42 protein-coding genes and 3 pseudogenes (1 of these 45 running past the window's edge) are annotated in these 57671 nt (G+C 73.8%); 21 read left to right on the top strand and 24 right to left on the bottom strand.

The annotated features are described in order from the left end of the window. Positions 1 to 10: 10 nt before the first annotated feature. On the top strand, positions 11 to 559 hold the full coding sequence (locus JXZ78_RS02610; protein ID WP_208870112.1) for a hypothetical protein: 549 nt from the start codon (positions 11 to 13) through the stop codon (positions 557 to 559). A 7-nt stretch (positions 560 to 566) separates the two neighbouring features. Here JXZ78_RS02610 and JXZ78_RS02605 read toward each other — a convergent pair whose 3' ends face one another. Next, positions 567 to 1544 carry a hypothetical protein gene (locus JXZ78_RS02605; protein WP_030018634.1) on the bottom strand — a complete coding sequence of 326 codons (978 nt, stop codon included), beginning with the start codon at positions 1542 to 1544 and terminating at the stop codon, positions 567 to 569. 272 nt (positions 1545 to 1816) lie between these two features. On the opposite strand from JXZ78_RS02605, the gene JXZ78_RS02600 reads away from it, so the two are divergent. Both JXZ78_RS02600 and JXZ78_RS02595 read left to right on the top strand, forming a co-directional pair. Further along, a complete protein-coding gene (locus JXZ78_RS02600; protein ID WP_030018633.1) occupies positions 1817 to 2773 on the top strand; it encodes a threonine/serine dehydratase in 957 nt (318 codons plus the stop codon). Between the two features lie 327 nt (positions 2774 to 3100). Next, on the top strand, positions 3101 to 7303 hold the full coding sequence (locus tag JXZ78_RS02595; RefSeq protein ID WP_030018632.1) for a non-ribosomal peptide synthetase: 4203 nt from the start codon (positions 3101 to 3103) through the stop codon (positions 7301 to 7303). A gap of 86 nt (positions 7304 to 7389) precedes the next feature. Here the strand turns inward: JXZ78_RS02595 and JXZ78_RS02590 are convergent, their stop codons facing one another. After that, a complete protein-coding gene (locus tag JXZ78_RS02590) occupies positions 7390 to 8457 on the bottom strand; it encodes a helix-turn-helix transcriptional regulator (protein WP_030018631.1) in 1068 nt (355 codons plus the stop codon). A 103-nt stretch (positions 8458 to 8560) separates the two neighbouring features. On the opposite strand from JXZ78_RS02590, the gene JXZ78_RS02585 reads away from it, so the two are divergent. The 10 genes from JXZ78_RS02585 (at position 8561) to JXZ78_RS02540 (ending at position 25342) form a co-directional block, all read left to right on the top strand. Beyond that, positions 8561 to 8989: a DUF3224 domain-containing protein gene (locus JXZ78_RS02585; RefSeq protein ID WP_030018630.1), complete on the top strand. Its 429-nt coding sequence runs from the start codon at positions 8561 to 8563 to the stop codon at positions 8987 to 8989. Positions 8990 to 9150: 161 nt separating this feature from the next. Further along, positions 9151 to 9768 (top strand): hypothetical protein, encoded by a 618-nt coding sequence (locus JXZ78_RS02580; RefSeq protein ID WP_030018629.1) that lies wholly within the window; start codon positions 9151 to 9153, stop codon positions 9766 to 9768. A 277-nt stretch (positions 9769 to 10045) separates the two neighbouring features. Further along, a complete protein-coding gene (locus tag JXZ78_RS02575; protein WP_030018628.1) occupies positions 10046 to 13846 on the top strand; it encodes a WD40 repeat domain-containing protein in 3801 nt (1266 codons plus the stop codon). A gap of 137 nt (positions 13847 to 13983) precedes the next feature. Beyond that, a complete protein-coding gene (locus JXZ78_RS02570) occupies positions 13984 to 17703 on the top strand; it encodes a hypothetical protein (RefSeq protein ID WP_030018627.1) in 3720 nt (1239 codons plus the stop codon). 3 nt (positions 17704 to 17706) lie between these two features. Next, positions 17707 to 21933 carry a hypothetical protein gene (locus JXZ78_RS02565; RefSeq protein WP_030018626.1) on the top strand — a complete coding sequence of 1409 codons (4227 nt, stop codon included), beginning with the start codon at positions 17707 to 17709 and terminating at the stop codon, positions 21931 to 21933. Between the two features lie 265 nt (positions 21934 to 22198). Continuing rightward, a complete protein-coding gene (locus JXZ78_RS02560) occupies positions 22199 to 23026 on the top strand; it encodes a SigB/SigF/SigG family RNA polymerase sigma factor (protein ID WP_030018625.1) in 828 nt (275 codons plus the stop codon). Positions 23027 to 23115: 89 nt separating this feature from the next. Then, on the top strand, positions 23116 to 23313 hold the full coding sequence (locus tag JXZ78_RS02555; RefSeq protein ID WP_030018624.1) for an acyltransferase domain-containing protein: 198 nt from the start codon (positions 23116 to 23118) through the stop codon (positions 23311 to 23313). A gap of 30 nt (positions 23314 to 23343) precedes the next feature. Next, positions 23344 to 23739: an acyl carrier protein gene (locus JXZ78_RS02550; RefSeq protein WP_078624032.1), complete on the top strand. Its 396-nt coding sequence runs from the start codon at positions 23344 to 23346 to the stop codon at positions 23737 to 23739. Next, positions 23736 to 24149, top strand: a complete 414-nt coding sequence (locus tag JXZ78_RS02545; RefSeq protein ID WP_050502175.1) for a thioesterase II family protein — start codon at positions 23736 to 23738, stop codon at positions 24147 to 24149. Before JXZ78_RS02550 ends, JXZ78_RS02545 begins: the two co-directional genes overlap by 4 nt. Before the next feature lie 692 nt (positions 24150 to 24841). Further along, positions 24842 to 25342, top strand: a complete 501-nt coding sequence (locus tag JXZ78_RS02540; protein ID WP_050502174.1) for a cytochrome P450 — start codon at positions 24842 to 24844, stop codon at positions 25340 to 25342. A 106-nt stretch (positions 25343 to 25448) separates the two neighbouring features. Here the strand turns inward: JXZ78_RS02540 and JXZ78_RS02535 are convergent, their stop codons facing one another. After that, entirely contained in the window at positions 25449 to 25709 is a 261-nt protein-coding gene (locus JXZ78_RS02535; protein WP_030018621.1) for a hypothetical protein, read from the bottom strand. 220 nt (positions 25710 to 25929) lie between these two features. Continuing rightward, complete coding sequence (locus JXZ78_RS02530) at positions 25930 to 26274, bottom strand: trypco2 family protein (protein WP_030018620.1); 345 nt, start codon at positions 26272 to 26274, stop codon at positions 25930 to 25932. Between the two features lie 62 nt (positions 26275 to 26336). Between JXZ78_RS02530 and JXZ78_RS40105 the strand changes: the two genes are divergently transcribed. The 4 genes from JXZ78_RS40105 to JXZ78_RS02505 all read left to right on the top strand — a co-directional run bounded on the left by JXZ78_RS40105 (position 26337) and on the right by JXZ78_RS02505 (position 33763). Further along, positions 26337 to 30461 (top strand): tetratricopeptide repeat protein, encoded by a 4125-nt coding sequence (locus tag JXZ78_RS40105; protein WP_078624031.1) that lies wholly within the window; start codon positions 26337 to 26339, stop codon positions 30459 to 30461. Further along, positions 30458 to 31684 (top strand): GlnX family signal transduction membrane protein, encoded by a 1227-nt coding sequence (locus JXZ78_RS02515; protein ID WP_030018619.1) that lies wholly within the window; start codon positions 30458 to 30460, stop codon positions 31682 to 31684. The genes JXZ78_RS40105 and JXZ78_RS02515 overlap by 4 nt, the downstream gene beginning before the upstream one ends. Next, a complete protein-coding gene (locus JXZ78_RS02510; RefSeq protein WP_030018618.1) occupies positions 31681 to 32961 on the top strand; it encodes a type 2 periplasmic-binding domain-containing protein in 1281 nt (426 codons plus the stop codon). The genes JXZ78_RS02515 and JXZ78_RS02510 overlap by 4 nt, the downstream gene beginning before the upstream one ends. 172 nt (positions 32962 to 33133) lie before the next feature. Further along, complete coding sequence (locus JXZ78_RS02505) at positions 33134 to 33763, top strand: ScbR family autoregulator-binding transcription factor (protein WP_030018617.1); 630 nt, start codon at positions 33134 to 33136, stop codon at positions 33761 to 33763. Between the two features lie 48 nt (positions 33764 to 33811). On the opposite strand, the gene JXZ78_RS02500 is transcribed toward JXZ78_RS02505, so the two are convergent. From JXZ78_RS02500 to JXZ78_RS02445, 12 genes are all read right to left on the bottom strand, one after another. Continuing rightward, the gene (locus JXZ78_RS02500; protein WP_030018616.1) at positions 33812 to 34684 is read right to left on the bottom strand and encodes a carbohydrate ABC transporter permease; all 873 of its coding nucleotides are present in this window, start codon (positions 34682 to 34684) and stop codon (positions 33812 to 33814) included. Further along, complete coding sequence (locus JXZ78_RS02495) at positions 34681 to 35700, bottom strand: carbohydrate ABC transporter permease (protein ID WP_030018615.1); 1020 nt, start codon at positions 35698 to 35700, stop codon at positions 34681 to 34683. The genes JXZ78_RS02500 and JXZ78_RS02495 overlap by 4 nt, the downstream gene beginning before the upstream one ends. Before the next feature lie 63 nt (positions 35701 to 35763). Next, the gene (locus JXZ78_RS02490; protein ID WP_030018614.1) at positions 35764 to 37083 is read right to left on the bottom strand and encodes an extracellular solute-binding protein; all 1320 of its coding nucleotides are present in this window, start codon (positions 37081 to 37083) and stop codon (positions 35764 to 35766) included. After that, entirely contained in the window at positions 37080 to 38063 is a 984-nt protein-coding gene (locus JXZ78_RS02485; RefSeq protein WP_050502172.1) for a GNAT family N-acetyltransferase, read from the bottom strand. The genes JXZ78_RS02490 and JXZ78_RS02485 overlap by 4 nt, the downstream gene beginning before the upstream one ends. A gap of 246 nt (positions 38064 to 38309) precedes the next feature. After that, complete coding sequence (locus tag JXZ78_RS02480; RefSeq protein WP_030018612.1) at positions 38310 to 39302, bottom strand: zinc-dependent alcohol dehydrogenase family protein; 993 nt, start codon at positions 39300 to 39302, stop codon at positions 38310 to 38312. Beyond that, on the bottom strand, positions 39299 to 40165 hold the full coding sequence (locus JXZ78_RS02475; protein WP_030018611.1) for a carbohydrate ABC transporter permease: 867 nt from the start codon (positions 40163 to 40165) through the stop codon (positions 39299 to 39301). Before JXZ78_RS02475 ends, JXZ78_RS02480 begins: the two co-directional genes overlap by 4 nt. Further along, positions 40162 to 41022, bottom strand: a complete 861-nt coding sequence (locus JXZ78_RS02470) for a carbohydrate ABC transporter permease (protein WP_106968708.1) — start codon at positions 41020 to 41022, stop codon at positions 40162 to 40164. The genes JXZ78_RS02475 and JXZ78_RS02470 overlap by 4 nt, the downstream gene beginning before the upstream one ends. 115 nt (positions 41023 to 41137) lie before the next feature. Then, positions 41138 to 42547, bottom strand: a complete 1410-nt coding sequence (locus tag JXZ78_RS02465) for an ABC transporter substrate-binding protein (protein ID WP_372498385.1) — start codon at positions 42545 to 42547, stop codon at positions 41138 to 41140. A gap of 202 nt (positions 42548 to 42749) precedes the next feature. Beyond that, a complete protein-coding gene (locus JXZ78_RS02460; protein WP_030018608.1) occupies positions 42750 to 43511 on the bottom strand; it encodes a DeoR/GlpR family DNA-binding transcription regulator in 762 nt (253 codons plus the stop codon). A gap of 312 nt (positions 43512 to 43823) precedes the next feature. Beyond that, positions 43824 to 45098: a helix-turn-helix domain-containing protein gene (locus JXZ78_RS02455; RefSeq protein ID WP_238782624.1), complete on the bottom strand. Its 1275-nt coding sequence runs from the start codon at positions 45096 to 45098 to the stop codon at positions 43824 to 43826. Between the two features lie 115 nt (positions 45099 to 45213). Further along, positions 45214 to 46530, bottom strand: coding sequence for an erythromycin esterase family protein (locus JXZ78_RS02450; protein ID WP_050502171.1), 1317 nt, complete (start codon positions 46528 to 46530; stop codon positions 45214 to 45216). A 32-nt stretch (positions 46531 to 46562) separates the two neighbouring features. Further along, positions 46563 to 47357, bottom strand: coding sequence for an SDR family NAD(P)-dependent oxidoreductase (locus JXZ78_RS02445; RefSeq protein WP_030018606.1), 795 nt, complete (start codon positions 47355 to 47357; stop codon positions 46563 to 46565). Positions 47358 to 47564: 207 nt separating this feature from the next. Here JXZ78_RS02445 and JXZ78_RS02440 point away from each other — a divergent pair. Together JXZ78_RS02440 and JXZ78_RS02435 are read left to right on the top strand one after the other, a co-directional pair. Continuing rightward, a pseudogene (locus tag JXZ78_RS02440) lies at positions 47565 to 47790 on the top strand (DUF5133 domain-containing protein). A 103-nt stretch (positions 47791 to 47893) separates the two neighbouring features. Further along, positions 47894 to 48052 carry a hypothetical protein gene (locus JXZ78_RS02435; protein WP_167745392.1) on the top strand — a complete coding sequence of 53 codons (159 nt, stop codon included), beginning with the start codon at positions 47894 to 47896 and terminating at the stop codon, positions 48050 to 48052. 70 nt (positions 48053 to 48122) lie between these two features. On the opposite strand, the gene JXZ78_RS02430 is transcribed toward JXZ78_RS02435, so the two are convergent. Next, positions 48123 to 48554 (bottom strand): hypothetical protein, encoded by a 432-nt coding sequence (locus JXZ78_RS02430; protein ID WP_030018605.1) that lies wholly within the window; start codon positions 48552 to 48554, stop codon positions 48123 to 48125. A gap of 312 nt (positions 48555 to 48866) precedes the next feature. Here JXZ78_RS02430 and JXZ78_RS40100 point away from each other — a divergent pair, with 312 nt between their 5' ends. Next, positions 48867 to 50843, top strand: a complete 1977-nt coding sequence (locus tag JXZ78_RS40100) for a sigma-54-dependent Fis family transcriptional regulator (protein ID WP_050502170.1) — start codon at positions 48867 to 48869, stop codon at positions 50841 to 50843. Positions 50844 to 50875: 32 nt separating this feature from the next. Here the strand turns inward: JXZ78_RS40100 and JXZ78_RS02415 are convergent, their stop codons facing one another. Next, positions 50876 to 51733, bottom strand: coding sequence for an EamA family transporter (locus tag JXZ78_RS02415; RefSeq protein WP_238782623.1), 858 nt, complete (start codon positions 51731 to 51733; stop codon positions 50876 to 50878). A gap of 115 nt (positions 51734 to 51848) precedes the next feature. On the opposite strand from JXZ78_RS02415, the gene JXZ78_RS02410 reads away from it, so the two are divergent. After that, positions 51849 to 52757 carry a LysR family transcriptional regulator gene (locus JXZ78_RS02410; protein ID WP_030018602.1) on the top strand — a complete coding sequence of 303 codons (909 nt, stop codon included), beginning with the start codon at positions 51849 to 51851 and terminating at the stop codon, positions 52755 to 52757. A 64-nt stretch (positions 52758 to 52821) separates the two neighbouring features. Here JXZ78_RS02410 and JXZ78_RS02405 read toward each other — a convergent pair whose 3' ends face one another. The 6 genes and pseudogenes from JXZ78_RS02405 to JXZ78_RS02385 form a co-directional block, all read right to left on the bottom strand. Next, entirely contained in the window at positions 52822 to 54384 is a 1563-nt protein-coding gene (locus JXZ78_RS02405; protein ID WP_238782622.1) for a peptide ligase PGM1-related protein, read from the bottom strand. Positions 54385 to 54520: 136 nt separating this feature from the next. Then, positions 54521 to 55153 carry a GMC oxidoreductase gene (locus JXZ78_RS02400; RefSeq protein ID WP_341865867.1) on the bottom strand — a complete coding sequence of 211 codons (633 nt, stop codon included), beginning with the start codon at positions 55151 to 55153 and terminating at the stop codon, positions 54521 to 54523. A 24-nt stretch (positions 55154 to 55177) separates the two neighbouring features. Next, positions 55178 to 55441, bottom strand: a pseudogene (locus JXZ78_RS40095) (GMC family oxidoreductase N-terminal domain-containing protein); the annotation flags it as partial. A gap of 67 nt (positions 55442 to 55508) precedes the next feature. Next, positions 55509 to 56084: pseudogene (locus tag JXZ78_RS40985) on the bottom strand (GMC family oxidoreductase N-terminal domain-containing protein); the annotation flags it as partial. Positions 56085 to 56219: 135 nt separating this feature from the next. After that, complete coding sequence (locus JXZ78_RS02390; protein WP_078624029.1) at positions 56220 to 57131, bottom strand: ANTAR domain-containing protein; 912 nt, start codon at positions 57129 to 57131, stop codon at positions 56220 to 56222. A 171-nt stretch (positions 57132 to 57302) separates the two neighbouring features. Beyond that, positions 57303 to 57671: the end of a helix-turn-helix transcriptional regulator gene (locus JXZ78_RS02385; protein WP_030018599.1), read on the bottom strand. 2427 nt of this gene lie beyond the right edge of the window; 369 of the gene's 2796 nt are visible here — the last part of the coding sequence; its start codon lies off the right edge, out of view; its stop codon occupies positions 57303 to 57305.

Genomic DNA, 57671 nt, shown 5'->3' with positions numbered 1-57671 from the left:
TACTGCCCGGGTGAGCAACGAGTCATCGGACGAGGTGCCGGACACTGCCGCACAACAGTCCACCGAACGGGAACGGCGGCTCGAAGAGCGCGAGAAGGAGACGGACCGCCGCGAACTCCACGCCGACCAGCGGGAAGAGCTGGCAGACCGGCGTGACGAGGCCGCCGACCGGCGGGAACGCCTCGCCGACGTCCGGGAGGGCGAGGCCGACCTGCGGGAACGCCGTGCGGACGACCGGGAGAGAGCCGCCGACCGGCGCGAGGTCGCGCTCGACGCGCAGGAGGAGCAGGCGGACCACCGGTCCCGCGTGGCCGGGGAGCGCACCGTCGGCCACCGGCAGCGCTCCTCCGAGGCCATCGACCGGGCCCAGGGCCTGATCGAGGCCAGCCAGGACCAGCTCCTGCGTGCCGACGCGGCCCTGCGCCGCGCGGAAGAGCGCGACGAGTTCGAGCAGCGGGCCGTCGACCAGGAAGTGGCGGTGTCGGAACGGCAGAAGCGGCGCGACGGGCAGGAGTCATCGGACGCCGGCCCGTCGGAGCCACGGCGAAAGGAAAGCTGACGGGAGCCTAGCGCGCGTCAACCGGCGCCAGCGCGTCGTCGGCGAAGCGCGGTACCTCCGGGTTCTCGTCGTGGCCGCCGTTCTTCTCGCGGATCCACTTGCCGGCCAGGGCGGGGATCCAGGCCGAGTACTCACTCCGCGTCAGGTCGCCGGGGACCTTGCCGCCCAGCTTGTCGATGTCCGCCGCGGGGTAGCCGCCGGGCGCGTCGATGCGTTCGGCCGGGGTGTCCTTCATCGTCGCGTCCCAGACCTGGAGGGCGAACGTGGTGCAGTTCCTGGCGGAGGTTCCCGCCCAGCCGCCGGTCAGGAGGAAGTCCCAGCTGGGCAGGAGCGTGTACTTCTCGTCGAGTCCGGCGCGCCGCTGGATCTCCTGCTTGAAGGCGTTCTGCTGGGCGCCGGTCAGTGCCGTGCAGCGCGCGGCACGCGGGGAGTGCGCCTGGCCCTGGTCCTGCTTGCGGCTCGGCCGGTCCCACTCGACCAAGGGCTTGCCGGGGACGTTGATGTCGTAGCCGGTGTAGTTGACGGACATGCCGTCGACCGGGGAACCGTCGCCGTTGATGCCGTCCGGGTCGTTCGGCTGGAAGGAATACGTGTCGTACCGGGCCTCTGCGCCGTTGTCCAGCTTCCGGTGCAGCTTGCCGCCGGTGGTGAAGTGCACGAGCCAGCTGTGGCCGAACACGTGCTGGCTCACGTTCAGTTCGTAGAGCAGCTTGTTCGTCTGCTCGGCGTAGGACAGCTCGCCGTACTTCTTCGCGAAGTCGTCGCTCTTCCACAGCGCGTGGGCGCGCTTGCCGATGTCCCAGACGTAACCGCCGGTGGTGCGGTCGGTGATCTCGGTGCTGTAGATGCAGAGCACGTTGTCCAGCGACCCGGCACCGGACGGCCGGGGCCGGTCGGCGGCCTGGGCGGCGGGTGCCGGGAGCAGGCCCAGGAGGAGGGCGGCCGCGGCGCTGGAAGTGATCACGACGGGTGTACGTAAGGTCATCAGGTGCGGGTGCTTTCCTTCGGTCGGCCGGCGGCTCGGACGCGTCACCGGCTCGGCGTACCAAGATCATTTCGGTCGCCGGTCCCGTGCGCCAAGGGCGGAAAGTCCTGGCCGGGCGGGACTTTCGCCCTTACGGGGCGGGGGCGGCCGGGCGCCCCGGACACGGCCCGTGATCAACTGGCCCGGTCCGGCCGGAAGGGCGGCTCCGCCCGCCGCGCCGGACGGCACTGAGACACGACCTCCGACGTTCCGACCCGGGAGAGTGGACCGCGATGAGCAGCATCAGCTACGAGGACGTACAGGCGGCGGCCGGCCGGATCGCCGGAGACGTGCGCCCGGTCACCGTCGCACCGGTCGACCCGGGCGGGTTCGGGCCCGGCGAGGGCTGGCTCGCCTACGAGTTCACCCAGCACACCGGGTCCTTCAAGGCCCGCGGCGCGGCCAACTTCGTCGCCGCGCACCGGGAGGCCGGCACCCTGCCCGAGGCCGGGGTGGTCATCGCCTCCGGGGGCAACGCCGGGCTGGCCTGCGCCTGGGCGGCGGGCCGCCACGGCGTCCGGGCGACGGTGTTCCTGCCGCAGACCGCGCCGCCGGTCAAGGTCGCCCGGCTGCGCGGGCTCGGCGCCGACGTGCGCCAGGTGGGCACCGAGTACGCCGCCGCGCTGGAGGCGTCCGAAGAACACGTCGCGCGCACCGGGGCATTGGCGGCGCACGCGTACGACCACCCGCTGATCGCGGCCGGGGCCGGCACCCTGCTGGAGGAGATCCGGGCCGCGCTGCCCGGCCTGGACACGGTCGTGGTCGCGGTCGGCGGCGGTGGCCTGTTCAGCGGGGTCGCCGCGGCCGCGCATCACCACGGCGTACGGGTCGTGGCCGTCGAGCCGGAGAACTGCCGCGCGCTGAACGCGGCGATCGAGGCGGGCCGGGTCGTCGACGTCCCGGTCGGCTCCGTCGCCGCGGACTCGCTGGGCGCCCGCCGCGCCAGCCGGATGGCGCTGGACTGGGCGCGGCGGACGGAGGCGGTCTCGCTGCTGGTCCCGGACGAGGAGATCGTGGCCGCGCGCCGGGGCCTGTGGGACGACCGCAGACTGGCGGTCGAGCACGGCACGGCGGCCGCCCTCGCCGCCCTCCGGTCCGGTGCGTACCGGCCCGCGCCGGGAGAGCGGGTGTGTGTCGTGGTGTGCGGCGCGAACACCGACCCGTCGGACCTCGTACGTCCCGGTGAGTGACCCGGGCGGCCCGTTCTGGCGCACGTATTCGACGTACGCGTGACTGCCGGGCCGTTCGCCGGAAAGCCGTCCGGGCCCCGGAACCGCCCGGCCCCGCCCTCGTTGTTCCGCCGGTGAGCTGCGCGTCAGCGGTTCCCCGGGCGGCCCGCGGCGCGCGCGCCGCCCCCGTCTCCGTACACCTGTCCAAAGAGATTTGCCGACGAACCGATACACCCGTCGTGTGGTGCTCGTTGGCCCTTTACGGCGCGTGAGTCGCGACCGGTCGCACGGCCCCGCCACGGCCCGGTCGCCGCCGTACACCAGCACCTTCGTCAGGAGACGGCAAGCATGAACAGGAAGCCAGGCCACCGCGGTCGCCGATTGCCGCTGACCGTCGCGCAGACGGGGATGTGGTTCTCCCAGCAGCTGGACGCGGAGAACCCGATCTACCGTGCCGCGGAGTACGTGGACATCCACGGCCCGGTCGACCTGGCCGTGCTGGACGCCGCGGTGCGCCGCGCCGTGGCCGGCATCGACGCCGTACGGGTCCGGTTCGAGACCGACGAGGACGGCGGCGTCTGGCAGATCCCCGACCTCGCGGACGACTGGCCGCTGCCCGTCGTCGACCTGCGGGAGGCGGCGGGCCGCCCCGCGGGCCCGCCGCCCGGCCCGGCCCGGGTGGTCGCGCCGGCCGACCCGTGGACCCGCGCGAAGGAATGGATGTGGGCCGACCTGCGCAAGCCCGCCGACCTGCGCCGCGCCCCGCTGTTCAGCTTCGCCGCGCTGCTGCTGTCCGACGACCACTGCGTGCTGTACATGGCACTGCACCACATCGTCCTGGACGGCTACGGCTTCTCGCTCCTGATCCGGCGGGTCGCCGAGATCTACAGTGCCCTGGAGGCGGGCGAGGACTGCCCGCCCAGCAGCCTGGGCACCCTGGAGGAACTGCTGGCCGACGAGGCCGAGTACCACGCCTCCGAACGGTTCGCCAGGGACCGCGCGTTCTGGGCCGAGCGCTTCGCCGGCCGGACCGCCGGGACCGGTCTCGCCAGCCGGCTGGCCGCCGTCCCGCACCGCTTCGTGCGCGAGACCGGCCACCTCCCCGCGCCCGCCGCCGACGGACTGCGCTCGCTGGCCCGGCAGGCCCGGTCGGGGCTGCCCGTGGTGGCGATGGCCGCGCTCGCGCTGTACGTGCACCGCATGAGCGGGTCCACCGAGGTGACGCTGGACCTGACCGTGACCGGCCGCGTCGGCGCCGTACCGCGCAGCACGCCGTGCATGGTGGCCAACGTGCTGCCGCTCCAGGTCGGACTGGAGCCGTACACGACCGTGCGCGAGCTGCTGCGGCGCACCTCCGAGCAGGCCCGCGGCCTGCTGCGCCACCAGCGCTACCCGTCGCCGTACCTCGTCCAGGAGATGGGCGCCGCGCACACCGGCGGCCCGCTCGGCGACTGGGGCATCAACATCATGGGCTACGACCCGGAGCTGGCCTTCGGACGGCACCCGGCCACCCTGCACAACCTCTCCAACGGCCCGGTCACCGGCCTCGGCGTCAACGTCTACGAGCGGACCGACGACGGCTCCCTGCGCATCGACTTCCAGGCCGACCCGGACCTGTACGACGCCGAGGCCACCGCCGCCCACCAGCGCCGCTTCCTGGCCCTGCTGGACACCCTGGCCGGCATCGACCCCGAACAGCCCGTCGGCGGCATCGACCTGCTGCCCGCCGCCGAGCGCCGCCGGGTGACCACCGGGTGGAACGACACCGCCCGTACGGTGCCGGCCACCACGCTGCCCGCGCTCTTCGAGGAGCAGGCCCGCCGTACGCCCGACGCCACCGCCCTGGTGTGCGGCGCCACCACCCTCTCGTACGCCGCGCTGAACTCCCGGGCCAACCGGTTGGCGCACGCGCTGATCGGACGCGGCGCCGGGCCCGAGACGTTCGTGGCGCTGGCCCTGCCGCGCACCGCCGACCACCTCGCCGGCCTGCTGGCCGTCCTCAAGACGGGCGCCGCGTACGTACCGGTCGACCCGGAGCTGCCCGCCGAGCGGATCCGCTTCCTGCTCGCCGACACCCGCCCGGTCTGCGTCCTCACCACGGCAGCGGCCGCCGGGCACCTGCCCGGCACCGCCGCCACCTTGTGCCTCGACACCCCGGCCGCCGCACGGGAACTGGACCTCCGTCCGGACGCCGACCCCACCGACGCCGACCGGGTGACCCCGCTGGCACCGGGCCACCCGGCGTACGTCAGCTACACCTCCGGCTCCACCGGGCAGCCCAAGGGCGTCGTCGTGGAACACCGCCAGCTGACGAACCTGTTCTTCGACCACCGGGCCGAGCTGATCGACCCGGAGACGGCCGCCGCCCGGCGCCGCCTGCGGACCGCGCTGACCGCCGCGTTCTCCTTCGACACCGCCTGGGAGGGCCCGCTGTTCCTGGCCGCCGGCCATGAACTCCACCTGGTCGAGGACGCCGTACGGCTCGACCCGCCCGCCCTCGTCGACTACATCGCCGACCGGCGCATCGACTTCCTCGACCTCACCCCCACCTACCTGCACCAGCTGATCGCCGCCGGACTGTTCACCGGCGAACGGCACCGGCCCCGGATCCTCATGGTGGGCGGCGAGGCCGTCGACGCCGCCCTCTGGGAGACGCTGCGCACCCTGTCCGGCACCACCGCGTACAACTACTACGGGCCGACCGAGTGCACCGTCGACGCCGTGTACTGCCGGATCGCCGGCCAGGGGGAGCAGCCCGTCATCGGACGGCCGGGACGCAACGTGCAGGCGTACGTGCTCGACGCCGCGCTCAACCCCGTGCCGGCCGGGGTGCCGGGGGAGCTGTACCTGGCCGGTGACCAGATCGCCCGCGGCTACCTCCACCGGCCCGCGCTGACCGCGGAGCGGTTCGTCGCCAACCCGTTCGCCCACGCGGGCAGCGGGTCGGCCGCCGGCACCTGCGGCGACCCCGGGGTGCCCTGCACCTGCGGCGCGCCGGGTTCGCGCATGTACCGGACCGGCGACCGGGCGCGCTGGACGCCCGACGGCGTCCTCGAATACCTCGGCCGCGCCGACGGGCAGGTCAAGGTACGCGGCTTCCGCATCGAGCCCGGCGAGGTCGAGACGGCGCTGGCCCGCCACCCGGGCGTCGCCCACGCGGTGGTCACCGTACGGGAGGACACCCCCGGCGACCGGCGTCTGGCCGCGTACGTCGTGCCCGTCGCTCCCCGGCGCCCGGCCGCCCGCACCGCGCCCGGCCGTGTCCCCGCCTCACGCCGCTCCGGTTCCGGTAGCGCCGCGCCCGCACCGGTCGACGCGGACATCCTGCGTGCCTGGGCGACCGCGCGCCTGCCCGAGTACATGGTCCCCGGCGCCTTCGTCCTCCTGGACCACCTGCCGCTGACCGCCAACGGCAAGCTGGACCGCGCCGCCCTGCCCGCGCCGGAGGCCCCCGCCGCCTGCAACGGACGGCAGCCGCGCAGCCCGCAGGAGAAGGTGCTGTGCACGCTGTTCGCCGAGGTCCTCGGAGTGCGGCAGGTCGACGTGGACGACGACTTCTTCGCCCTCGGCGGGCACTCCCTGCTGGCGGCCAAGCTCATCAGCCGTATCCGTTCCGCCCTGGGCACCGAACTGTCCATCCGCGCGCTGTTCGAAGCACCCACCGTCGCCGAACTCGTCAAGGTGCTGCGTACCGGCGGCGGTTCGGACGGGTTCGAGGCCCTGCTGCCGTTGCGTACCCGGGGGAGCCGCCCCCCGCTCTTCTGCGTCCACCCCTCCGGCGGCCTGAGCTGGTGCTACGCCGGGCTGCTGCGCCACCTGGGACCGGACGTCCCGGTGTACGGACTCCAGGCCGGCGGGCTGGAGCAGCGCGCGGCCCTGCCCGCCACCTTCGGGGAGATGGTCGCCGACTACGTCGGGCAGCTCCGCGCCGTACAGCCCACCGGGCCGTACCACCTGCTGGGCTGGTCGCTCGGCGGCGCGCTCGCGCACGCCATCGCGGTCCGGCTCCAGGCCAGGGGCGAGCGGGTGGCGCTGCTGGCCATGCTCGACTCGTGCCCCATCGACCCGCACGGCACGACGGATTCCGCCGTGACGGAGCACGACATCCTCGCCCTGCTCCTGGAGGCGGCCGGGCACGACCCGGACCGGTTCGCACGGCCGCTGACCGTGCCGGGCGTGGCGGCGGTGCTGCGCGGCCAGGGCGGCGGCGACGAACTCCTGGACTCGCTCAAGCAGCACCCGGCGCTCGGCGAGGACCGGCTCACCGCCGTCACCGAGGTGTTCACCAACTCGGTGAAGTTGCTGCCGACCTTCTCCGAGGGCATCTTCGACGGCGACCTGCTGTACTTCCACGCCACCGAGGGCAAGCCCGCCCACGCGCCGACCGCCGAGGCCTGGCGTCACCTGGTCACCGGCCACATCGAGAACCACGACGTCCCCTGCACCCACCACGCCATGACCCAGGCGGAACCGCTGGGCCGGATCGGGCGGGAGGTGGCGGCGCATCTGGAAGCGACGGTGGCGGTGCCCGGTCCGGGGGCGCGGGGGTGAGGCGGGGCGGCCACGGCCGCCTCGTGCGACTGCCGGGCCGAGGTGCCGCGCCGGTGGGGGCTCATGGTGCCGCGCCGGTGGGTGGCTCATGGCGCCGCGTACCGCTCCGCCAGTTCGGACGCCGTGCGGGCGACGGCGGCACGGAGGCCGGGCGGGCCCAGTACCTCGGCCTCCATGCCCAGTCTGAGGAGGTCGCCGACCGCGACGGCCGGGGTTTCGACCGGGAGGTCGACCAGCACCCAGCCTTCGCGGTCCGCCGGCCCGGCGGCTTCCAGGGCCCGGCTGCCGGCCGCGCCGAACTGCATGGGCAGCAGCCGTTGGGCGCGCGGGGAGATCCGTAGCCGTGCCGTCGCATGGTGCAACCTGGCCTCCAAGCGCTGGGAGGACGCCTCCCAGCAGGCGGCCAGGTCGAAGCCGGCCGGCCGCTCGAAGGGCGTGTCCGTCGTCTCGGCGCTCATGAGGCGGGAGATGCGGTAGGTCCTGGTCCGTACGGTGGTGCCGTCTGCCCCCGGGGCAATGCCGTCCGGTGGGGCGGTGTACCCCGGTGGCGGGCCGTCCGGTGGGGCGGTGTCGCCCGGTGGCGGGCCGTCCGCCCAGGCCACCGCGTACCAGATGCCGCTCTTCAGGACGAGGCCGAGCGGGCGCAGCTCCCGGTGTGCCTCCCGGCCGTCCCACGCCCGGTAGCGGACGTGCAGCGTCCGCTGTTCCCAGACGGCGCGGGCCACGGACGCCAGGTGGGGTACGGGGTCCGAGTGCCGGAACCAGGCGGCGGCGTCCAGGTGGAAGCAGTCCTGGAGGCGGCGAGCCCGCTCCGCCAGGCCGGGCGGCAGCGCGGCCTGGAGCTTCAGCTGGGCCGTCGCCAGGCCCGCGCCCAGGCCCAGTTCCCGCGCGGCTCCCGGCACACCGGCCAGGAACAGGGACTCCGCCTCGGCGTCGTTCAGCCCGGTCAGCCGGGTGCGGTAGCCGTTCATGAGCGAGTAGCCGCCGTCCGGGCCGCGTTCGGAGCGGACCGGGACGCCCGCGGCGCCCAGCGCCTCGACATCCCGGTAGACCGTCCGCAGGGACACCTCCAGTTCGGTGGCCAGCTCGGCCGCGGTCATCCGGCCGCGGTTCTGGAGCAGCAGGAGGAGGGAGAGCAGACGGTCGGCGCGCATGGGGTCATTGTCGCGCCGTACCTGACAGAAGGTGTCAGGTACGGCAATCAGACTTCGGGCACGCCGCGCGGACCGCACCGCGCGGCCGGACGAGAGGACCACCATGACCGCCCAGACCAGCGCCGCACGCACCCGCACCACCGGGCACTTCACCTACACCGACTGGCAGGAGCGCGCCCTCGGCGAGGAGGACACCTTTCCGCGCCTGGCCCACGCCACCGTCGTCAACACCTTCGCCGGGGGCATCGAGGCGGCCCGGACGACCTGCGAGTACACCATCGTCTACAGCACCGAGAAGACCGGCACGTTCACTGGGATGGAACTGCTGACGGGCACCGTCGACGGGCGGCAGGGTGCCTTCGCCATGGAGGAGCGCGGCTCGTTCGACGACAGGGGGAGCGTGCACTGCACGTTCGAGGTCGTGCCGGGCTCGGCCACCGGGGAGCTGGCCGGACTGCGCGGCACGGGGGAGTTCACGGCCGAGCACGGCAGCCCGTCCGTTCCGTACACCTTCGACTACGACTTCGGCTGAGGTGCGACTTCGGCTGAGGAAGACCGGGCGCGGCTCGCGCTCCCCTGCGGACCCGCTCCCTCCGCTGCGCCGCGCGCGTCCTAAGATCGGTCGGTCCAGGAACAAGGTGCGCAGGCCGCGTCCAGCGGCCCGCGCGCAACGGGGAAGACGGGGAAGCAGCAGTGCAGCGCAACAAGTGGATACGTACGGCGGCGACGGTGGCTCTGGTGGTCTCGGCGGCCAGCGCTTGCGGATCGTCCGGAGAGCCGGCGTCCGCCAAGGGCACGCCGGTGCCGAGCCCGACGGCCGCGCCGCCCGAGCAGGCCGCTCCGCAGCACCCGGCGCCCGGCAAGAAGGCGCCGGTGCTGGAGCAGATCAAGTACGACCTGGAGAGCCGGGTGCTCTCCATGGGCGGCGCGGTGTCCAAGCCGACCAGCAGTACCTGCGACACCAAGGAGGTCGGCGGCGAGAAGCCGCAGACCTTCACCTGCACCGTGAAGTACATGGGAGTCGACGTGCCCTTCCGCGTCGAGACCAAGGGCGGCTTCATCCTGATGCAGTACACGGCCACGCCCACCAAGGGCGGCGTGCTGACCGCCGAAGGGATGCGGGCCCGGGCGTGGAAGCAGTACGGGATGTACGGGGGCAAGGCGGCCAGGTCGCTGCGCTGCGACAAGGCTCCCGAGGTGCAGCTGGTGCCGCTCGACAAGCCCAGCGGGTACCGCTGCTACGTGGGTGAGGGCGGCCTCAAGGGCGACTACGACGCGATCGTCACCGCCCACGGTATGCGGCTGACGTGATCCGGGTGACGGGCATCCCACCCCCGTGAGGATGCCCGTCCACTCACCGGCCGCACCGCGGTGCGGTGCTGCGCCGGCCCGGCCCCGTCGACGCCGGAGGGGGCGGACGCGGGCACCGTGGACCGGCGCAGGTACGGCCCACTTCACCGCACCGGCCATTGATTGGCAGCCCCTTTCCGTGCGCCCAATCAATGCCCCGCACGGCCGGAAGGGGCCTTGTGGCGCCCCGCCCGGCTCCGTACCGTGGCGTTCCCGGTCAGCTCGGCGCGGAGGCCGCATGGGGCGTCGCGAAAAGCCCGTGGACCCCGGGGCGGGTCCGGTACAGCGGTTCGCGTACGAACTGCGCAAGCTGCGCCTGGAGGCGGGCAGTCCGACCTACCGGGCCATGGCGGAGCGGGCGGCCTACTCGGCCGCCGTACTCTCCCAGGCGGCGGCGGGGGAGAAGCTGCCGTCCCTCCCGGTCGCGCTGGCCTATGTGACGGCGTGCGGCGGGGACACCGGGCACTGGCAGCGGCGCTGGCACGAAGCCGTACGGGAGGACGCGGCCCGCGTCCTCGAAGCGGAGGAGGACGGCGCCGTCGCGCCCTACCGCGGCCTGGCCCGTTTCGAACCGGACGACCACGCGCGCTACTTCGGCCGCCGCCGGCTCACGGAGGAACTTCTCCGGCGGGTGCGCGAGCGCCGGGTCGTCGCCGTGTTCGGCCCGTCCGGCAGCGGAAAGTCCTCCCTGCTGCGCGCCGGGCTCATCGCCCGCCTGCGGCAGCCCGCCGCCGGCCCGCCGCTCGGCTTTCCCCCGCCCGCCGCGATCCGCGTCCTCACCCCCGGCGCCCACCCCGAGCGCGACGCCGGACGGCTGTTCGCCCCGGCCGGGACGCCGGGGGACACCTGGCTCGTGGTGGACCAGTTCGAGGAGGTCTTCACCCTCTGCGCGGACCCCGACGAACGGAACGCGTTCATCCGCCGCGTGCTGACGGCCCACGACCCCGCGAGCCGCCTGCGGGTGGTGCTGGGCGTACGGGCGGACTTCTACGGCAGGTGCCTGGCGCACCGGGAACTGGCCGGTGTGATCCACGAGGCGAGCCTGCCCATCGGCCCGATGTCACCGCAGGAACTGCGGGAGGCGATCGTCAAGCCCGCGGCCGCCGAGGGCCTGATCGTGGAGCGGTCGCTGACCGCCCGCCTCGTCGAGGAGATGGCCGAGGAGCCCGGCAGCCTGCCCCTGCTCTCGCACGTCCTGCTGGAGACCTGGCGGCGGCGCCGCGGCCGTACCCTGACGCTCCAGGCGTACGAGGCGGCGGGCGGCGTCCACGGCGCGGTCGCCCAGACCGCCGAACAGCTCTACGGCCGGCTCTCGCCGCGGCAGGCCGGGACGGCCCGCCGGATGCTGCTGCGCCTGATCACCCCGGGCGAAGGATCGGCCGACACCCGCCGGCCCGCGGCCAGGGGAGAGCTGGACGCCGGTGACCCGGACGCCGCCCAGGTCGTCGAACAGCTGGCCAGGGCCCGTCTGATCACGGTGGACCAGGACACCGTGGACCTGGCCCACGAAGCGCTGATCACGTCCTGGCCGCGGCTGCGCGGCTGGATCGAGGAGGACCGCGGGCGCCTGATCGTGCACCGGCGGCTGACGGAGGCGGCCGGGCTGTGGGACGAACTCGACCACGATCCGGGGGCGTTGTACCGCGGCACCCGTCTGGACGCCGCGGAGGAGGCGTTCGCCGCGGAGGAGGCGCGCGGCCCGGCGGAGGCGTTCGCTCCGCAGAAGGCGCCCGGCCCGCAGGAGGAGATCGGTCCCGCGTCGTCCTCTGCCGGCACTCCTGACGAACTCACCCCCCTGGAGCGCGCTTTCCTCACCGCCAGCCTCGCGGCGCGCGACCGCGAACGCCGTGCCGCAGCCCGGACCACCCGCCGGCTGCGCCAGTCCGCCGCCACCCTGTCCGTCCTCCTCGCCCTCGCCCTCGCCGCCGGACTGGTCGCCTGGGACCAGTTCCGTACCAGTGAACGGCAGCGCGACGCGGCGGTGGCCGCCCAGCGGATCTCCCTGTCGCGGCAGCTCGCCGCCCAGTCCTCCGCCCTCATGGGGGACTGGCCGGACCTGTCCTCCCTCCTGGCGGTCCACGCCTACCGGACCGCTCCCACCAAGGAAGCCGTCGCGGGGCTGTTCAGCGCGGTGGACGTGCCGCTGCGGCGCCGGCTCGACGCGCACTCCGGCGGGGTGCGGGCGGTTGCGTTCAGCCCCGACGGGCGCACCCTCGCCACCGGTGGCGGGCGCGATGCCACCGTACGGCTGTGGAACGTGCCCGCCGGAACGGCCCGCGCCACCCTCCCCGCGCCCGCGCGGACCCTCGCCGCCCTGTCCTTCAGCGCCGACGGGCGCACGCTGGCGGGCAGCACCAGTGGCGGAGTCTGGCGGCTGTGGGACGTGGCCACCGGCCGTATCCGCGCGACGTTCGGCGGGCACGGCGGCCCGGTGGCGACCACGGCCTTCAGCCGGGACGGCCGCACCCTGGCCGCCGGCGGCACCGACGGCACCGTGCGCCTGTGGAACGCGGCCACCGGCGCGCTCATCGCGACGCTGCGCGGTCACACCGGGAAGGTCGTCTCGGTGGCCTTCGCGCCCGACGGACGCTCGGTGGCCACCGGCAGCCTGGACGGGACCGTACGCCTGTGGGACGCGGCCACCGGCGCCGCCCGCGCCCGGCTCGAATCGCCCGCGGGCAGCAACAGGGCGGTGGCGTTCGGCCCGGACGGGCGCACGCTGGCCATCTACGGCAGCAACGAGGCCGCCATCAAGCTGTGGGACGTGGCCGCCGGCAAGGTCCGCACCACCCTCGCCGGACCCGCCGGATACGTGCTCGCCATGGTCTTCGGCCCGTCCGGCCGCATCCTGGGCGGCGGCAGCGACGACGGCACCGTACGGCTGTGGGACGTGGCCACCGGCGCGAACCTCGGCACCCTCCCCGGCCACGCGCGCCGCGTCAGCTCGGTGGCGTTCAGCCCGGACGGGCACACGATGGCCAGCGGCAGCGACGACGGCACGGTCCGGCTGTGGAACACCGCCCTCGGCGATACCCTCACCACCCTGACCGGACACTCCGGGCCGGTGGGCGCCGTGGCGTACGGCCGGGGCGGCCGTACCCTGGCCAGCGGCAGTGACGACGGCACCGTACGGGTCTGGGACCTGGGCACGCGCGGGAGCCGGACGCTCGGCCGCCGGTCCGGCAGCGGCGGTAGCGACCGCGTCCGCGCGGTGGCGTTCAGCCCCGACGGCCGCACCCTCGCCACCACCGGCAGACGCACCGGCCTGCGCGTCTGGGACGTGGCCACCGGCAGACTCCGCGCCACTCTGGCGCGGTTCAAGGGGGATGCGGTGGCCTTCGGTCCGGACGGCCGGACCTTGGCCGGTACCGACGGGTCCGGTGCGGTGTTGCTGTGGGACACCCGCAGCCACCGGACCCGGACCCTGTCCGCCTCCCGTACCGATCCGGCCACTTCGGTCGCCTTCAGCCGGAACGGCCGGACCCTGGCGAGCGGCAGCCGGGACGGCCCCGTACGGCTGTGGAATGTGGCCACCGGCCGGGCCCGGAACGTCCTGACCGGCCCTCGGGGCAACGCCGGAGTGGTCGCGTTCAGTCCGGACGGCCGTACCCTGGCCGGCGGCGGCGCGGACGGGTCGGTACGGCTGTGGGACGTGGTCACCGGCAAGGCCCGCACCACCATCACCGGGCACACCATCGGCGCGCTGGGCGCGGTGGCGTTCACCCCCGACGGCCTGACCCTGGCCGCCAGCGGGCGGGACACCGGCAGCGTACGGCTGTGGGACGTGGCCACCGGCCAGGCCCGCGCCACCTACGCGGGCCAGACCGGCCTCGTACGGTCGGTGGCGTTCAGCCCCGACGGCCGTTCGCTGGCCACCGGCAGCAGCGACGGAGTGGTACGCCTGCGGGAGGTGTCCCTGCCCGGCCCTGCCGAGTCCGTCAAGAGAATCTGCCGCGCCGTCAACCGCGAGCTGACGCGTGCGGAACACGCCGCGTACCTGCCGGACGAGGCGCCCCGCAAGGTGTGCGGGACGCCCTGAGGAAACCCCGAACACATTTGCCCCTGTTGGAGCGCTGCGTACCGTCTGGTGCGGGCGCGCCGTTGGAGATAGGAGGTAGGCGGGGCTGCGCGCGAGGGACGGGAGGGCCCGCCCGGCGCGCAGAGCTAGGGGGCGTCATGAGCACTCCGGCAGCGCTGCGTCTGCTGCGCGGCACCGACCTGCTGGACCTGTCGTTCGGCTTCGCCGGGCTGACGGTGGAAGGGACCGGCGGGGACCGGCGGCTGGTCCGCGCGAACGCGCAGGCGGACGGCTGGATCGCGGTCACCTTCGGACCGCAGCACACGGTGGAACAGGCCTTCAGCGACGAAGTGCCGGGGGAGTCCCGCGACCTGCCCGTGGGCTCCCTGATCAGCGGCCGGAGCGTCCTCGTCTTCGAGGTGGGCCCGCGGGACGCGGTGCCGTTCACCGAGGACGGACTGCTCGACGCCATGCGCAGGCTCCCGCTGCGCGTCGTGGACGCGGCACGGGAACCGGACACGCCGGCTCCCGTGGCACCGGCGTTCCGGCCGCCGCCCGTCACACCGGACGGGCAGGACGCCGCGGCCCGCGCCATGGCACTCGTGCGGCTTCTGCGGACGACGACCGAACTCACCGCCCGCTTCGGCCCCGAGACCTCGCGTGCCCTCGCGGAAGCGGCGGGCGCGGTGACGGGGGGCGAGGTGGCGGGGGGCGAGGCGGCGGCGGAAACGGAAGCCGGAGTACCGGCCGTACCGGAGGGAACGGAAGCCGGAGCACCGGCCGCGGCGGCCGGGCCGCAGGACCCGCTCGCCGACCCGGCCCGCCCCCGTACCGGCATCGAACTTCCCTACCGGCTGTACCTGTCGCCCTCGCAGCGGGGAAGGTGGATCCACCGGGGCAGGATTCCGGCGCCCGAGCCGGGCGCCCGCGTCCCGCTCTGGCACACCCGGCTCGACGCCGGGACGGTCCGCGCGGTGTGGAACCGCGAACGCGGCGGCGACCCGGGCGCGCCGTACGCCTTCCGGCAGGCGCTGGAGCCGGACGACCGGCGGGACATCGTCGACCTCACCACCGGCGCGGGCCTGGTCGGGCCGGACGGCAGCCCGTACGTCCCGCAGCCCGTGTCCGTACGGCTGCTGATGCTCTCCACGGCCGGCGGCTGGCTGGACGGCCTCGGCTCCTGGCCGCGACGGCCGCGCGGCGTCTCGCTCTCCGAATGGCGCCACCGGGCCACCATGGGACGCGACCACTACGTCCGGGTGATGCGCGAGGGGTTCCTGTGCCCCTTCGGGCACAAGGCGGTCTATGTCCGCGTCACCGAGCGGAAGTTCGACGACTCCCGGGCCGCCTACCTGATCCAGCGGGAGTTCGTCGTGGTACGGCAGCCGTTGCGCACGTACGACCCGAAGACCGCGCTGCCCACCGGGCCCGACCCCGCGAGCGACCTGGCGAACGTGCTGTTCCCCTTCACCAGCGTGCGCCTGGACACCGTGGAGACTCCGAACCTCGTACCGCCCGTCGACCGGCGCAAGTTCTTCCCCGCGACCCCCGCGGAGCAGCCGTTCCACTTCAAGGTCACCGCGGTCGACCACGGCGGGAACGCCGTCGAGTTCCGTACGCCGCTGCTCTTCCTCGACGAGACGCTGGCCACCGGCACCGGACTCGCCGCGGCCGTCGCCGAGTACAACGCGCTGGACCGCAACCCGCCGGCCGCCGCCGCCGCGCCCGGCGCCGCGGCGGCGGAGCACCCGGTCGAGGCCAGCGCCGACCTCCTCGGCCAGTCGGTGGCGCTCGCGCCCGTCCTCCGGCCCGACGACACCCGGCTCGACGTGACCCGGATGGTGTGGGGCATGGCGGCGCCGCCCGCGCTGGCCGACCCGGCGCCGGGCGACCCGGCCGTGTCGAAGAACGCGCAGTTCCTGCCGCAACTGCGCTGGGCGCAGGCCGTCGTGCCCGCCGTCGGACGGCTCAGCGGTACGGACGCCACGGTGCCCGTCGCCTATGCGAAGCGGTACGCCCTGTCCGGCTTCGACACCGTCGGCGGCCCGGTCCGCAAGGCCAACGCGGGGCAGGTCTTCCTCAGCCTGCTCACCCCCGAGAACCAGCCGCTGCGGATGGACTTCGGCCGGCAGAGCGACCGGTCCGGCGGCCTCACCGCACCCAGCATGATCGTGTCCGGACTGTCCCGCCTGACCGGACCGGTCTCGGGCGTCCCGGCCGTCGGCGGCGAGGACCCGCTCCAGCTCATCGCCGACGGAACCTTCCGCCCGGAGGAGTTCTTCCGCCCGCTGGACGTCCTCGACGCGGTCGGCCCGAGCCTGCTGGGCGTGGTGCCGCTCGCCGAAGTGATCAAGGGCGTGGACGGGCTCGGCAAGGCCCTGAAGGTGCCCAACTTCTTCACCGAGACGGTCAGCGCGGTCACCGGCTTCCTCTCCGACCTCGGCCGCGCCCGGCAGCTGCTCACCCACGAACTCGACCGCTACCCGGCCGCCGCCCGCCAGGTCGCCGACACGGCGGAGAAGTTCGTCACCGTCGTCGGGGACTTCGTGGCCCAGGGGCTCGCCGGCCGTACCGGGCCGATCACGATGCAGCAGGTCGACACCGCCTTCGCCGCCTTCACCACCGCCCTGACCAACCTGCTGAACACCCTGCCCGCCGGCGCCGACCCGGGCGTACGGGCCCTGCTCACCCGTGTCCAACAGCAGATCGCGACCTGGACCCGGGCCGCCGGAGAGGTCGTCGCGCTGCGCGACGCCGTCCAGCAGGCCGCCAACGGCTTCCGGCTGCCGGAGACCGTCAACGCGCGCCTGGAGTGGAACCCGGACATTCAGCCCGTCCTCCTGGACGGCTCACCGGTCTTCCTGCCGGACGCCGACGGGCGGCTGTCCCTCGTCGTGGATCTGCGCGGCTCCCTGCGCCGGGACCTGAGCGTCGGCGCTGACGTCAGTTGCAGCCTGGAGAACTTCGCCCTGATCCTCGTGCCGAAGTTCAACGCGCTGCGGCTGAGCTTCCAACACGTCCGCTTCACCGCCCGGGCCGGCCGCAAACCCGACATCGACGTCGTCCTCAAGAGCGTCGACTTCATCGGTCCGCTCTCCTTCGTCCAGACGCTGCGCAAGCTCATCCCGGTGGACGGCTTCAGCGACCCGCCGGGCATCCAGGTCACGCCCTCCGGCATCGTCGCCCGGTACGGGCTGCCGCTGCCGAACCTGGCCATCGGCGTGTTCAGCCTGGAGAACCTGCGCCTGGACGCCTACCTCGACCTGCCCTTCCTCGGCCGGTCACTGGAGATCGGCTTCTCCTTCTGCAGCCGGCAGGCCCCCTTCCGGCTCACCGTCTCGCTGCTCGGCGGCGGCGGGTTCTTCGGCATCGTCCTCACGCCCCAGCGGGTGGCCGTCCTGGAGGCGGGCCTCGAATTCGGCGCCGCCGTCTCCCTCAACTTCGGTGTCGCCAGCGGCAGCCTGTCCGTCATGGCGGGCATCTACTTCCGCCTGGAGCTGCAGACCGGGGAGTCCCGGCTGACCGGTTACTTCCGGGCCCGCGGCGAGGTCGACGTCCTCGGCATCGTCTCCGCCTCCATCGAGATCTACCTCGACCTCACCTTCGAGACCGCCACCGGAACCGTCTACGGGCGGGCCAGGATCTCCGTCAGCGTGCACATCGGCTTCTGGTCGCAGTCGGTCACGATCGAGTGCGAGAAGCGCTTCGTGGGCAGCGGGCCGCCCCCCGCCCCGCTCGGCGGCGCGGGGGCGGCGGCGCAGGAGCCACCCCGGCCGCCCACGTACGCCGACATGATGGCGCCCTACACCGACCCGGCCACCGGCGCCCGGCGCGACCCCGTCACCGAGTACTGCACTGCCTTCGCGGAAGTGAGCTGAGCCATGCCCGAGACGATCCGGTGGACCGTACTGCCCGACGGCCCGGCCGCCGACGGCACACTGCGGCTGACGGTGCTGGTCAGCCCCCGCCTCACCGGCGGCACCCGCCTCGACGCCTTCCAGGGCTTCCGCGACTGGCCGGACACCCTGCGCACATACGCGCCCGCGCTTCAGGTCGCCTTCCGCGCGCCCGGCACCACCGGGCCGGGCGTCCTCGTCCCCACCACGGTCCAGACCGGGCGCTTCCCGCCGGCCGACAGCGCGCTGTGGACCGAGCTGTTCAGGCCCGACACGGTGGTCCACGCGCCCTCCGGTGCCTTCACCGCCACGGCGGCACCGCTCCCGGTGCTGCGCTCGTTCCCCGCCGGGGCGGTGCACGACCAGGTCACGGCGCTGTACGAGGCGGCGGTGAGCGCGACGGCCGACCGCCGGGCGAACCCGCCGGCCGAAGGCAGCGAGCTGAACCTCGCGGCGCCCCTGGAGGCGCAGGGGCCCGCCGCCGACTGGGACCACCCCCAGGGCAGCGACCTCACCGACGTCCTGACCCGCACCATCCGGGCCTTCTCCGGCCAGGTCGGCACCACCTACCCCCGGCTCGACGGCCTCCTCGGCGCCCCGCCCGCCGGACAGCAGGACGCCACCGCCGACCCCCACCTGTACCGCCCCCGGCACATGGACCGCGCCGCACGCGACTACATGCAGGACAGCGCGCTGCTCGGACTCGCCGAGATGTACCGCTTCTACGACCGGGCCGCGCGCCCTGCGGCCTCCGCCGCCGTACCGTCCCAGGCCGCACCCGAGGCCGAACCGCCCCCGCAGGCGCCGGACTTCGACTTCCACACCGCGTGCGCCCTCCTCGCCGACTACCCCGAGCTCCTGCGCCGCTTCGGCCTCGCCCTCGACCTGCTCGTCACACCCCCGGCCGGTCTCGCCGACCACTGGCAGGCCCGGGTGGCCTTCACGGCGGCCCAGGACCACCTGAACGCCGACGAGACGCTGCGTCCCTGGACGGCGCTGCGGTACGTCCCCGGCCGGCGCTTCGAACCGTACGCCGCCGACGACGGCTTCCACGGCCACCGGATGCTCAGGCTGGGCGCCGACACCGTGCACACCACCGACCTGGACCTCGACGGCGCCGCGATGAAGTTCGTGGAGTTCTCCCGCGTCATCGACCAGTACCTCAGCGGGACGGGCGAACCGGGCACGGCCGTCGCCGCCGACCCCACCGCCGTACCGGCCCTGCACGGCGCGGGCCTGACCGTCGTCCACGACGACCGCGACCGGACCCTGGCCGACCAGATGGAGGCCGACGCGCGGCACACGGCGGGCGTCGGCCCCGACGGGCAGCCCGTCGCCGCCGCGGTCCTGGACGCCGCGCACCTCGTCCGCGGCCTGCGCGTGGACGTCGGCGTGGCGGACGAGCGGACCGGGCGCGTCACCGCCTGGTACCCGCTGTGCGCGCGGACGGGGGAGTACGCGATCAGGCGTCCCGGCGCGCCGGCCGTACCGCTCACCGCCGCACCCGACGAGGGGCACGTCAAGGCGTCCGCCGTCACCCGCGACCGCGCCGCCGACCACCAGCTCTACGTCCACCAGGCACTGTTCGGCTGGCACGGCTGGAGCCTGGCCGCCCCGCCGCCCGGCCGGACCCTCGGCGCCGACAACCGGCCGCAGGTGCCCGCACCCGAGATCTCCGACCGCTTCCCGCTCGCCGCCGCTTTCCGGCCCACCCCCGGCACGCTGCCCGCCCTGCGCTACGGCCGTACGTACCGGCTGCGCGCCCGCCTGGTCGATCTCGCGGGCAACAGCCTCGGCCCCGGGGCGCCCGCCGTGGAGGGCACCGCCACCGAGCCCGTCACGTACGGCCGATGGGAACCCGTACCGCCGCCCGTGATCGTGCCGAGGTGGCCGTTCCTGGAAGGCGAGTCGGAACCGCACCTGGTCATCCGCAGCACCGTCGACGAGGACGGACGGCCGCTGTCGCCCGGGGAATGGGCCGACCTCCGCAACCCGCAGGTCCCCGACCACGGGAAGAACTCGCCCGCCGACGGCCTCGACCGCCGCTACCGCGCCTTCGACGAACGGCACCTCAGCCCGCCCAAGAGCGCGCTCCAGATGGCCGAGCAGCACGGTGTGTACGACGCGGTCTTCGGCCCCGGCAAGCCCGAGGCCCTGCGCCGCCAGTACTTCGCCGCGGCGTCCCGCGAGGCGGGCAGCTACCTCGACACGGTGGTCAGCCTCCCCGAGGACCCCCGCGTCACCCGCGACCTGAAGGCCGCGAAGGAGATCCACGTCGCCAAGCACAGCCCGCACGACACCTCGCCCCTGACCGAACTGCCGGTGGCACGCGGCGACGGCCTGCACACCGGCGAGTACGTCGTCCACGACGCCGAACGGCTCCTGCTCCCGTACCTGCCCGACGTCCCCGCCCGCGGCATCGCCCTGCGCGGACTGCCGGGCACGGGCGCCGACCCCCACCGCACCTACGACTTCACCGGCACCTGGCCGCAGGCACGGCCGCTGCGGCTGCGGATCGTGGAGGGGGACCGCCCGCCGGACCCGCCGGTGGGCGGCGTCCTGACCGTGTACGTGCCGAAGGCGGAGGTGGTGACCGTCCGGATGAGCTGCCGGATCGCGGAGGCGGACCTCCCGCTGTTCCGCGTCTGGCGGCTGCTGACCGCCTCGCCCCTGTGGAACGACCCGCTGCGCCTGACCCCGGAGCAGCAGCGGGGCCTGACGGCCGCGTCGGCGGCCGGCGAGAACTGGATGATCACGCCGTGGACGGAACTCACCCTCGTGCACGCCGTCGAGAAGCCGCTGGCTCCGCCGTCCCTGGCCGGCCTGCGCTTCCGCCGTGCGGCCGGGGAGACCTCCGCGCTGGTCTCCGGCACGCTGACCCTGCACGCCAGGAGCACCGGCCAGATCGATCTGGACGCGACCTGGGAGGAGTGGCTCGACGACGTCAAGGAGTCCGCGCCCCGCCGCGTGACCGGCTACGACCACGTGGGCGACCTCACCACCGACCGCTTCCGGAACACCCGCAGCTTCGACGGCGTACGGCACGACTTCCGCGACACCCGGCACCGCAACGTCACCTACACGCCGACCGCGACCACCCGCTTCCGTGAGTACTTCCCTCCGGCGATCACCGACCGGCCCGAGCTGATCACCAGCCGGGGCCCGGCCGCCGCCGGACCCGCCGGGCGGGGCTGGCCGGTGCCGGCCACCCGCCGCCCCGAGCCGCCCGAAGTGAGCCACACCGTCCCCACCTTCACCTGGGAACGCACGGTGGACACCGAAGCGCACCGGGTGACCCGGACCCGCCGGAGCGCGGGCGTACGCGTCCACCTCCGCCGCCCCTGGTTCAGTTCGGGGGACGACGAACTCCTCGCCGTCGTCCTCGACCCCGGCAGCAGGCTCCCGGCCGAACTGGTCACCCGCTGCGGCACCGACCCCGCCTGGGCGAACGACTCTGTCCTGCCGCGCCTGCGCCCCGCCAACTTCCCGAACGCCGCGGTGACCGCCACGGGACGGCTGCTCGCCGAGACCGTCGGCGGCGCGCCGGCGGCGGTCACGGTCGCCGCGTACGTGCCGGAGTACGACGCGCAGCTGGGCCTCTGGACCTGCGACATCGACGTGGACCTCGGCGACCTGGCCGACAGCCCCGCCTACTTCCCCTGTCTGCGGCCGGTCTTCGCGCGCTACCAGCCGTACGCCGTCGATCCCCTGCACCTGTCGAAAGCGGTCACCGGGGAGTTCGTCCAGCTGATGCCCGGCCGTACCGTCACCGCCGCGATGACGGCCGACGGCCGGATCCGCGTCGGGCTGAGCGGCCCGGCCGCCGCCAACGACGCGGGGGAGTTCACCGGGCCGGGACGGGACGGCATGGCGGCCAGTCGCCGCGTCACCGCCACCGTGCAGCAGCGGGCCCGCTCCGGCAGTGACCTGGACTGGACGGCGACCGACGCCACGGCCGAGCTGACCTGCACCCCCGACGGCACCGGCTTCGCCTGGACCGGCGAACTGACCCCGCCGCCCTCCCGGTTCCCGTCCCCGAGCCTGTACCGGCTGCTCGTCGAGGAGTCCGAGACCTGCTTCACGGACCGTACGACGGCCACCGGCACCCTCACCGCGAACGGTGTCACCCGCCCGGTGGCCCGGCGCCTGGTCCACGCGGACTTCTTCGGGCTGACGACGACGGTGTTCGGGCGGGTGGTGCTGGAGGAATAGCGGCCCCTCGCCCGCCCGGCGCGCCCGTCGCCCCGATGCCTGATCCGGGGCCGCGGGGGCGTCGGCCTGCGCTCTTGCCCCCAGGGCAAGAAGCGGTGGGAAAAAATTCCGGCCCCGGTGTGTGAGGCACCGACGCCGGGACACAAGAGCGTCAGTGCTTCGGAACCGCAGGCACCCCGTCCCAGAGGGGCCAGTCTGCCGATTTCCGGTGAGTGGCCACTCATCTGCCTGCGAACCGCCCACCAGCGTCTAAGGAGAGCCGGCGATGGCCACCACCATGATCGCGCGCCGCCACGGGCGCCGTCACGACGACCCCGACACCAGCGAGGAACTCCGGCTGCTCGTCACGCTGCCGGACGGGCCCAAGAAGGAGCGGCTGCGCCAGCGTGTGATCACCGCCTGGCTGCCGCTGGCCCACCGGCAGGCCGTGCGGCTGCGCGAGCGCGGCGAGCAGCTGGACGACCTCAAGCAGGTCGCCGCCCTCGGCCTGGTCAAGGCGGTCGACCGCTTCGACCCCGAGCGTGCCGACGCCTTCGAGCAGTTCGCCATCCCCACCATCACGGGCGAGCTCAAGCGGCACTTCCGTGACCACACCTGGGACGTGCACGTGCCCCGGCGCACCCAGGAACTGCGCAACAAGGTCCGCAAGGCCGTACGGGAGCTGAGCACCACCCTGGACGGCCGGTCGCCGACCGTGGCGCAGATCGCCGAGCACGCCCGGCTCCCGGAGGACGACGTGGTGCTCGGGCTGGAGGCGCTGGAGACCTACCGGTCCCTGTCGCTGGACGTGGCCCTGGACCGCAGCGGCGACAACGACGACTACACACTCATGGACACCCTCGGCACGGCCGACGGCCGCTTCGGCCTCATCGAGGACCGCGAGACGGTCAAGCCCGCGCTGGCCCGGCTGCCCGAGCGTGAACGCCGCATCCTCTACCTGCGGTTCTTCAAGGACATGACGCAGAGCGCCATCGCCGCCGAACTGGGCCTGTCCCAGATGCACGTCTCCCGGCTGATCAGCCGGGCCCTGTCCCGGGTCCGGGCGGAGGTCGAGCGGAACAACGCGGAGCCGGAGCTCCGGGCCGCCGCCTGAGCGCGCGGGGCAGTCCCCGCGGACCGGCCGCTGCGACGGTTTCGCGCCGTGGCCGGTGCCGGCGGCCGTCCGGGCCCGGCGAGGACACCGTGCCGGACGCCGGCCCGGACCCGCGCCTTGCGACGCCCGCCGTCTTCATCACCGAAGTCGCCCTCGCCCGGCTGCTCGCCTCCTTCGGAGTGGCCCCCTCCGTGCTGACGGGCCACAGCCTCGGCGAGTACGCCGCCGCCCACCTCGCGGGCGTCCTGTCCCTGCCGGACGCGCTCACCCTCGTCAGCAGCAGGTAAGAACTGCTCTCCGGCATCGACAACGGCGCCATGCTGGCCGGAAGGCACGCTCCCCGGCCAGGAGTCCGGTGCCGCCGAAGCCGTCGATGGAGCCCCCTGGAACGTGAAGTCCAGCGCATCTGGCAGGACGTGCTCGGTAACGACGAAGGTATCGGCCTGCATGACGACTTCTTCGCCCTGGGCGGGCACTCCCTGGCCGCACTTCAGGTCGTACAGCGCTGCCAGGACAGCTTCGGCGTGAACCTGCCCGTCAAGACCGTGTTCCTCGCGCCGACCGTCGCGCGCCTGGCGGCCGACGTGGCCGCGCTGCGCGGTACCGCCGCATCACCCGGGCCGGACGGTCCCGCCCCCGGGTGGGAGGATCCCCGTACGGCTCCCCGAGCGGAAGGACTCCGTATGACCCCCGAACGGGAGGCCCCCGTATGACCGGCGTATCCGCCCGCGAACCCGCTCCGGGCCGTACGGACGCCTCCCGGTGGCTGCTGCGCCGGCGGGTGCTGCCGGACCCCGCGCTGCGGCTGGTCCGCTTCCCGCACGCGGGCGGCGCCGCGACCTTCTTCCACGGGTGGCAGGACCGGGTACCGCACGGTACCGAAGTTGGCGCCGTCTGCTATCCGGGTCGGCAGAACCGTATCGCCGAGCCGCCGCTCACCTCCATGGCCGACCTCGCCGACCAGGTGCACGCGGCGCTGCGCCAACGGCTCGACCGTCCGCCGGCGCTCTTCGGGCACAGCATGGGGGCCGTCGTCGCCTACGGGGTGGCCCGTACGGCTGGCCGAACGCGACGTCGTGGACGCGTGCGGCGGCGGGGCGGAGGGCCGGGCCGGCGCCGCTGATCCGGACGTGCCGCTGTTCGTGCGCCGTTCCCGCTCCTGTCCCTTCGACCCGGCGGAGGAGTTCGCCCGGCTCCGTGAGGAACGGCCGGTGGTTTGTACGACGTTGCCGACCGGCGCCCGCGCCTGGATGGTCATCCGCTACGCCGACGCCCGCCGGGTCATCGCCGACCAGCGGTGCTTCAGTTCCCGCGCCGCCGTGAACGGTCCGGTGCCACCCCCGGAGCCGCCCGAAAGGTTTCCGTCACCGCGGCCCGGCGTCTTCTACACGTACGGACCCGAGGAGCACGCGCGCATCCGCAGGATGCTCACCCCGGAATTCAGTGCCCGGCGCGCCCGCGCCCTGGAACCGCGTGCCGAGGCTTTGGCCGACCGGCACCTTGCCGCCATCGAGCGGGCCGGCCCGCCGGCCGACCTGATCGCCGCCTTCGCCCTGCCGGTACCCCGGTTGCTGTTCCTGGAGTTGCTGGGGGCTCCCGTCGAGGACGCCGGGCGTCCACCACGACCTCGCGCTCCTGCACGACTTCCACCCGGTCCACGAGGCGCAGGCAGGGGCGTTCCGGCGCCTGGACGTCTACCTGCGGGCGCTGGTCGAGGCGGCCCGCGCCACACCCGGCGACAACGTCCTCGGCCACCTGGTCACCGCGCACGGAACCGGGCTGGGAGACGACGAACTCGCGCGCATCGCCTGCCAGTTGCTGCTGGCCGGGTACGCGACGATCAGCGGCGCCCTGGGGCTGTCCCTGCTCGCGCTCCTCCTCGACCCAGGCCAGGCGGCGCTGGTGCGCGACGGCCGGACCCGGCCCGACGGCACGGCCGAGGAGCTGATCCGCCACTTGTCGGTGGTGGCCTTCGGGAAGGTCTTCCAGACGACGCGGGACGTCACGATCGCCGGCCAGGACATCGCGGCGGGTGAGTACGTACTGTGCTCCCTGCCGTCGGCCGACCGCGACAAGGAACTGGCCGACGGCCTGGACCGCCTCGACGTCACCCGCGAACCACCGCACCACCTGGCCCTCGGTCACGGCGCCCACCACTGCCTCGGTGCCGAACTGGCCCGTATGGAACCGCGGGTGTGCGTCCCCCGCGTCCTGCGGCGGCTGCCGGGCCTCCGGCTGCGCGTTCCTCTCGCCGACCTGCGTTTCACGCCGCTGAACGCCGCGTACGGGGTGGGATACCTGCCGGCGGACTGGTGAACGCGGAGGCGCCGGCCGCATGGCGCAGCCCTTCGCGCCAGGCGGGCGACGAAGGGCTGCGGGCCGGTGCGGCGGGGGAACGTGGTGGGAACCGGGTGGCGAACGGTCAGCGCACCCAGTGGTGGTAGAAGTGCTTGTGCTTCTCCAGGTCGCTGACCTTCTTGTGCGAGACGGCTCCGGCCTCGCCGATGGTCACTCCGTCCGGCCCGCCGGCGTTCACGGCCTGCCGGTAGGCGGCCTGGTAGTGGCTGGCGGTGTGGTGGTGCAGGTGCTTGCCTCCGCCACCGGCGGTGGCGGCTGCCGCGGGAGTGGCGGCGAGGAACCCGGCGGCGATGATGCCGACGGCGGTTATCGCGGTGCGACGCATGGTCTCTCCTTCTGAGAGGGGGATGTGTGAGTCGACTCTCACCCGGCCCGGCACGCGCCGCACGCGGGGACCGGCGAACGGGTTGCCCGGGCGGAGTTACCGCCGCGTACGGTGACGGCGGGGCCTGCGGCCCTGTCGCCGGACGGCGGGTGCCGCCACCTGCCTGCCGTCCGTCCGTACCGGTGTCCGTCCCCGGGGGCCGCCTCGGCGGGAGGCGACGTTACGACGGTCCGCCCACGCTGATGCCCGGTCCCTCGGGAGGAGCGTCCCGGTCGTGCGGCTTGAGTTCGATCTCGATGCGGTGGGTGCTCTCGCGGGACAGTACCCCGCCGGCCTCGGCGGTGACCACACCGATCCGCAGGCCGCCCCTGCCGGAACCCTCACGGCGTACCTGCACGGAGAACTCCACGTTGACGCGGTCCACCAGGAACCGGAGCCTGCTGCGCTCACCCTCGCGCTGCGCCGTCTCCAACTCCTCCCGGATGCGGCCGATGACGTCGGCCAGACCGGCGGCCTCGGCGCCCTCGTCCCCGCCCCGGCCGCCCGGCCCGCCGTTCGCACCCATCACGGCCCTTTCGTCACACGGCGGGGAGCGGTTGTCACTGCCCGCGGCTATCGTTTCGGAGTATGAGGGAGCTCGGGGGAACTTCCAACCACTACTCAGGCGACGGATGTTGGCGGGTCCGGCTGTTCCAGGGGGGACGCCGGGACGCCCCGCCGCTCGGCGCGGGCGTGCTGCTGCCCGGCGGGCTGGTGCTCACCTGCGCGCATGTCGTCCTGGCCGCCCGCCGGCCCGCCGCGGCCGGTGGCCGTCCGGCCGGCCCGCCGGTGCCGCTGCCCGACGTGTACGCGGAATTTCCCGCTGCCCTGCCGGCGGGGCACCGGCCGGTCGCCGCACAGGTGCTCACCCGCCATCTGCGGCCGCCCACCGCGCAGTTCGGCGCCGACATCGCGCTGCTGCGGCTGGCCGAGGAGCCGCCGGTGGAGCCCGCCGTGCTGCACCGGCAGGTCCCGGCGCTGGGTGAGCGGGTGCACACCGTCGGATATCCCAAGGACCTCCCGGGCGGCGAGCACATCACCGCCCGGCTCATGGGGCGCGGCGGGCCGGGCCGCTGTCCCGAGTGGGTGCAGCTCGACCCGGAGACGGCGCCCTACGTGGTCCGGCACGGCTTCAGCGGCAGCGGGGTGGTGCACGCCCGTACGCGGGGCGTCATCGGCATCCTGGTGCACCAGCACGGCACGGTGCAGTTCCCGGTGCCCTCCAGCCACGCGTACATGATCCCGACCGATACGGTCCTGGGGCACCTGGCCGACGAGCAGATCAAGCTGCACGCCACCGGAGCCCGCGCCGTGTCGGGTTCCATCCGGCTCGTCCCCGGCGCGGCCGACCGGGACCAGGCGCTCGGGCTGGGCCGGTGGATCGCCCGCTGGCTCGGCGACGGCGGAGCCGCCGGCGGCCCGGCCACCTGCGCCGGCACGGTCAGGGGCACGTGCCGGGAGACCGCAGCGGGACGGGCTGCCGGTACCGTCCCCGGCAGCCGGGCCGGTACGGATACCGGCATCCGGGCCGGTACGGATTCCGGCGCCCGGGCCGGTACGGGCAAGGACCCGTACACCGGAGCACGGCGGGAGACGTCGGCGTATCCGGACGGGAGCCGGGGCGCGCCCACCCTGGGGCGCGGCTGCCCGGCCGGGGCCGCGGAGCCCGTGGAGCTGGCCTTCGTCGCCGACGGCGACGCGGAGGCCCGGTCCGTCCTGCACTCGGCGCTCGTCCTGGCCGACCGGGAGCGCGGTCCGTGGTCGCTGCGGCGCGGCCGTGCGACGGAGCCGCGGGCCGGCTCGGTCGACCTGGCCCTGGACGCGACGGGCTGGACGGCCGAGAAGCTGGTCCGCCGTACCGCGGCCCGGGCGGGGGTGCCCGAAAGGGCTGAGCCGCCCGACACCACCGACGCCATGACCGCGCGGATCGCCGAGCAGGCCCCGCCCCTGTCCGCCGCCTTCCTCTCCGTCGACCGGGTCCGGTCGTCCGACGGCGAGATCATGGCGCTGCTGCACGCGCTGCTGGCCCGCGGCCACAGCCGGCTGCTGCTCGTCTTCCGCGACCCGTCCTCGTCCCTGCTGGCCCGCGTGGTCGGCGAACTCCTCGACGAAGGCTGGGCCGACCGCCACGAGAAGGCCGTCGCCGCGCGGCTGAACGTCCTGGCGGGCCTGGAGAGCCGGCACCGACGACCGCCAACGGGACAGCCGGCGGCCGCCTGCGGACACGTACCGGTGCAGCCCCGGCTCGCCGGCCGGCTGGCGGCGCTGCGCCAGGGCGGCACCCTGCGCAACAGCGCGGACGCCGCGTACCAGCTGTTCCGTGTCGGCATCGACGTCGAGGAGGCCCTGCAGCGTCTCGACCGGCCCCGCGCGCCGCGGGGGTACGTCGTCCTCCCGCCCGGCGACGGGCTGACCGACCTGCCGCACGTCACCGTCGGCGACCCGGACGCCCTCGTCGAGCCGGAACCTCCGCCGGACCTGCCCCCGCCGGTGCCGGACCCGCCCTTACCGGTGCCGGACTCGCCCCTGCCGACGGCGGATCCGCCCCCGCCGGCAGCCCCCGGGCAGGCGCCCGGCGCCTACCGCCCGTACCGCCCGCCGGACACCGCACCGGAGACGGCCCTGGCACCGACGACCGCCCCGGCACCGACGACCACTTCCACGCGGCGGAACGCTCTCGTCCGCGGCCAGCTGCTGCACCAGCAGTACCAGGTCGTCGGCCGTCTCGGCCAGGGCAGCTACGGCCAGGTCTACCTCGCCCGCGACCGGATGCTGGCCGGCCGGCCCGTGGCGCTCAAAGGGGTGCACGACCCCGACGACGAGCAGGCGGTGAAGAACGCCGTGCAGGAGCGCCTGCGGCTGGTCGGCCTCAACCACCCGTCGATCATCAAGGTCTTCAACTACGCCAAGGGGCCGGGATCCTCGGAGGACCAGCTCAGCTTCATCGTGATGGAGTTCGCCGACGGAGCGCCGCTGCGATGGGTCGCCGAACAGATCGAGAAGCGCGTCGAGCCCTTCCACGACCACCGGGTGTACGAGTTCATCGCGGCCTACGGACTGCTCGTCCTGGACGCGCTCACCTACCTGCACGAGGAGCGCGGGCTGGTCTACGGCGACCTCTCGCTCACGAACGTGATCCACTGCGGCGCCGGCATCAAGCTCGTCGATGTGGCCGCCGTACGGCCGATCGGCACCTCGGGACCCGTCACGTACCCGGCGCCCGAGGCGCACGGGGCCGCCGGACTGACCGTCGCGGGCGATCTGTTCGCGGCCGGCGCCGTGCTGGAGGAACTGGTCGCCCGGGTGCCCGAGGCACCCCCGGGGCTCGGCACCCAGTCACTGCGGAGGGTGCTGAACCGCGCCACGGGCGAGCTGCCGGAGGAGCGCTTCGCCACGGCCCGGGAGATGTCCGTCCAGCTCCGCGGCGTGCTGCGGGAGCTGCGCTCGCTGCGGCTCGGCGAGGAGGCGGCCTTCGAGCCGTCGACGCTCTTCGCCCCGGTGCCCGCGGCGCTCGACGGCGAACTGGGCAAGGCCCCGCCGCTCGGCCAGTGGCGGACGGGCGGCAACGTCAAACGGGCGCTGCGGGCGGAGCCCCCGTTCCCCGCCGAGGTCGCCCTCGGCCTGCCGGTGCCCAAGCCGAGTGTGGCCGACGGCAACTGGACGGAACTGCACCGCACCTCCTACGACGACCCGGTCGGCCTGCTCCAGCTGAGCGATGCCTGGAAGGAGTCCCCGGAGAAGGCGCTGCTGCACTGCCGGCTCCATCTGGAGATCGCCCGCGACCACCCGGAGGAGGCCGTCGCGGAGCGGGCCGCCGCCGAGGCGGAGCTGGCCCGGGCCCGTACCTCCGTCGGCGAACTGGCCGAGTTCGACTGGCGGCTGTACTGGCACGAGGGGCTGCTGCACCTCGTGCACGACCGGGTGGACGCCGCGCGGGCCTGCTTCGACCTGGTCAACGAGGCGATCCCGGGGGAGTACGCGCCGAAACTGGCCCTCGGCTACTGCCACGAGGTCCTGGCCGATCCCAAGGAGGCCGTGGCCCTGTACGGAGCGGTGTGGCACCGCAACCACGCCCTCGGCGGCGCCGCCTTCGGCCTGGCCCGCATCCACCTGGCCACCGGCAAGCCCCAGCTCGCCCTCGACTGCCTCGAAGCGGTGCCCGCCGACTCGCGGCACCGCACCGCCGCCCGTACGGCCATGGTCCGCATCCTCGCCGCCCCGCCCGCCGACGGCAGCCCGCCGACCGTCGCCGCGGCCCGGCAGGCCTGGGTGGCCCTGCACCGGCTCACCCGGAAGGAGGGGCTGACCGACCGGCACGCCCAGGACCGGCTCCGCGCCGACCTCCAGGAGCTGCTGCTCCTGCTCGTGACCACCGCGCCCGCCGGTGCCCTGCCCGGCCCGCTGGAGGCGTTCTGCGCGGAGCCCGACATCCAGGCCGAGAAGATCCCCGTCCCGCCGACGGAAGACGTACTGCGCGATCAGCTCGCCGCCTGCTACCGGCGTCTCCTGGACCAGATGCCGCCCGCCGAACGGGCCCGAGACCGGGACCTGGCCAAGGCGCTGCTCGACAACTCCTACCACACCCGCCCCATGGGCACGTGGCATCGGCGCGGTGACCAGGCCCCCCGCCGACGGGACCGCTGGAAGCGTTTCCGGCTCGACGGCGGAGGCCTCCGGACGTACGAGGACACCACGGCCGAGGGGCCGGGATGAACCACGACGACGGCCCCCGGCCGGGCCCGCGACGGCCCGGCCCGGGCGATCCGGGACCCACTGGCCCCGCGCCCGCCGACACCCGGCCCGCCGAGCACGGCGGGAAGGACTCCGGCGTCCGGCCCGGGGCCCGCGGGAGGCGGCGGGGGCCGGGCCGTGCGCTGTGGCACTGGTCGGCCGGCCGTGACGCGGGCGGAGCGCTGCGGCCCACCGGGAAGTTTCTGTTCAGCCGCATGGTGCTGCTGCCCGCCCTGATGTTCACGGTGCTCGCCCTGGCGGGGACGGCGTACTTCGACGTGCACCGCCGTACCGAAGAGCTGCGCGACCGCTACGCCCCCGCGCTGGTCGACCTGGCGCACGCCCGGGTGTCGCTGGTCCTCGCGCAGCAGGAGGCCGAACAACGGCTCGGCACCGGCGGCGACGACCCCCCGCCGCAGACCGCCCTCGTCGGGCTCGGCGAGCGCTATCCGTCCCTGGTGACCAAGGCGTCGCAGAGCCTCAACAACACCGTGCAGACCGGAGCGCTGAGCAGGGCGCAGGAGCAGGTGGTCCGCGTGGTGTCGGGCCTGGTCAGCGCCTACGACGGCTGGATCGACTGGGCCGGCAGCCACCACGACAGCGCGCCGCTGCGCAGGGCGGGCATGGACTACGCGGCGGATCTGCTGCGCACCGGCCCGACCGCCGTACTCCAGCGCATCGACGCCCTGGAGAAGGACCTGCGTGCCGCCGTGGCCGACCGGGGGGACCGTCACACCGTGCTCGCCGTCACGGCCTCGGTCGCGCTCCCGGCCACGCTGCTCCTCGTCTTCGTCTTCGTCGGCCTGCTCGACTTCGTACGGGCCGGCCTGCGGGTCCGCGGCCCGCTGCTGGTGCTGTACGCCCTGCCCGTCCTGCTGGTGCTCGTGGTGCTGTCGTCCGGTGTCGCCGCGCAGCAGCGGGCCCAGCGGGACGTGGAGCGTTCCGTGTCGGGGATCGGGCAGATCACCGTGCCCCGCCCGTCCGGCGACGGCACGCGGCAGGCCGGCTCGTCGCGCGGGCCCGATGCCGCGATCGACCGGGCGGACGCCGCACTCGCCGAGAGACTGCGTGGCACCCACCCGGACGGGTGGGCGCGGGCGTCCGTACTGGCCCTGTCCGTCGGTGCGGCGGGCGCCGTGGGCTGCGGCCTCACGCTCCGCCGGTACGGCAGGGAACACTGGAAGATCGACTGGGGGAAGGCATGAGAAGCACGCGCCGGCTGCTGCGCCCGGCCCTGGCCTGCTGCCTGCTGATCACGACCGCCCTGGTGTCGGCGGGCTGCTCCACCGGGCAGGACCGGACGGTGGTGGTCCTGGGCCCCTGGACGGACGGCGAGGAGATTCCGTTCGTCGGGATGCTGAAGGAGATCGGCAGACGCACGGGACAGTCGTACGAGTACGAGGGCACCCGCTCCCTGCGGGAGACCCTGTCGGCCCAGCTGCGCACGAAGACACCGCCCGACGTGGCGATCCTCAACGGTCTGGGCGAGCTGGCCGAGTACGCGCGTGACGGTGACGCCAAGGTGCTGGCGGACGACGTGGCGGGATCGGCGCTGGGGCCGTGGGCGCAGCAGATCACGCTGGAGGACGTGACGGGAAAGCGGCGGCGGCACTCGTACTGGGTGCCGGTGCGGGTGGACCTCAAGAGCATCGTCTGGAGCCGCCCCGGCGATCTCAAGGCGGCCGAGAACCCCCGCTGGTGCCTGGGCATGGCGTCGGGCGCCACGTCCGGCTGGCCGGGTACGGACTGGATCGAGGACCTGCTGCTCCAGAAGTACGGCGCGAACGTGTACGAGGACTGGGCCACCGGCAAGCTGCCCTGGACCAGTCCGCAGGTGAGGTCGGCCTGGCAGGCGTGGCGGGATGTGCTCGCACAGGACGGGACCAAAGCGGCCGAAGAGGCGATATCGACCGAATTCGAGAGCCTGGGCGGCGGCCGGTACGGACTCCTGAACAGCGGCAAGTGCACCCTGGAGCACCAGGGGTCCTTCATCCGCCGGCACTACGGCGACGACGTGCTGCCCGCCCCCACCCGCACGTTCGTCCCCGGGCTGCCGGCCGGCCCCCGGGCGTTCGAGGTCTCCGGCGACATGGCGGCCGTCTTCCGGCCGAGCGACGCCGCCTGGGACCTGCTGCGGGAGCTGACCTCGCAGGCGGCCCGTGACGTGTGGGCCCGGCTGGCGAAACCGGAGGAGCGCCCGCTGTTCCCCGACCGGAGCACGGGCGGGGGCCGGCTCTCGGCCGGCACCGCCGCGGTGCAGAAACTCTTCGACGCGGCGGACGAGATCTGTTTCGACGCCTCCGACGCCATGCCCTCGACCTTGCGGGGCGCGTTCCAGCGGGCCGTACTGGAGTTCTTGCAGGACCCGCAGGACCCCGGCCTCCTGAAGAAGCTGCTGGAGCAGTTGGAGGCCGAACGGCTGATGCAGGACCGGGCCGGGGCGTTCGCCTTGGACCACCTGTGCGGCGACCCCGGCGACTGAGGGTCCGGCGGCGGTCGCCGCGGCGGCGGCCGTCTGCCCGCCCTGCGCAGTTGGACCGCGGCACCGCCGTCTCCGGCCGGGCCCCCGTAATGATCTTTATTTCGGGCGGGGCCGGTACCGATGCGGCAGGGTTCGCGTTTTCTTCGTACCATTCACGTGTTTGCCTAGGGAAATGGTGCGGTCAGTGCAGGAACGGGCGGTCAAGACCCGAGAGGCTATTCTCCGGGCGGCTTCCGAGGTGTTCGACGAGTTCGGATTCAGCGGCGCGAGTGTCAGCAAGATCATGAAGCGGGCGGGGGTCACCCAGGGCGGCATGTATTTCCACTTCCCGTCCAAGATGGCGCTCGCGCACGCCGTGATGGTCGAGCAGGGAGACGGACTGGAGCTGCCGTCCGGGGAGGACGGCCTGCAACGGCTGATCGACACCACGCTGTACCTCGCCGGACAGCTCCAGACCAATCCGGCGCTGCGGGCCGGGGTGCGGCTGGCGATCGAACAGGGCGAGTTCGGTGTCCAGGACGACGCCCCGTACCAGTACTGGGTGCAGGAGTTCGCCGGACAGCTGAGCGCCGCCCGGGACAAGGGGGAGCTGCTGCCGGCGGTGGACGTGGACGAGCTGGCCTGGGTGCTGGTCAGCTCCTACTCCGGCACCCAGCTGCTGTCGCAGATCTCCACCGGCCGGGCCGACCTGCACCAGCGGATCACCACCCTGTGGCGGTACCTGCTGCCGGGGATCGCCGTACCCGCCCTCCGGCCGCTGCTCACCTTCGAGGAGCAGCAGCAGGACGGCACGGTCGCCTGACCGCCTGACCGCCTGACCGCCTGACCGCCCGGCACCGCGGCCACCGCCCTACTTGAGGCCGCTGAGCATGACACCCCTGATGTAGTACTTCTGCAACAGGAGGAACAGAAGCAGCACGGGCAGCACACTCATCATGAGCCCGGCCATCATGACGGGCACCATGCGGTTCGGGTCCAGATAGCTCTGCAAGGTTTGGATGCCCACGGGCAGCGTCATCAGACGGGGATTCGCGGTCGACACCAGCAGCGCCCAGATGTACTCGTTCCAGGCGCTGACGAAGGTGAGCAGCGCGAGGGTCACGGCCACCGGCTTGGTCTGCGGCACGACGATGCGCCACCACACCGTGAACTCCCCGGCGCCGTCGATCCGGGCCGCCTCCAGCATCTCGTCCGGTACAGAGACGATGAACTGCCGCATCAGGAAGATCCCGAACCCGGACACCAGGAACGGCATGACCAGCGCGGCGAGGCTGACCGTCAGCCCCGCGCCGCCATCGCCGAGCGGCCCGTTGCCGCCCGCCAGCGGCCAGTGCACGAGGATCAGGAAGTGCGGGATGAAGAAGACGAACGGCGGGAACATCATCGTCGCCAGCACCAGCCGGAAGATCAGGTCCCGGCCGGGAAAGCGCAGCTTGGCCAGGGCGTACCCCGCCAGGGAGGACGTCAGCAGCACCGACCCGGTGATCACGGCGGTGGCGACGACGCTGTTGCGGAACAGCAGCGGCAGATCGAGCCGGACGAACGCCTCCCGGTAGTTGGACAGCTCGAAGGCTTCCGGAAGGAAGCGGTACGGGAGCCTGCCGTACTCGCCCGCCCCCTTGAACGAGGTCAGCAGCATGTCCAGGAACGGGACCACCGTCACCACCGCACCCACCCCCACCAGCAGGTACGACAGCCACGGGAAGCGCCTGCGCCGTCTCACGCGTCCTCTCCCTTCCGCCGGAACAGCCACAACTGCACCAAAGTGATCACCAGGATCAGCACGAACAGCACCAGGGCCGCCGCGCTCGCCGAACCCCAGTCCCCGTACTTGAACGCCCGCTGGTACATCTCCAGGGCGGCGACACTGGTCGCGTCGCCCGGCCCGCCCTCGCCGGTCATCACGGTGATCAGCGCGAACGACTGGAGCCCGGTGATGAACTGGGTCACGCACACGAACAGCAGCGACGGCCGCAGCAGCGGCAGCGTGATGCGCGTGAAGACGGTGAACTGCCCGGCCCCGTCCAGCTCCGCCGCCTCGTAGTAGGAGCGCGGAATCGCCTTCAGGCCCGCGGTGAGGACGAGGATCGCGGAGCCGAGGGAGGCCCACGCCTGGACCACGACGATCGACGGCAGCGCCGTCGCCGGGTCCTGGAGGAAGGCCACGGAGCGCAGGCCGAGCGCGTTGAGCACCCCGTTGACCAGGCCGCCCGGCTCGTACATGTACTTCCACACATTGCCGACCGCGACCACGGTGGTGACGATCGGCAGGAAGTACAGCGTCCGCCACAGGCCCTGGAAGCGCAGGTTGGTGATGCAGTGGGCGACCAGTACGGCGCCGGTCAGCGCCAGGACCACGGTGCCCAGCGCGTACAGCAGCGTGTTGCTCAGGACCGGTGTCAGGAAGGACGAGCCGCGGGCGAAGAGGGCGGCGAAGTTCTCCGTGCCCACCGGCCGTATGTCGGCGAGGTCGAAGCCCGCCCAGCGGGACAGCGACAGCAGCACCGCGAAGAGCAGCGGCAGGAAGAGGAAGATCGCGAAGAAGAGCAGACTGGGCGTGAGGAAGAGGTAGGCGACGACGGTCTGCCGACGGCGGCGCCGGTGCGCGGCGGCGCCGGCGCGGCTGCCGGCCGCCCGTACGCCCGCCCGCCCGCCGTCCTCGTCACCGCGGCCCAGGGCGTCCGTGCCGGCCCGCCCGCCGTCCCCGTCCTCGTCCGCGCTTCCGACCGTTGTCGCCATGCAGCACCAGCCTTTCGGGACGGGCGGGCCGACGGGTGGGGGCCCGTGGGGCGGGGCGTGGGGTCAGCGGGAGAGCTCCTGGTCGACCTGGTGTACGGCCTTGCGGACGGCGTCGTCCGGTGACAGGCGGCCGGTCCACATCTGCTCGATGTTCTTGCGCAGCAGCGCCTTCGCCTTCTGCGCGCGCGGCCCGTTCGGCTCCGGCGTGGCGTAGTCCAGCGCGTCGACGAACGGGCCCAGGTTCGGATCGCCGCCGGCGGCCAGCAGGCCCCGCATGTCGCGGGTGCGCCCGGTCATCGTGCCGACCGACATCTGCAGGACGCTCATGCGGGTGGCGCGCACCGCGGCGGCCCGGCCCGCCCGCGGGCCGGCCGGCACCACCTCGTCGTTCAGCCAGCGCAGGAACTCCCAGGCCTCCCGCGGATACCGGCTCTTGGCGTTGACGCCCAGCAGGAAGCCGGTGGTGACCGTGCCCCGGTTGCCGGGCGCGGGCCCCGGAACCGGCGCCACCGCGACATCGCGGTAGTCCCGGCCCATGGTCTGCTTCAGGCTGCCGGTCCACCAGCCGCCGCTGACCGCCATCGCCACCCGCCCCGCGGGGAAAGCTTTCATCAGGTCGATGCCGGGGTCGCTCGCGCCCCGGTCGATCAGCCGGCGTTCCAGCGCGAAGACGGCCCGGCCGGCGGGGGAGCCGAGGGCACTGCGCGAGCCGTCCGCCTGGAGGAACGATCCGCCGCGGGAGGCCAGCAGCGCCAGCGTCTGGTTCACCACGGTCGCGTCGTCGGTCCGCGACAGCCCGAAACCCTGTACGAGCGTGTTGCCGTGCCGGTCGCGCCGCGCGGTCCGGTACGCGGTCTCCTCCAGCTCCCGCCAGGTGCGCGGCGGCCCGTCCACCCCGGCCGCGCGCAGCAGCCGCTTGTTGTAGTACAGCGCGTAGGACTGCACCTCCGTGGGGTAGCCGATGATCCGGCCGCGCACCGAGGCCGCCCGGACCGCGGCGCGCGCGAAGCCACGATCGATGCGGGCGGCGTCCTCGGGCGGTGCCGGCCGCACCACCCCGGCCTGCGCCAGCTGCCCGGCCCACAGGCTGTACGGGTGGATGATGTCCGCGCCCTGCCCCGCGGCCTGCCGGACCATCAAGGTGGTCAGCAGATCCTGGAAACGGACCGCCGTGGTCCGCACATGCACCCGGTCGTGCCCGGCGTTCCAGGCGTCGACCGCCCGTTGCAGCGCCGACTCCAGCGGCTCCGTCGCATAGTGCGACAGCAGCGTCAGCACGACCGGGTCGCCGGGGCGGCCGCTCCCGCTCCGGCCCGGGGCGCCGCAGCCCGCCGCCGTCACCGCCGCTCCCGCCAGCCCCGCCAGCACCCGCCGCCGCCTCATGGCCGTACCTCCCGCCGCAGGATCTCGAACGTACGGGTCGTGACGAACCCCGCCGATCTGTACAGCCGCCCGGCCGGGCTCCGCTCGCCCGTCCACAGGAACCACGCGCCGTGCGCGCCCGCCGCCCGCATCCGCTCCAGCGTCAGGTGCAGCAGTACCTTGCCCAGGCCGGTGCCGCGCTGGTCCGCCCGCACCCCGAACGGCCCGAACCGTTCGGCCAGGCCCTCGTACGCCCCGTGCATCGCCCAGCCCACGACCCGGCCCGACGGGTCGTGCGCCGTCACGATGCGGTCCAGCGGAGCCCCGCCCTCCAGGGCGCGGCGGATCGCCCACGGCCAGTCGGGGCCGAACTCGTCCCCGGCCAGCCGCAGCAGCCCCACCAGATCGTCGTCCCGCGGTGTGCCGAAGCGGTAGCCCTCGGCGGCCAGCGCGGCGGCCCGCTCGCGCACCGCGTCGGGCATCCGGTGGCCGACCAGTCCGAGGTCCATCGCGACGGCCTCGCCCCGGGGCCGGAAACCCAGCTTCGCCAGCAGCCGGGCGGCGTCCGGGTAGGCGGCACGGTCCAGACCGGGCAGGAAGTAGTGCGGTGTGTACGAGGCGAAGTCCACCCGGGTACGGCCGTGCCCGGCGAGCCAGTCGAGCACCCCGGTGAGCAGCCGGCGCCCGAGCCCGGCGCGGCGGACGGCCGGGTCCACGAAGAAGAACGGCACCCAGCCCTGCTCCGGCTCCAGATCGCCGCCGGCCGTCGCGACGGTCCGGCGCACCCCGTACGCGGCCCCGACCACCGCACCGTCCCGCACGGCCACGTGCAGACCCGCCGGATCGAAGTTCGGGTCGAGCAGCACCTGAAGGCGGAAACGTTCCGGCGTCACGGGGTCGTACGGAGCGCCGCGGGCCCACGCGGCGACGAGCGGGGCCACGTCCCCGGGGGCGAACGCGCGGACGTGCCCCGGGCCCGCGTGCGGCGTGGCGTGGTCCATCGGCGTCCTCTCGTCCGCGTGCCGTACGGATCGGTCGGCAGGGCCCCATGGTCCCGGCCTCGCGTCCAGGCTCCAACACCATTCGCACCCCGAGCTTCAGGACGTGCGCGCCGACGGTGATCGGCCCCCGTCAATCCCCCGGTTGGCCCGCTCCGGGGCCCCGGCGAGGGGCCCCGCGCGCCGGCCGGCCCCGGATCAGGGCGTGACCAGGTTCAGAACGTGGCCAGGATCAGGGCACGACCAGGATCAGGGAGTGACCAGGATCTTCCGTCCCTGCCCCGCCTTGAAGCGGTCCAGCGCTTCCGCGTACCGGTCCAGCGGCAGCCGGTCGCTGATGAAGACCTCCGGGGCCAGGACGCCCGCGGCGAAGAGCTCGGCGGCCCGTTCGTAGCTGTGCAGGACCGCCATCGAACCGGTGATGGTGATCTCCTGGTTGTAGATCCGGTACGGCTCGATCACGGCGCGCGCCGCGTAGTCGGAGACACCGAACTGGAGGAACGTACCGCCCTTGCCGACGCGGCCCAGCGCGTCCTGGATGGCGCGCTCGTTGCCGGTGGCGTCGATGACCACGTCCCAGCCGCGCGGCCGGTCCAGCTCGTCTGCGGAGGCCGCCGCGTTGCCGCAGCCCAGCTGCCGCGCGGTGGCCAGCCGCTGCGGATTGACGTCGACGACGTCGACGCCCGCCGCCCCGGTGCGCTTGGCGAGTTCGAGCATCATCAGCCCCATCGTGCCGGACCCGTAGATCAGCACATGGGTGCCGAGCTGCTGCGAGCGCAGGATGTCGTAGCCTCGTACGGCGCAGGACAGCGGCTCGATGAGCGCCGCGTCCTCGGTCCGTACGTGCTCGGGCAGCCTGACGCAGTTCGCAGCCGGCGCGACGGCGAACTCGGCGGCACCGCCGGCCGTGGTCACCCCGATGGCGGCCCACCGTTCGCACAGGTTGTTGCGGCCGATACGGCAGTAGTGGCACGCGTAGCAGTACAGGGAGGGGTCGACGGCGACCCGGTCGCCCTCGGTCAGCCCGGTGACCTCAGCCCCGGTGGCGACGACCGTGCCGGCGAACTCGTGTCCGGGCACCACGGGCAGCATCGGCGCGAACTCGCCCTGGAGGATGTGCAGATCGGTACCGCACAGCCCGCAGCCCGCGACGTCCACGACGACTTCCCGCGGCCCGGGCGCCGGATCGGCGACGGTGGTGACCTCGACCCGGCCCGGGGCGCTGATGACTGCGGCCTTCATTTCACGGCTCCTAGCGAGAGGCCCTGGACGAGCTTGTCCTGGGCGGCGAATCCGGCGGCGAGCACCGGCAGGGAGATCACGGTGGCGGCGGCGCACACCTTGGCCAGGAACAGGCCCTGGCTGGTCACGAACCCGGTCAGGAAGACCGGTGAGGTCCCGGCGACGATGCCGGTGAGCACCCGGGCGAACAGCAGCTCGTTCCAGCTGAAGATGAACGAGATCAGCGCGGTGGCCGCGATGCCGGGCAGCGCGACCGGCGCGACGATGCGCACCAGCGTCGTCGGCAGCCCGGCACCGTCGATGGAGGCCGCCTCCAGCATCTCCACCGGCACCTCGGCCAGGAAGGACCGCATCATCCACACCGCGATCGGCAGGTTCATCGAGGTGTAGAGGATGACGAGCAGCCAGATGCTGTCCAGCATCCGGGTGTTCTGCGCGATCAGGTAGACCGGCAGCAGCCCGGCCACCAGCGGCAGCATCTTGGTGGACAGGAAGAAGAACAGGACGTCGCTCCACTTGCGCACCGGCTTGATGGAGAGCGCGTACGCCGCCGGGACGGCGAGCGCCAGCACCAGCAGGGTGGAGGCGACCGAGGCCGTCAGCGAGTTGATCAGCGGCGGCCAGGGGCTGATGCCGGTGCCCGCCCCGAAGAACTCGCGGTAGCCGTGCAGCGTCAGCCCGGCGCCGACGCTCGGCGGGTTGGCCGCCGCGTCCGTCTCGCTGTGGAAGGAGGTGAGCACCATCCACGCCACCGGCAGGAAGAAGGCGATGCCGCAGAGCCAGGCCGCCAGGCCCAGCAGACTTCCGGTGCGCCGCCGTCGCCGTTCGGCGGGCGCGACACCCCGTACCGTGCTCGCGCTCATCGGGTGACCTCCTCACGGAGCAGGGACGAGACGGTGCGCAGCGCGAACGTCGCCACCAGCAGGGAGCAGACGACGACCACGACGCCTTGCGCGGAGGCCCGTCCGTAGTCGTGGGCCTGGTAGAAGGTCTGGTAGATGGTGTACGGGAGGTTGGCGGTGCCCAGGCCGCCCGAGGTGATGGTGAACACCGCGTCGAAGTTCTGCACCACGTAGACGGTGCCGAGCAGGGCGGCCAGCTCCAGGTAGCGGCGCAGGTGGGGCAGGGTGAGGTAGCGGAACACGTCGAAGGCGGAGGCGCCGTCGACCCGGGCCGCCTCGACCGCGTCGGCGGGCCGGCTCTGCAGCCCGGCCAGCAGGATCAGCATCATGAACGGCGTCCACTGCCAGATCAGCGACACCTCGACGGCCGCCAGCGGTGAGGCGGTCATCCAGTCCGGCTGCGGCGGGTCGGCGCTGCCGAACAGCTTCCATACCCAGGTCAGCGTGCCGTTGATCAGCCCGTACGAGGCGTTGTAGAGCGCGTGCTTCCACAGCAGCGCGGCGGCGACCGGCACGACCAGGAACGGGGTGATCAGCATCGTACGGACGACACCGCGGCCCCAGAACCTCCGGTCCAGCAGCAGTGCCAGGCCGAGGCCCAGGACGAGGCTGACCAGCACGACGGTCACGGTCAGCAGGACCGTGGTCCAGATGGCCGAGCGCATCGCGGGATCGGTGAAGACGGCCTTGTAGTTGTCGAGGGCCGCGAAGCCCTTGTTGTCGGGGGCCAGCGCGTTCCACCGGGTGAAGGAGATGACGACGGTGGCCACGAACGGGAGCTGGGTCACCACCACCAGGAAGACCAGGGCGGGCAGCAGCGGGGCGCGACGGGCCCAGCCCGCGGCGCGCCGGGCGGTTCCCGCGCCCCCGCGGGAACGTGTCGCGCCGCTCGGCCGCCGGGTGTCGCTCCGGCCGCCGGGCTCGTCGCGCGTCTCAACGCTCTTGGTAGGCACGGGCCACCTCCTCTGCCAGCCGCTGGCTCTTGTCGAGCGCCTCGGAGACGCTCTGCCGTCCCGCGATCGCCGAGCTGACCTCGTGGGAGACCTTGGTGCCCAGGTCCGAGAACTCGGGGATGCCGACGAACTGGATGCCGGGCGCGGGCCGCGGCTGCACCCCCGGGTCGTCGGGCCGGGCCGAGCTGATCGCGTTCTTCGTCGCGGCGGCGAACGCCCCGCTGTGCCGCAGGTAGTCGGGGTCGCGGTAGGTGGAGGCGCGCTTGCCGGCCGGTACCTTCGACCAGCCCAGCCGCTCGCCCACCAGCCGCTCGTAGTCCTTGCCGGAGGCCCAGGAGATGAACTTCCAGGCCGCGTCCTGGTGGGTGCTGGCCTTCTGCACGCCCCACGCCCAGGTGTAGAGCCAGCCCGAGCTCGCGGTCCGCTCGACCGGCGCGGGCGCGTAACCGACCTTTCCGGCGACCTTGGAATCGCCGCTCTCCAGCGAACCGGCGCCGGCGGTCGCGTCGTACCACATGGCGACCTTGCCCTGCTGCATGTCGTTCAGGCACTCGGTGTACCCGGCCTGCGGGGCGCCCGCCTGCCCGTGCGTACGCAGCAGACCGACGTAGAAGCGGGTGGCGGCGGTGAACTCCGGGCTGTTCACCCGGGCCTGCCAGTCCTTGGTGAACCAGGTGCCGCCGAAGGTGTTCACCACCGAGGTCAGCGGCGCCGCGAGCTGCCCCCAGCCGGGCTGGCCGCGCAGACAGATGCCCTTCATGCCCGGGCGCGCGCCGTCGAGCTTCGCGGCGAGCGCCGCGACCTGCTTCCAGGTGGGTTTCCCGGGCATCGTCAGCCCCAGGTCCCGCAGCACGTCCTTGCGGTACATCAGGAAGGACGACTCCCCGTAGAACGGCTGCGCGTAGACCTTCCCGTCGGCGGCGGTCAGCGACTTCCGTACGGGGGCGAGCAGGTCCGCCTGGTCGTACCCGGTGTCCCGTGCGGCGCGGTCGCCGAGCGGGGTCAGCCAGCCGTTGCGGGCGTAGATGGGCGTCTCGTAGTTGCTCAGGCTGGCCACGTCGTACTGGCCGGCCTGGCTGGAGAAGTCCTGGCTCATCTTGTCGCGCAGGTCGTCCTCGGGCAGCACGGTGTAGTTCACCTTGATGCCGGTGTTCTTGGTGAAGTGCTCGGCGGTCAGCCGTTGCAGGTCCGCCATCTGCGGGTTGTTCACCATCAGGACGTTGATCGTGTCCCGGCCCTCGTTGCCCAGGGCACCGGCGCCCCGGTAACAGCCCCCGAGGGCCAGGGAGACGGCCGTCACGACGGCCGCCAGGCCCAGCGGACCACGCCGTCCGGTCGGGGGGAAGGGCCGCCGTGGCCGGCCGGTCCTTCCGGGAGATCGTGCTCGCACGGCTCGACACCTCTCTGCTGGGGGCTGGGGGAAGGCCGGGAACGCTCCGAAAGAGCGGCCCGGGGCGCGCGACGGCGCGGGTCCGCGCGCACGGTGGACCGCGCGCCCGGAGCGCACGCCTGTACGGGACGGCGTGTGCTCCTCGCGCGTGGTGTGTGTACGGCGTGTGGTGCGTGTGGTGTGCGTGTGGCGCGTACCGGCGTCAGACCCGCAGCACCTGCGGGCCCAGCAGGGTGTACCGGTGGGCCTCAGGCGCGGACAGCCCGGTGTCCGTGACGATCGTGTCCAGGTCCCGTACGGCGGCGAACTTGCAGAAACTGCTCGCCCCGAACTTGCTGTGCACCCCGATCAGCACCCGCCGCCGCGACGACCGCACGGCCTGCGCCTTCACATCGGCGACGGCCGGGTCGGGGGTGGTCAGGCCGTGTTCCCGCGACACCCCGTTCGCGCCGAGGAACGCCAGGTCGATGACGAACCCGGCGAGCATGTCCCGGGCCCAGGAACCCACCGCCGCCTGGGTGCCGGACCGCACCCGCCCGCCGAGCAGCAGCACGGTGGTCGTGTCGGACGCGGAGACCAGCGACGCGGTGCGCAGCGAGGAGGTCACCACCGTCAGCGGCCGGTCGGTGGGCAGCAGCATCGCCAGCAGCTCCGGTGTGTACCCCTCGTCGACGAACACGGTCTCGGCCTCGCCGACGAGCTGCGCCGCGGCCGCCGCGATCCGCCGCTTCTCCGCCACCTGCTGGGTCTCCCGCCGGGCCAGCGTCGTCTCGAAACCCGCGCTCTCCACCGGGTACGCGGCCCCGTGGGTGCGCCGGACCAGACCGCGCCGCTCCAGCTCGCTCAGGTCCCGCCGGACGGTCTCGCGTGCCACCCCGAACTCCCCGGCGACGTCCGTGACATCCACCCGGCCCGCCTGGCGGGCCAGGACGAGGATGCGGTGCTGGCGTTCCTCGGCTCTCACGGCGCACTCCTGCTCGGTTCCCTCGGTTCCACGGCGTTCCGTTCGGTCATCGTCCTGCCCGTTTCTGCCCGGCACCAGGTTTATAGCAAGCAGAAGGGCGCGTTCCGATGCCCGTCATGGCGTAAAACCCGCCCGCTTCGGCCCGCCCGTGCCCCGTCGTCACGGGCCACGGCGCCACACTCCGGCCCGTTCGCCTCCGCGGCGCGCCCGTTCGCCGGTACGCGGACTCCGGCCCCGGTACGCGGACGCACCCGATCCGGCCCGTGACGTACCGTCGGGAACCGCTCAGGCCGCCCACGGCCGTCCGGGGGCTCAGCCCAGCACCAGCCGCTCCGTGTCGAAATCCGCGACGATCTCCAGCCGGCCGCTCAGGGCCGCCACGTAGGCCGCGAGGGTGTGCACCTCGACGCTGCCCGGTCCGCCCTCCTCGACCGCCGCCACCCGCGCGGCCGGAACACCCATCCGCACGGCGAGCTGCTCCTGCGTCAGCCCCCGGTGGCGGCGTACCGATGCCAGCCGCCGCCCCCGGTTCCGCGCCATGAGCAGTGCCGCGCCGCGGTGCCGCTCCTCGTCCCGGCCGGGGTACAAGTCGAGGAGGAGGCCCCGGCCGCCGCAGAAGGTCTCGTCCTCCGCGCCGGGCTCCCGGCCCGCCGACTTCCGCCTGGCCAGGCGCTCGCGGGCCAGCGGCAGGGCGTACTCGTACCATTCCCACCACGGTGCGCGGTCCGCGGCCACGGCGAGCAGCACCACGGCCTCGGCGGCTCCGGCGCCCCCGGCGGCCTCCCCGGTCTCGATGGTGCACAGCACCCGCAGGTCCCGGCCCATGAGCGCGCAGAGCCGCAGCTCGTACAGCTCCGTCTCCGGTGGCCGGTCGCCCAGCGGCTCCTGGAGCGCACGCTCCAGCCGTTCGGCCTCGGCGACCATGTCGCGGGCCACGGCGCGGGCCCTGGAGACCGCGCCGTCCGCCGCGGCGCACGAAGCCGCGTCCGCGCCGGCCTCCCCGTCCGCCGCGCCGCACGCCTCGTGGACGCCCTGCTGGGCACGCCCGGCCTGCTGGACGGCCTCCACCCCCGCTCTGCGGGACCGGAAGACGTCGACCTGGTTCTGCACCCGGCGGCTGATCCCGAGCAGAGCGGCCTCCCGCTCGCGGACGTCGGCACGCGACTGGCCGAGCAGCACCTGCTGGTGCCGCACCGCCGTCCAGCGGTCCTTCGCCTGCTGCGCGAGGTCCGCCCGGCCCGACGCGGCGGCCCGTGCCCCCAGGTCGGCCAGCCGCCGGGCCTGCTTCGTCAACTCGGTGGCGTGGTGGTCGATTCGACGGCGGCACGCCGCCACCTCGACCACCGCCCGCCGCACCTTGAGCAGCAGGAAGAGCTGGCGCTGGTACCAGTAGTCCAGGGCCTCCCGCGGCTCGCCCGCCCGCAGAGTGGCCCCGACCGGCACCACGAGGGGAGGCCCCAGCCGCGTACCCTGCTCCAGGAGCGCGGTGACCGCCTCCCCGACGAGCCGGGCCGCCCGGGCGTCGTCGCGGCGCAAGGCGTTCAGCCGGCTCCGTGCCTCACGTGCCATCACCAGCCGGTACGTCATACGGCCTCACTCCCCGACAAGTCCCGCACGGGCCACCGGTTTCCACTGTGCCGCCCGCGCCCGGCCGCTGTCCCGGCATCGAGGCAGGCCGGGGCGGCCGGAGCGGGGGCGGCGGTCAGAGGCCGAGGTCGTCGACCACGGTGGAGGCCGGGACGCTCAGGATGCCGTCGAAGGCTTCGGCCACGGGGGTCTGCACGTAGCCGCTCTGCATACGGATGCGGTCCGGGCCGCCGGAGCCGTCCGTGCCCCGCAACTCCCGCAGTCCGGCCAGACCGATGGCGGACCCGAGCCCCGCCTCCTCGAAAGCCGCCTCGACGCTGCCGGGTTCCGGCGTGCCGAGCGCGGTGTCCTCGACGCGGAAGCCGAAGGCGGTGTTCTCGTCCAGGTGCATCTCGGCGGTCCGGCCGCGCACGCTGGTCATGCCGAGGGCGAAGTAGTCCTCACCCAGCGCGTGGCTCAGGTGCAGGCCCATGGGAAGCCCCGTGAGGCGGCCGTCGAAGGAGATCGTCGTCCGCTGGATGTGGGCGTTGTGCGCGGGGAGCACGACGCGGGTGCCGGGCGCCGAGCGGTCCAGGAGCCACCGGACCGAGTCGGCCATGAACACCTCACGGGACGAGGTGTCGGCCGGGGAGCCGCCGCCCGCGTACAGCGCGGCCATGGCGCGGAACTGGTGGTCGGTGTGGCACGCCGCCTCGGCGCGGCGCAGCGCGATGTCGTACCCGCGTCGGCCGCCGCGCTCGACGTACAGCGGTTCCATGGCGCGCAGCCTGATACGCAGGCGGATCAGCGTCGCGCTCAGGGCGTCCTGCTCGTGGGTGTCCAGCCGGGACCAGGCGGGTGCGGCGAGTGCCATGGAGGTGGCGCCGAACCGTTCGGCGGTCTTCATGGCGTCCTGCACGAGCGGCAGGCCGTCCGGATCGACCTCGCGGAGGTATGCGGCGAGCGGCGCCAGGGCCGGGAGCAGGGAGCCCCCGGCCGCGGGGACGTCGACACCGGTGAACCGCACGGGCAGGGTCGCGGTCCGGTTGTAGCGGCGCAGCCAGTGCAGCGGCCCCGACAGCCCGATGGGAATGGCCGCCGCGGTCTGCCGTGCGAAGTCCTCCTCGGCGCCCTGCCCTTGGACCCACGCGTCCAGCGCGAAGCCTTCGCTGAAGCCGAACTCGAAAGCCAGGGCGGTGAAACCGCAGCGCTGTACGAGGAAGCGCAGCACCCGCTCGCGAGCCAGGCCGAACTCCTCGATGAAATGGGAGTTCTCGCCGAGCGCGACGACCCGCGCGTCACCGATGAGCGCCCGCAGCGGCTCCAGGTCGTCCAGCGGCTCCTCGGGGTCGAGGGTGCGGAGCACGGTGGTCCGTTCGCGGAGCCGGCCGGCGAACCGGCTCCCGGCGCCGCCGTCGGCCGCCTGGCGCTGATCGTGGTGGGTGTCGGGCATCTCGGGCGTCCATCCCTCTGCGGTCGGTGGTGTCAGGGCAGGATCGAGTCCACGTATCCGCCGTCGACGCGCAGCGCGCCGCCCGTGGTCGCCGACGCCTGCGGCGAACTGAGGTACACGACCATGCTGGCGATCTCCTCGGGTTCGATGAGGCGTTGCAGCAGCGACTGTGGGCGGTGCTTCCGCATGAACTCGCGCTGCGCAGCGTCCCACGGAAGATCGCGGTCGACCAACTGATATACGAAGTCCTCGACACCGCCGGTGTGCGTCGGCCCGGCGATCACGGAGTTGACGGTGACGCCCGTCCCGGCGGCCTCCTTGGCGAAGCCCCGCGCGACGGCCAGCAGGGACGTCTTGGACATCCCGTAATGAATCATCTCGGCGGGCACCACGACCGCGGAGTCACTGGCGATGTTCTGCACGCGTCCCCAGCCGCGTTCCTTCATGCCCGGCAGGTACAGCCGGATCAGCCGGACGGCGCTGAGCACATTGGTCTCGAAGTAGGTGCGCCACTCGTCGTCCGTGATCTCCAGGGCCGGGCGCGCGCCGAAGATGCCGAGATTGTTCACGAGGATGTCGGTGTGCGGCACGGCCGACAGGAGGGCCCGCGCGCCGGCCTCGGTGGCGAGATCGGCCGCGACACCGCGCACGGTGGCGCCGGGCACCGCGTCGCGCAGTTGTCCGGCGGCCTCGTCGAGCCGTCCGGAGTGGCGCCCCGTCAGCACCACGTCCGCCCCCGACCGTGCGAGGCCGGTCGCGATGGCGTGGCCGATGCCCTGGGACGAACCCGTCACCACGGCCGTCCGTCCGGAGAGATCGATGCGCATGTCCGGGCTCCCTTCGCTGGTACGTCGCTGTCGTGTACGTCGGCTGCCAGCATCGCGGGTGCGGCGCGTCCGGTGTGCGGGACGCGCGGGACCCGGGGTGTGCTGTGAGGCGTGTGATGTATCTCCTTCTCCGTGACGCATGGAGTGCCGGGAGTCGGGTAGCCGCCGCGGCGCATGACGGCGATCATGTGACGAAAGGGGAAAACGATGTTGTTGGCGCACCCGGTGGTGTTGGGTAACCTCGTCGGGCAGTACGAGACACCGGGTGCTGCGTGCTGAGGACGGCAGTCCTGAGCTGCGCGGGAGGATGGACGATCTCGCCTACTCGCTGTGCATTTCCACCGGAACGAAGGATGTTGATGCGGCACTGGTCGCGGCCGGGCACCGGCTGCCCGGCACAGGCGTACGGGAGGACTCTCTCCTCACCGTCTGACCCGCGCACCGCCCGCAGTTCCGGCGTCGTTGTAGTTTCCGCACACGCACTCCCGCCGCGGGCGGGGGACGGTGCGGCTGAATGGTTCGAGGACTGACCCCACATGACCGCTGCCCGCCTGCCCGCCGGCCCACCGATCTACGAAAGCCTCATCGAGGAGCACGGCGATGTCCTGGCGCAGGTGCGCCAGCTGGCCAAGGAGACGGAGCGCGAGGCCAACGAACTGCTGGACTGGAGCGAGCTCCGCGCGGGCCGGGACTGACCGCCGGCCGGTGAACGGGCCGCCTCCGGGGCGGCTGACCGCTGAACGGCCCGCCCCGGCGCGGCTCCGCTCAGGCCCTGCCGCTCTCGTGCGGCGGCGCCGGCCGGGGTCGCAGCCGGCGGGCCAGCTGGTCGAGTGCCTCCACGGTCGCCAGGCTGGTCTGCACGTGGTGCAGGGACTGGGCGAGACAGGTGTGGGCACCCGCCACGGTGTCGTGCGCGTGGTCCCGGATCTGGCCGATCAGGTTCTCCAGCATGTCCAGCGACGCGAAGAGGTCGGCGAGCGCGGAGCGGTTGGCCTCGGTCAGCCGTACCGCGTACGGGTCCGAGCGCCGGCCCGCGTCGGAGGGGGCGCCGCGAGGAACGTCAGGGGAAGCGCCGGAAGGCACACCGGAGGGCCCGTCGGCAGAAACGTCGACGGGAACGTCGGCGGGAACGTCGACGGAAAGGGGACGCCCGTTCCAGCACGGCGTCACGGTCGGCTCCTGCGGCCAGCTCGGCATGGGCGGTCCTCGGGTGTCTGTCGGGGTACGGGCGGGCCGCCGCGGCCGCCCCGGCCGTGCGCGCCGGACCGGTGCCGGGCCCGCGCGCCGGGTGTCGCGTCCCGCCCTCGTACGGTGCTCGAAGTCGTCCGGCCGCACTCGGAATTACAGCACGCGGCCGCCGTCCGCGTTGTCTCACTCTGAGACGGTACGGCGGCAACACCCCTGATACCGGCGGACTTTCGGGCCGGAGCGGGGGAGTGCCGCACACGGTGGGGCGATTGAGGCCGTTCGCGGGGATCGCGGTTCGGCCCCCGGGGCATGTCTGCAACCATGGATTTCCGGCAGTTCCCCGACCAGGCGGTCATGCGGGCACGAGAGCGGATGCTCAGCCGTGCTCCGGAGACGTCCGCGGCGGCACGCGGACCGGACGGGCGCGGCACGGCCGGCTCCGCCGCTGCCGCCGGTCCGCCCGCTTCCTCCCACCCCTCCTCCGGTGCGGCGGCCCCCGGCGTGCCGCGCCCCCGGATCCGGGAAGCGGTCCTCTCCTCCTGGAGACGCTGCCGCCTGCACGCGGTGGACGCCGACCACCTGCACGTCCCGCACGTGGAGCAGCACATCGACTGGGACAGCCGCCTCCTGTCCGCCGCGGCGCCGGTCCTCGACCGCGTCGAGCAACTCCTCGCCGACTGCACGGCCGGCGTCGTCCTCGCGGACTCCGCGGCCCGGGTCCTGTACCGCCGGGGCGGCGACACGGCTGTCGTGCGCCTGATGGACCGGGTGCACCTCGCCCCCGGATTCAGTTACGCGGAGGAGGCCGTCGGCACCAACGGCATCGGCACCGCGCTCGCCGAACGCCGCCTGAGCACCGTCTTCGGCGCCGAGCACTTCGCCGAGCCCTTGCAGCGCGCCGCTTGCGCCGGCGTCCCCGTACGCAATCCGCTCACCGGACGGCAGGAAGGCGCCGTCAACCTGACGTGTCTGCGGCAGGACGCCTCCCCGCTGATGGCCGCGGTGGTACGGCAGGCCGCCGCCGACATCGAGGAGCGGCTGCTGGACCGGTACTCCGGCAAGGAGCGCGCCGCCCTGGACGCGTTCCTCGCCGCGGGCCGGCGCACCAGTGGCCCGGTGCTCCTGGTGACGCCCACCCTGCGGATGGCCAACACCGAGGCGGTCCGCCTTCTGGAGCCGCAGGACCTGCGCCAGGCGGGCGCGCTCGCCGCCGACCTGCTGGCCGCACCGGCGGGGAGCCGCAGACAGCGCGTGGACGTGTCGCTGAGCCTGGCGTCCGGTGCCGACGTACGGGTCCGCTGCACTGTGATCGGTCCGCCCGACCGGCCGATCGGCTGTGTCGTCGGCCTGACGGCGGGGGAGAGCGGGGCTTCCGCCACGGCGGACCGTACCCCCGGCGCGCGCAGCGGCCCGCAGCCGTCCCCGGCGCCCCTTCCGGCGCTGCTGCCGGGGCTGGCCGGCCGCTCGCCGTCCTGGCGCTCCGCGAGCCGCGACGTCGTGTCCGCCTGCCGGCAGCGGCTGCCGACCCGTGTGGTGGGCGAGGCCGGGGTGGGCAAGCTGGCCCTGGTGCGCGCCGCCCACCACTGGGTACGCCCCCGGAACCGGCTGTACGTCATGGACCTGACGTCCCATCAGCACCTCCCGGACCTCCTGGCCCGCGCCGAAGAGGCACTCCGGGACGAGGACGGCACGGTGGTGCTCCAGCACCTGGAAGCGGCGAACCGGGACCTGATGCCCCGGCTGGAGACGCTGCTCACCGGAGCGCGGCGCAACCGTGGCACCGGCCCGTGGGTCGTCGGCCTGTACACGGCCCCCGGACAGGGACCCGCCCCGGCGGGTGCCACGCCCCCGGCGCTGGACAGTGCCGTCTTCCCGTGCACCGTGGCCGTGGCGCCGCTGCGCTACCGGCCCGAGGACATCCGTGACCTCGTCCCCGCGCTGCTGGCCCGGCACGACCGCGGCGGCACCGTGTCCTGCACTCCGGCTGCGATGCAGGTCCTCACCCGCTGTGACTGGCCGGGCAACGTACGGCACTTGAGCCGGGTCCTCCAACAGGCGGCGCGCGGGCGACGGCAGGCCGACCTGCAACCGCACGACCTCGCACCGGAGTGCCACAGTTCCTGCCGCCGCACCCTCACTCCCTGGGAGGCCGCCGAACGGGACGCGATCGTACGGGCGTTGCACGACGCCGCGGGCAACCGCGACGTGGCGGCCCGGCAACTGGGCATCTCCCGGGCCACCATCTACCGCAAGATCCGCCTCTACGGTGTCACCGTGGCACCCGCGCGAGCCCGCTGATGCGGTGCACGCCACCGGAAGCCGTCGCTCTCTCACGGCTGCGCCGCCTCCGGCCGCCGGGTGGCCACCGCGCCGGCCGACGCGGCCGCGATGCAGCCGATCGCGGCCCACTGTGCCGCCGTGAGCCACTCGTCCAGCAGGAGCAGACCGGCGAGGCCCGCCACCACCGGCTCCAGGCTCTGCAGCACCCCCGCGACCCGGACCGGCAGCCGCCGCAGCGCCGCCAGTTCCAGGGAGTAGGGCACCACCGAGGACAGGACCGCCACGCCGAGCGCCACGGCGAGGACCGGCGGGCGGCCCAGCCGCGCTCCGCCGTCCTCCACGAGGCCGCACGGGACGGTGAGCACGGCCGCCCAGGCCACCGCGAGCGCCAGCGGGCCGCCGCCGGGCAGACGGGCGCCCACCCGCCGGCTCAGGAGCAGATACGTACCCATGGACGCCGCTGACGCGAGCGCGAAAGCCAGACCGGCCAGGGGCAGCGAACCGGCCCGGCCCGGGGCCGCGAACAACAGGACGCCGGCCACCGCCAGCACGCCCCACAGGGCCTCGCGCCACCGACGCGCGGAACCGAGCGCGAGCGCCAGCGGCCCCATCAGCTGGAGGGTCACGGCGACCCCCAGCGGCAGGCGGGCCATGGCCGGGTAGACCAGGTTCATACCGGCGATCGACGTGCCGAAGGCGAGGACCAGCAAGCGGTCCCCGCGCGCGGCGGGCAGCCGGGGCCGCCGCCACACGAGGAGGACCGCCGCGGCCAGGGACAGCCGCAGCGCGACCGCGCTCCACGGCCCGCCGGCCTCACCGATCAGCCCCTTGCCGAGGGCCTGCCCGAACTGCACGCTGACGACACTGCCGAGGATCAGCATCGGCGCTCGCGCGGCGTCCGTGGGCACTCGCGCCGCTCCCGTCCCGGTACTGCTTCGCCGAACCACCATGCGGCCAGCCTGCGCCCCGGTGATCGTGCGGGTCCATCGCACATTTCCGTACGGCATCGTGTTGAATCACCGCATGATTGATCTGCGGCTGCTCCAGACGCTGCGCGTCCTGCACGCCCAGGCCACGGTGACGGCCACGGCGCGCGCACTGAACCTGTCGCCGTCCGCGGTTTCCCAGCAACTGCGCCAGCTCTCCCGGCAGGTGGGCGCCGACCTCCTGGAGCGCGACGGCCGGCGGCTGCGCCTGACCGAGGCGGGCCAGGTCCTGCTCGGCCACGCCGACGCGCTGACCGCGCAGTGGGAGCGGGTACGGGCCGATCTCGGCCGGCACGACGCCGGCCCGTACCGCACCCTGCGCGTCGGCGGCTTCGCGACCAGTGTGGGCTCCCTGCTGGCGCCCGCCGCGCAGGCGTTGCTGCGCGAGCCCCGGCCCGTCAGGGCGCTGCTCACCGAGACCGACACCGACAAGTGCTACCGGCAGCTGCTCTCCTCGGAGATCGACATCGCCGTTCTGACGCCGCTGTCCGGCAGCCCGCCCCTGGACGACGAACGGTTCGACCAGCAGCCGCTGCTCGACGAGTTCCAGGACCTCGCGGTCCCGGCCGGGCACCCGTTCACCGCGCGGGACCACATCGAACTGGCCGACGCGGCCAGGGAGGACTGGATCTCGGCCCACCACGACCAGAACCGGCTGACCCGGGCCCTGTGCACGGCGGCGGGCTTCGCCCCGCGGCTGACCCACCATGCCGACGCCTGGCACGGCGTCCTCGCGATGGTCGCCCACGGCCTCGGCGTCTGCCTCGTCCCGCGCCTGGTCCCCTGCACGGCGCACGAGGGAGTGGTACGCGTACCGGTGCACGGCGATCCCCGGCCCCTGCGCCGCGTACTGACCTGCGTACGGCGCGGCAGCCACCAGCAGGAGAGCATCGCCCGCGGACTGGCGGCGCTTCGCGCGAGTGCCGCCCGGGCCCTGGACGACTGATCTGTGCGCCTGACATGAACGAACGATCCGGACGACGGCCCCGCACGGCTGACGGACGTCCGGATCACCCGGCCCCCGGGCCGTCGCCGCCCGGCGCCCCCAGGGAGTCCAGCAGAGCGACGAACCGGCGGAACCGCCCGTGCGCCGCCTCGGCCGTACGGTCGACAGCGACGGCACCGAGCTTTCCGAAGCGGGGCAAGGCGCCCAGCATGTGGAGGATGACGCCCCGGCGGTCGTCGTGCCGGTAGAGCAGGCCCTCGCGGGAGGCGGCGGTGAGGACCTGTTCCGGGGTGAGCGAGCGGTAGGAGTCCCGGTGCAGGCGGTCGGAGGCGACGTAGCAGCACGGCTCCCCTTCCGGGGCCAGGAATTCCCCGGTCCGGGGGTCGTGGCCGCCGCCGGTCGCGCCGTGCAGGAACATGAGGGGCGCGGTGCCGCCGCCCATCCGCAGATTGATCTCCACGGCGTGGTGCCGGAATCCGGACGTCCCGCGTACCGAGACGAAGTCGACGCTGGCGATACCGACCATCCCCGCGGCGGCGAGGGCACGGCCCGCCCGGTGGGCCAGTTCCCGCAGCTCAGGTCGGTAGTCCGCCCGGGCGGGGGAGGAGCAGCCGGTGTACGTCTGGCGCAGGGCGGCGTCGAAGAGCTGGTCCTGGGTGGAGATCACCCGCACGTCGCCGGAGGGCGACGCGTGCACCTGGGCGGACGGGGAGGTGACCTCGGCCCCGTCCAGGAACTCCTCCACCACACCGCCCATGACGTCCAGTTTCCCGGCGTAGTGCGCCCAGGTGTCGGGCGGAGTGGCGAACTCGATGCGGTCCGGGAGGGCGCGCCGGATCCAGCGCCCGGCGCCGCTGCCCCGAGGCGCCCCGCGAAAGGCGAACATCGCGTTGCCGCCGGCGCCGAAGCCGTCATTGAGTTTGATCATGGCGCGGTCCACGTCCGGGTGCGCCGCCCGGAGTTCGGCGAGCGCGGTGACCAGGTCGTCCCGGTCCCGTACGCCCTCGACACCGCGGGGTACGGGCACACCGGCGGACGTGCACAAGGCGCGCGCGCCGCTCTTGGTCCCCAGGTGCGACAGGTCCGGGTCGCACGCGTACAACGGCACGCCGAGCCGTACGGCCAGTGACCGCTCGTGCCGCGAACCGTTGAAGGCGAGCAGGCAGGCGTCCTCCGGCTCGCGCACCAGGCTTCTGATGCGGTCCAGCAGGTCCGGGCGCCCGAGGATCTTCTGCGTCAGCGGGACGGGGCGGTCGTCCCCGCAGTCCAGGAGGACGAGCCTGCGCCGGGCGTCCGGGGCGGACAGCGAACGGACCAGCCCGAGCGCGTAGGCGACCAGCGGTTCGGGCAGCGGCAGGCTGGTGACGTACACGAGACGACGGCGCGGGGCGCGGAGCAGGTGCAGGAAGGCGAGCAGGCGTTCCTCGTAGTGGACGATCCCGGGGACCTTGTCCATCCCGGCCTGGTCGAGCGTGAAGCTGGGCACGACCACGACGACCCCGGGCGGCCCGTCGCCCGCACGTACCCCGTCACCCCCGAACGGACCGCGCAGCCGCTCCCGCAAGTCCCGGAAAGCGGCTGCCTCGCCCGCCGGGTCCATACCGCCGTCCGCCGCGCCCAGTGCCACGATGGCACCCCTCCAGCCGTCTCGACGTCCTGGCCTTCAGCGTCAGCATGACAAACAGCGGACGACGAGGGGCGGACGCGGACGACGGCGAGGCCGACCGGGCCGGTGCCCGGCCGGCCGATGCCACCTGCCGAGGTCAGCCCTGGCCTGCTGTGATCATCTCTGCCGCCCGCTCGCCGACCACCATGGAGGGGGCCATCGTGTTGGCGACCGTCACATGGGGCAGTACCGAGGCGTCTGCGACGCGGAGGCCGTCGATGCCGTGCACCTGGAGCCGGGCGTCCACGACGGCGTCCCGGTCTCGGCCCATCCGGGCCGTGCCGCTCTGGTGCCAGTACGTCTCGACGGCGTTGCGCAGGAACAGGTCGAGCGTGTCCGCCGCAAAGGACGCGGGGGACACCTCCCGCTTGGCGAACGGGCGGAGCGCGGCGGAGTTGCCGACCTCGCGGGCCATGGCGACCGCGGACAGGGCCGAGCGGACGTCGTCGGGGTCGGCGAAGAAGTTCGTCTCGACGCGCGGCCCGACCAGCGGGTCCAGGCTCGCCAGGCGGACCCGGCCGCGGCTGCCGGGACGCAGGCGCATGGCGGGCATCAGGGTGAAACACCGTTCCGGCGGCGGGTACTGGGCCGCGCTCTCGGCGGAGACGGACGGGGCGGGCGAGAGGTACATGACGAACTCCGGCGCGCCCGGCCGCGTGTCGTCGCCCCAGAAGCATACGGCCTGGCTGCGCGTGGGCACCGGCATCGGCACGTCCTCGGCCTCCCACATGCAGGGCAGGCGTATGTGGTCGTCGAGGTTGCGGCCGACACCGGGCAGGTGCTGGACCACCGGTACGCCGGCGGAGCGCAGTTCGGTCTCGTCCCCGATCCCGGACCGCATGAGGACGGCCGGGGTGCCGATCGCGCCCAGCGACAGCACCACCTCCCGCGCCGCGTGCGCGCGCACCGGCTTGCCGGCGTGGACGAACTCCACGCCGGCGGCCCGGCCCCCGGAGAGCAGCACGCGGGAGACCGTCGCGTGCGGCAGGACCGTGAGGTTGGGCTGCCCCAGGAGGGGGGCGACATAGCGGCTGAGCCTTCTCCATCAGGGCACCGTTGGAACTGTCGAAACGGGAGACGCCGGTGGACTCGGCGCCGTCGAGGTAGGCGGTGAAGAGCGGGTGCACGTCCTGCGCCGGCTGGATCCGCATGGGCCCACCGCTGCCCCGGCGCTCGGGGTCGGGCGCGCCCTGCCAGTCCTCGATCTTCCGGTAGAGCTCCAGTACGTGGGCGTAGCCCCACGCGGGATCGCCGGTCAGCTCGGCGTAGGAATCCCAGTCGCTCCGGTGCCCGCGGGCCCACACGCCGGCGTTGACGGCGCCGCCCCCGCCTAGGCCGCGGCCCGTTGCGTAGGCGAGCCGGCGCCCGTTCAGGCGCGGGTTCGGCTCCGTGACGTGGTCCCAGGTCCGCTCGGTGCCGAGGTTGGCGGGCCACAGGTCGGGGTTGCGCACGCGCTCGTCATCGTCGTCGCCGCCGCTCTCGACGAGCAGCACCGTGACGGCGGGGTCGGCCGCGAGCCGGCCGGCCAGGACGGAGCCGGCCGAACCGGCCCCGCACACGATGTAGTCGAAGGCGGCGCCGTCGTCGACGTGGTCGGCGAGTCCGGTCCGGTGCGGCAGTGCGGCGGCCGTGGCGGCGTCCTGTCCGGGCGCGTTGCTCATGCTCATCATCTCCTTGCAGCCGGGTACTGAGCGACTGGCGGTCCCCCCGTACCCGTTCCGCGGCCGGCGCGTCGAAACGGCCGGACCGGTCGGGCTGTTCGCCGTCGCCACTCCCCAACCGCCCGGAACGATCTCCTATTCCGTGCGCCGCCGGGCCGGCCCGGCCCGTAGTTCTCTGCCGCGTCGGTGCAGGTCTTCCAGAGCGTTCAGCACCATCGTGTCCTGGTGCCACTCCAGCCACCGGCCCGCCTGGGCGGCCAGCCCGTCCAGGGCGGTGGCCTGCACCCGCGTGAGGTCTTGTCCCGGCCGGGGGAGGTGGAGGGAGAACACCCCGACGACACGGCCCGCGGACGAGAGCATCGGCAGGCTGTGCGCGGTGCGGCTGCCGACCGCGAGGATCATTTCGCGGGCCGGTTCGCTGATCGCCGGATCGGTGGCGACGTCCGAGACGACGCGGACCCGGCGCCGGGCGGCGAGGGAGCAGGACGTGCCGTCCTCGACCACGGTGAAGAAGTCGAGGAACTCCTCGCTGAGCCCGCGGTGGTGCGCCATCCGGAGACTGCCGGCGGACTCCATCACCTGCAGATCACCCATGGGCGCCTCGGTGAACGCCAGCGCCTGGTGCAGCACCTGCTTCAGGACGGTGCTGCGGTTGACCTTGTCCGGGCGGTGGCCGGGCAGGAACCGCAGCGGGGGAGCCGCCCGGCCGGACCGGCCGGGAAACCACAGGCCCCGCTCGTCGTCGGGGCGGGGGACGGAGACCACGGCGGACGCGAGGTTGCGCAGTTTCAGGTTGTGCTGCTGAGAGCAGCGCTTCATCAGCTCGAACGCGGTCTCCGCGTCCGGGAGCCGGTAGCGTTCCTGGAGCAGACCCTGCGCGTGGGATATCAGCGGATGGGCGAGCAGCTTGCCCCGCAGGTCCCGTACTTCCCGGCGGAGCCGGTCGATCTCCCGCGACTCGCCGTTGCGCGTACCGTCGGCGTCCGGCGGCACGGCGGCCGGGTCGGGGCCGTGCGCCGCCGGCGGTGGGTCCACTGGCTCTTGCATGGCGATACTCTCCCTGGTGAGGCCGTTTCCAGGGCGCCGCGAGCAGTCAGCGGCGGGCTGCTCGGGCGGCACCCCGACCTCTGTGAACCTAACCCATCCACCGGCGGCGCCCCGCGGGAAGCGGACATTACGGACGCCTTGTGGCAGGGGTCACCCGGTGCGCGACGGCGCTCAGTCGACCAGTTCGCCGGACGCCATCAGCCGTGTCAGCTCGGTCCGGGAGCGGACGCCCAGCTTCCGGTAGACGCGCGTGAGGTGCGCCTCGACCGTCTTGCGGGAGACGAAGAGGGAGACCGCCGCCTCGGTGTTGTTCAGGCCGCGGGCCACCGCGCGGGCCACCTGGAACTCCTGCGGCGTCAGTTGCTCCCAGACACCGTCCGGCGCGGCCGGTGCCGTCGGCGGAGCACCCGTGGCCGCCAGCTCACCGGCGGCCCGCCGCGCCCACGGCACCGCACCCAGGCTCTCGAAGCGCGCCAGCGCCGAGGCGAGCGGGGCCCGGGCGGCGGCGGGGTGGCGGTAGCGGCGCAGCAGTTCCGCCTC

Source organism: Streptomyces monomycini (assembly GCF_022271435.1).
GTDB classification, from domain to species: domain Bacteria; phylum Actinomycetota; class Actinomycetes; order Streptomycetales; family Streptomycetaceae; genus Streptomyces; species Streptomyces monomycini.
Note: the sequence above shows the minus strand (reverse complement) of the source record. Positions and strands in the feature narration are given on the sequence as shown.

What these genes read in the sequence shown, in the direction of transcription:
- JXZ78_RS02605 (WP_030018634.1), bottom strand. Translation starts at nt 1,544, where the DNA reads ATGACCTTACGTACACCCGTCGTGATCACTTCCAGCGCCGCGGCCGCC.
- JXZ78_RS02600 (WP_030018633.1), top strand. Translation starts at nt 1,817, where the DNA reads ATGAGCAGCATCAGCTACGAGGACGTACAGGCGGCGGCCGGCCGGATC.
- JXZ78_RS02595 (WP_030018632.1), top strand. Translation starts at nt 3,101, where the DNA reads ATGAACAGGAAGCCAGGCCACCGCGGTCGCCGATTGCCGCTGACCGTC.
- JXZ78_RS02590 (WP_030018631.1), bottom strand. Translation starts at nt 8,457, where the DNA reads ATGCGCGCCGACCGTCTGCTCTCCCTCCTCCTGCTGCTCCAGAACCGC.
- JXZ78_RS02585 (WP_030018630.1), top strand. Translation starts at nt 8,561, where the DNA reads ATGACCGCCCAGACCAGCGCCGCACGCACCCGCACCACCGGGCACTTC.
- JXZ78_RS02575 (WP_030018628.1), top strand. Translation starts at nt 10,046, where the DNA reads ATGGGGCGTCGCGAAAAGCCCGTGGACCCCGGGGCGGGTCCGGTACAG.
- JXZ78_RS02570 (WP_030018627.1), top strand. Translation starts at nt 13,984, where the DNA reads ATGAGCACTCCGGCAGCGCTGCGTCTGCTGCGCGGCACCGACCTGCTG.
- JXZ78_RS02565 (WP_030018626.1), top strand. Translation starts at nt 17,707, where the DNA reads ATGCCCGAGACGATCCGGTGGACCGTACTGCCCGACGGCCCGGCCGCC.
- JXZ78_RS02560 (WP_030018625.1), top strand. Translation starts at nt 22,199, where the DNA reads ATGGCCACCACCATGATCGCGCGCCGCCACGGGCGCCGTCACGACGAC.
- JXZ78_RS02550 (WP_078624032.1), top strand. Translation starts at nt 23,344, where the DNA reads ATGCTGGCCGGAAGGCACGCTCCCCGGCCAGGAGTCCGGTGCCGCCGA.
- JXZ78_RS02545 (WP_050502175.1), top strand. Translation starts at nt 23,736, where the DNA reads ATGACCGGCGTATCCGCCCGCGAACCCGCTCCGGGCCGTACGGACGCC.
- JXZ78_RS02535 (WP_030018621.1), bottom strand. Translation starts at nt 25,709, where the DNA reads ATGCGTCGCACCGCGATAACCGCCGTCGGCATCATCGCCGCCGGGTTC.
- JXZ78_RS02530 (WP_030018620.1), bottom strand. Translation starts at nt 26,274, where the DNA reads ATGGGTGCGAACGGCGGGCCGGGCGGCCGGGGCGGGGACGAGGGCGCC.
- JXZ78_RS40105 (WP_078624031.1), top strand. Translation starts at nt 26,337, where the DNA reads ATGAGGGAGCTCGGGGGAACTTCCAACCACTACTCAGGCGACGGATGT.
- JXZ78_RS02515 (WP_030018619.1), top strand. Translation starts at nt 30,458, where the DNA reads ATGAACCACGACGACGGCCCCCGGCCGGGCCCGCGACGGCCCGGCCCG.
- JXZ78_RS02510 (WP_030018618.1), top strand. Translation starts at nt 31,681, where the DNA reads ATGAGAAGCACGCGCCGGCTGCTGCGCCCGGCCCTGGCCTGCTGCCTG.
- JXZ78_RS02505 (WP_030018617.1), top strand. Translation starts at nt 33,134, where the DNA reads ATGGTGCGGTCAGTGCAGGAACGGGCGGTCAAGACCCGAGAGGCTATT.
- JXZ78_RS02495 (WP_030018615.1), bottom strand. Translation starts at nt 35,700, where the DNA reads ATGGCGACAACGGTCGGAAGCGCGGACGAGGACGGGGACGGCGGGCGG.
- JXZ78_RS02490 (WP_030018614.1), bottom strand. Translation starts at nt 37,083, where the DNA reads ATGAGGCGGCGGCGGGTGCTGGCGGGGCTGGCGGGAGCGGCGGTGACG.
- JXZ78_RS02485 (WP_050502172.1), bottom strand. Translation starts at nt 38,063, where the DNA reads ATGGACCACGCCACGCCGCACGCGGGCCCGGGGCACGTCCGCGCGTTC.
- JXZ78_RS02480 (WP_030018612.1), bottom strand. Translation starts at nt 39,302, where the DNA reads ATGAAGGCCGCAGTCATCAGCGCCCCGGGCCGGGTCGAGGTCACCACC.
- JXZ78_RS02475 (WP_030018611.1), bottom strand. Translation starts at nt 40,165, where the DNA reads ATGAGCGCGAGCACGGTACGGGGTGTCGCGCCCGCCGAACGGCGACGG.
- JXZ78_RS02455 (WP_238782624.1), bottom strand. Translation starts at nt 45,098, where the DNA reads ATGACGTACCGGCTGGTGATGGCACGTGAGGCACGGAGCCGGCTGAAC.
- JXZ78_RS02450 (WP_050502171.1), bottom strand. Translation starts at nt 46,530, where the DNA reads ATGCCCGACACCCACCACGATCAGCGCCAGGCGGCCGACGGCGGCGCC.
- JXZ78_RS02445 (WP_030018606.1), bottom strand. Translation starts at nt 47,357, where the DNA reads ATGCGCATCGATCTCTCCGGACGGACGGCCGTGGTGACGGGTTCGTCC.
- JXZ78_RS02435 (WP_167745392.1), top strand. Translation starts at nt 47,894, where the DNA reads ATGACCGCTGCCCGCCTGCCCGCCGGCCCACCGATCTACGAAAGCCTC.
- JXZ78_RS02430 (WP_030018605.1), bottom strand. Translation starts at nt 48,554, where the DNA reads ATGCCGAGCTGGCCGCAGGAGCCGACCGTGACGCCGTGCTGGAACGGG.
- JXZ78_RS40100 (WP_050502170.1), top strand. Translation starts at nt 48,867, where the DNA reads ATGGATTTCCGGCAGTTCCCCGACCAGGCGGTCATGCGGGCACGAGAG.
- JXZ78_RS02410 (WP_030018602.1), top strand. Translation starts at nt 51,849, where the DNA reads ATGATTGATCTGCGGCTGCTCCAGACGCTGCGCGTCCTGCACGCCCAG.
- JXZ78_RS02400 (WP_341865867.1), bottom strand. Translation starts at nt 55,153, where the DNA reads ATGTGGGAGGCCGAGGACGTGCCGATGCCGGTGCCCACGCGCAGCCAG.
- JXZ78_RS02390 (WP_078624029.1), bottom strand. Translation starts at nt 57,131, where the DNA reads ATGCAAGAGCCAGTGGACCCACCGCCGGCGGCGCACGGCCCCGACCCG.